At 66.5% G+C, this 52,613-nt stretch carries 41 protein-coding genes and 1 tRNA gene; 24 read left to right on the top strand and 18 right to left on the bottom strand.

The features are described from left to right. Positions 1–56: 56 nt before the first annotated feature. Both JWM94_RS02815 and JWM94_RS02810 read left to right on the top strand, forming a co-directional pair. Positions 57–143 (top strand) — tRNA-Leu (locus JWM94_RS02815). Between the two features lie 170 nt (positions 144–313). Then, complete coding sequence (locus tag JWM94_RS02810) at positions 314–1,249, top strand: ribose-phosphate pyrophosphokinase (RefSeq protein ID WP_299421305.1); 936 nt, start codon at positions 314–316, stop codon at positions 1,247–1,249. Here JWM94_RS02810 and JWM94_RS02805 read toward each other — a convergent pair whose 3' ends face one another. From JWM94_RS02805 to JWM94_RS02795, 3 genes are read right to left on the bottom strand one after another with little or no spacing between them, the layout of a single operon-like run. After that, entirely contained in the window at positions 1,250–1,582 is a 333-nt protein-coding gene (locus JWM94_RS02805; RefSeq protein WP_299421318.1) for a PilZ domain-containing protein, read from the bottom strand. A gap of 58 nt (positions 1,583–1,640) precedes the next feature. Continuing rightward, entirely contained in the window at positions 1,641–2,390 is a 750-nt protein-coding gene (locus JWM94_RS02800) for a sulfite exporter TauE/SafE family protein (protein WP_299421300.1), read from the bottom strand. After that, positions 2,387–2,899 carry a sterol desaturase family protein gene (locus JWM94_RS02795; RefSeq protein WP_299421296.1) on the bottom strand — a complete coding sequence of 171 codons (513 nt, stop codon included), beginning with the start codon at positions 2,897–2,899 and terminating at the stop codon, positions 2,387–2,389. Before JWM94_RS02795 ends, JWM94_RS02800 begins: the two co-directional genes overlap by 4 nt. Positions 2,900–2,925: 26 nt before the next feature. Here JWM94_RS02795 and JWM94_RS02790 point away from each other — a divergent pair, with 26 nt between their 5' ends. The 5 genes from JWM94_RS02790 to JWM94_RS02770 all read left to right on the top strand — a co-directional run bounded on the left by JWM94_RS02790 (position 2,926) and on the right by JWM94_RS02770 (position 6,890). Beyond that, positions 2,926–3,231, top strand: a complete 306-nt coding sequence (locus JWM94_RS02790) for a hypothetical protein (protein WP_299421291.1) — start codon at positions 2,926–2,928, stop codon at positions 3,229–3,231. A 67-nt stretch (positions 3,232–3,298) separates the two neighbouring features. Beyond that, positions 3,299–4,498 carry an ADP-forming succinate--CoA ligase subunit beta gene (sucC, locus tag JWM94_RS02785; RefSeq protein ID WP_299421286.1) on the top strand — a complete coding sequence of 400 codons (1,200 nt, stop codon included), beginning with the start codon at positions 3,299–3,301 and terminating at the stop codon, positions 4,496–4,498. A gap of 43 nt (positions 4,499–4,541) precedes the next feature. Further along, positions 4,542–5,288, top strand: coding sequence for an electron transfer flavoprotein subunit beta/FixA family protein (locus JWM94_RS02780; protein WP_299421282.1), 747 nt, complete (start codon positions 4,542–4,544; stop codon positions 5,286–5,288). Continuing rightward, positions 5,285–6,217: an electron transfer flavoprotein subunit alpha/FixB family protein gene (locus tag JWM94_RS02775; RefSeq protein ID WP_299421279.1), complete on the top strand. Its 933-nt coding sequence runs from the start codon at positions 5,285–5,287 to the stop codon at positions 6,215–6,217. Before JWM94_RS02780 ends, JWM94_RS02775 begins: the two co-directional genes overlap by 4 nt. A 7-nt stretch (positions 6,218–6,224) precedes the next feature. Beyond that, the gene (locus JWM94_RS02770; RefSeq protein ID WP_299421276.1) at positions 6,225–6,890 is read left to right on the top strand and encodes a phytanoyl-CoA dioxygenase family protein; all 666 of its coding nucleotides are present in this window, start codon (positions 6,225–6,227) and stop codon (positions 6,888–6,890) included. Between the two features lie 136 nt (positions 6,891–7,026). Here the strand turns inward: JWM94_RS02770 and JWM94_RS02765 are convergent, their stop codons facing one another. The 3 genes from JWM94_RS02765 to JWM94_RS02755 all read right to left on the bottom strand — a co-directional run bounded on the left by JWM94_RS02765 (position 7,027) and on the right by JWM94_RS02755 (position 10,882). After that, on the bottom strand, positions 7,027–8,031 hold the full coding sequence (locus JWM94_RS02765) for a histone deacetylase family protein (RefSeq protein ID WP_299421272.1): 1,005 nt from the start codon (positions 8,029–8,031) through the stop codon (positions 7,027–7,029). Continuing rightward, complete coding sequence (gene nhaA, locus JWM94_RS02760) at positions 8,028–9,191, bottom strand: Na+/H+ antiporter NhaA (RefSeq protein WP_299421267.1); 1,164 nt, start codon at positions 9,189–9,191, stop codon at positions 8,028–8,030. Before nhaA ends, JWM94_RS02765 begins: the two co-directional genes overlap by 4 nt. A 116-nt stretch (positions 9,192–9,307) precedes the next feature. After that, positions 9,308–10,882 carry a lysine--tRNA ligase gene (locus JWM94_RS02755; protein WP_299421263.1) on the bottom strand — a complete coding sequence of 525 codons (1,575 nt, stop codon included), beginning with the start codon at positions 10,880–10,882 and terminating at the stop codon, positions 9,308–9,310. A gap of 155 nt (positions 10,883–11,037) precedes the next feature. On the opposite strand from JWM94_RS02755, the gene JWM94_RS02750 reads away from it, so the two are divergent. From JWM94_RS02750 to JWM94_RS02740, 3 genes are read left to right on the top strand one after another with little or no spacing between them, the layout of a single operon-like run. Further along, positions 11,038–13,737, top strand: a complete 2,700-nt coding sequence (locus JWM94_RS02750; protein ID WP_299421258.1) for an ATP-dependent DNA helicase — start codon at positions 11,038–11,040, stop codon at positions 13,735–13,737. Positions 13,738–13,750: 13 nt separating this feature from the next. Continuing rightward, complete coding sequence (locus tag JWM94_RS02745; RefSeq protein ID WP_299421253.1) at positions 13,751–14,293, top strand: histidine phosphatase family protein; 543 nt, start codon at positions 13,751–13,753, stop codon at positions 14,291–14,293. A gap of 49 nt (positions 14,294–14,342) precedes the next feature. After that, positions 14,343–15,863, top strand: a complete 1,521-nt coding sequence (locus JWM94_RS02740) for a lipopolysaccharide biosynthesis protein (RefSeq protein ID WP_299421248.1) — start codon at positions 14,343–14,345, stop codon at positions 15,861–15,863. On the opposite strand, the gene JWM94_RS02735 is transcribed toward JWM94_RS02740, so the two are convergent. From JWM94_RS02735 to JWM94_RS02710, 6 genes are all read right to left on the bottom strand, one after another. Beyond that, positions 15,815–16,507 (bottom strand): 4'-phosphopantetheinyl transferase superfamily protein, encoded by a 693-nt coding sequence (locus JWM94_RS02735; RefSeq protein WP_299421244.1) that lies wholly within the window; start codon positions 16,505–16,507, stop codon positions 15,815–15,817. The genes JWM94_RS02740 and JWM94_RS02735 overlap by 49 nt on opposite strands. Further along, the gene (locus JWM94_RS02730; RefSeq protein WP_299421239.1) at positions 16,504–20,484 is read right to left on the bottom strand and encodes an amino acid adenylation domain-containing protein; all 3,981 of its coding nucleotides are present in this window, start codon (positions 20,482–20,484) and stop codon (positions 16,504–16,506) included. Before JWM94_RS02730 ends, JWM94_RS02735 begins: the two co-directional genes overlap by 4 nt. A gap of 14 nt (positions 20,485–20,498) precedes the next feature. Then, positions 20,499–21,761: a cytochrome P450 gene (locus JWM94_RS02725; RefSeq protein WP_299421235.1), complete on the bottom strand. Its 1,263-nt coding sequence runs from the start codon at positions 21,759–21,761 to the stop codon at positions 20,499–20,501. A gap of 8 nt (positions 21,762–21,769) precedes the next feature. Continuing rightward, positions 21,770–23,539 carry a non-ribosomal peptide synthetase gene (locus JWM94_RS02720; protein WP_299421230.1) on the bottom strand — a complete coding sequence of 590 codons (1,770 nt, stop codon included), beginning with the start codon at positions 23,537–23,539 and terminating at the stop codon, positions 21,770–21,772. Between the two features lie 129 nt (positions 23,540–23,668). Then, the gene (locus tag JWM94_RS02715; protein WP_299421227.1) at positions 23,669–24,193 is read right to left on the bottom strand and encodes a DUF177 domain-containing protein; all 525 of its coding nucleotides are present in this window, start codon (positions 24,191–24,193) and stop codon (positions 23,669–23,671) included. Then, a complete protein-coding gene (locus JWM94_RS02710) occupies positions 24,190–24,693 on the bottom strand; it encodes a ubiquinol-cytochrome C chaperone family protein (RefSeq protein WP_299421222.1) in 504 nt (167 codons plus the stop codon). The genes JWM94_RS02715 and JWM94_RS02710 overlap by 4 nt, the downstream gene beginning before the upstream one ends. Positions 24,694–24,816: 123 nt before the next feature. On the opposite strand from JWM94_RS02710, the gene JWM94_RS02705 reads away from it, so the two are divergent. Both JWM94_RS02705 and JWM94_RS02700 read left to right on the top strand, forming a co-directional pair. Then, on the top strand, positions 24,817–25,296 hold the full coding sequence (locus JWM94_RS02705) for an outer membrane protein assembly factor BamE (RefSeq protein WP_299421218.1): 480 nt from the start codon (positions 24,817–24,819) through the stop codon (positions 25,294–25,296). Between the two features lie 113 nt (positions 25,297–25,409). Next, the gene (locus tag JWM94_RS02700) at positions 25,410–25,850 is read left to right on the top strand and encodes an RcnB family protein (RefSeq protein WP_299421213.1); all 441 of its coding nucleotides are present in this window, start codon (positions 25,410–25,412) and stop codon (positions 25,848–25,850) included. A gap of 216 nt (positions 25,851–26,066) precedes the next feature. Here the strand turns inward: JWM94_RS02700 and pbpC are convergent, their stop codons facing one another. Together pbpC and JWM94_RS02690 are read right to left on the bottom strand one after the other, a co-directional pair. Beyond that, on the bottom strand, positions 26,067–28,103 hold the full coding sequence (gene pbpC, locus JWM94_RS02695) for a penicillin-binding protein 1C (RefSeq protein WP_299421315.1): 2,037 nt from the start codon (positions 28,101–28,103) through the stop codon (positions 26,067–26,069). A 193-nt stretch (positions 28,104–28,296) separates the two neighbouring features. Then, complete coding sequence (locus JWM94_RS02690; protein ID WP_299421208.1) at positions 28,297–34,113, bottom strand: MG2 domain-containing protein; 5,817 nt, start codon at positions 34,111–34,113, stop codon at positions 28,297–28,299. A gap of 149 nt (positions 34,114–34,262) precedes the next feature. Here JWM94_RS02690 and JWM94_RS02685 point away from each other — a divergent pair, with 149 nt between their 5' ends. From JWM94_RS02685 to JWM94_RS02665, 5 genes are all read left to right on the top strand, one after another. Next, complete coding sequence (locus tag JWM94_RS02685) at positions 34,263–35,627, top strand: glycosyl transferase family protein (RefSeq protein WP_299421203.1); 1,365 nt, start codon at positions 34,263–34,265, stop codon at positions 35,625–35,627. After that, on the top strand, positions 35,624–36,643 hold the full coding sequence (locus JWM94_RS02680) for a hypothetical protein (protein WP_299421199.1): 1,020 nt from the start codon (positions 35,624–35,626) through the stop codon (positions 36,641–36,643). Before JWM94_RS02685 ends, JWM94_RS02680 begins: the two co-directional genes overlap by 4 nt. 47 nt (positions 36,644–36,690) lie before the next feature. Continuing rightward, positions 36,691–37,605 (top strand): sulfite exporter TauE/SafE family protein, encoded by a 915-nt coding sequence (locus JWM94_RS02675; protein ID WP_299421194.1) that lies wholly within the window; start codon positions 36,691–36,693, stop codon positions 37,603–37,605. A 35-nt stretch (positions 37,606–37,640) separates the two neighbouring features. Next, on the top strand, positions 37,641–38,360 hold the full coding sequence (locus tag JWM94_RS02670) for a TIGR02186 family protein (RefSeq protein ID WP_299421310.1): 720 nt from the start codon (positions 37,641–37,643) through the stop codon (positions 38,358–38,360). 93 nt (positions 38,361–38,453) lie between these two features. Then, the gene (locus tag JWM94_RS02665; protein ID WP_299421189.1) at positions 38,454–40,112 is read left to right on the top strand and encodes a DUF87 domain-containing protein; all 1,659 of its coding nucleotides are present in this window, start codon (positions 38,454–38,456) and stop codon (positions 40,110–40,112) included. 227 nt (positions 40,113–40,339) lie between these two features. Here JWM94_RS02665 and JWM94_RS02660 read toward each other — a convergent pair whose 3' ends face one another. Together JWM94_RS02660 and JWM94_RS02655 are read right to left on the bottom strand one after the other, a co-directional pair. Beyond that, positions 40,340–41,536 (bottom strand): acyltransferase, encoded by a 1,197-nt coding sequence (locus JWM94_RS02660; RefSeq protein WP_299421184.1) that lies wholly within the window; start codon positions 41,534–41,536, stop codon positions 40,340–40,342. Positions 41,537–41,595: 59 nt separating this feature from the next. Further along, on the bottom strand, positions 41,596–43,089 hold the full coding sequence (locus JWM94_RS02655) for a M23 family metallopeptidase (protein ID WP_299421181.1): 1,494 nt from the start codon (positions 43,087–43,089) through the stop codon (positions 41,596–41,598). 242 nt (positions 43,090–43,331) lie between these two features. Between JWM94_RS02655 and JWM94_RS02650 the strand changes: the two genes are divergently transcribed. The 7 genes from JWM94_RS02650 (at position 43,332) to JWM94_RS02620 (ending at position 51,248) form a co-directional block, all read left to right on the top strand. Next, complete coding sequence (locus JWM94_RS02650) at positions 43,332–45,959, top strand: helicase-related protein (protein WP_299421177.1); 2,628 nt, start codon at positions 43,332–43,334, stop codon at positions 45,957–45,959. After that, on the top strand, positions 45,952–46,251 hold the full coding sequence (locus JWM94_RS02645) for an RNA-binding S4 domain-containing protein (RefSeq protein ID WP_299421173.1): 300 nt from the start codon (positions 45,952–45,954) through the stop codon (positions 46,249–46,251). The genes JWM94_RS02650 and JWM94_RS02645 overlap by 8 nt, the downstream gene beginning before the upstream one ends. Before the next feature lie 54 nt (positions 46,252–46,305). Next, a complete protein-coding gene (gene fdxA, locus JWM94_RS02640) occupies positions 46,306–46,647 on the top strand; it encodes a ferredoxin FdxA (protein WP_299421170.1) in 342 nt (113 codons plus the stop codon). 174 nt (positions 46,648–46,821) lie between these two features. Then, on the top strand, positions 46,822–48,858 hold the full coding sequence (locus tag JWM94_RS02635; RefSeq protein WP_299421166.1) for a M13 family metallopeptidase: 2,037 nt from the start codon (positions 46,822–46,824) through the stop codon (positions 48,856–48,858). 256 nt (positions 48,859–49,114) lie between these two features. Further along, entirely contained in the window at positions 49,115–49,648 is a 534-nt protein-coding gene (locus JWM94_RS02630; protein WP_299421161.1) for a CarD family transcriptional regulator, read from the top strand. 109 nt (positions 49,649–49,757) lie between these two features. Continuing rightward, entirely contained in the window at positions 49,758–50,477 is a 720-nt protein-coding gene (locus JWM94_RS02625; protein ID WP_299421157.1) for a head GIN domain-containing protein, read from the top strand. Positions 50,478–50,537: 60 nt separating this feature from the next. Beyond that, positions 50,538–51,248: a DUF2807 domain-containing protein gene (locus JWM94_RS02620; RefSeq protein ID WP_299421152.1), complete on the top strand. Its 711-nt coding sequence runs from the start codon at positions 50,538–50,540 to the stop codon at positions 51,246–51,248. 78 nt (positions 51,249–51,326) lie between these two features. On the opposite strand, the gene JWM94_RS02615 is transcribed toward JWM94_RS02620, so the two are convergent. Together JWM94_RS02615 and JWM94_RS02610 are read right to left on the bottom strand one after the other, a co-directional pair. Continuing rightward, positions 51,327–51,731, bottom strand: a complete 405-nt coding sequence (locus JWM94_RS02615; RefSeq protein WP_299421148.1) for a DUF1489 domain-containing protein — start codon at positions 51,729–51,731, stop codon at positions 51,327–51,329. Between the two features lie 65 nt (positions 51,732–51,796). Beyond that, on the bottom strand, positions 51,797–52,613 hold an 817-nt coding region (locus tag JWM94_RS02610), incomplete at its 5' end, for a magnesium transporter (RefSeq protein ID WP_299421144.1).

Raw genomic sequence — 52,613 nt, 5'->3', positions numbered from 1 at the left:
CTGCTAGGGGCGCTCGCCTGCCAGCCACCGGCCCGTCCGGCGGCATTCAATCACGTGCGGCCGTGGCGGAACTGGTAGACGCGCAACGTTGAGGTCGTTGTGGGCGAAAGCCCGTGGAAGTTCGAGTCTTCTCGGCCGCACCAGTAAATCACAGCGCAAATAGCTACGCTATTTCGCGCCCGTGATTTACCCGACCGGCGGGCGGCCCCTCCCGACCGACGGCGCGAATTCACTTCGCGCCACAGACTAAAGCCCCTTTGCGAAAGCGATGTGACGCCCCTAAGGAGGCGCCAGCAGCGAAGGGGCGCTACGCATGAAGTTGATGACCGGCAATTCGAACCTGCCTTTGGCCAAGGCAATTGCCGACTATCTCGAAATTCCGCTGACCGACGCGCTCGTCCGCCGTTTCGCCGACGAGGAGATATTCGTCGAGATCAACGAGAATGTCCGCGGCGAGGACGTGTTCGTGCTGCAATCGACGTCGTACCCCGCCAACGACAACCTCATGGAATTGCTGATCTGCATCGACGCGCTCAGGCGCGCATCGGCGCGGCGGATCACCGCGGTCGTCCCTTATTTCGGTTATGCCCGGCAGGACCGCAAATCGGGGTCGCGCACGCCGATCTCCGCCAAGCTCGTCGCCAATCTGATCACGCAGGCCGGCGCCAACCGCGTGCTGTCGGTCGATCTGCATGCCGGACAGATTCAGGGCTTCTTCGACATCCCGACCGACAATCTGTTCGCCGCGCCGGTGATGTCGGCCGATATCCTGGCGCGCTATTCGGGCCGGAATTTGATGGTCGTGTCGCCCGATGTCGGCGGCGTGGTGCGCGCTCGCGCGCTGGCCAAGCGGCTCAACAATGCCCCGCTGGCGATCGTCGACAAGCGCCGCGAGCGCGCGGGCGAATCGGAGGTGATGAACATCATCGGCGATGTCGAGGGACGTTTCTGCATCATGATCGACGACATCGTCGATTCGGGCGGCACGCTATGCAATGCCGCCGCCGCGCTGAAGGAGGCCGGCGCCGGGGGCGTCGTCGCCTATATCACGCATGGCGTCCTGTCGGGCGGCGCCATCGCGCGGGTCGAGGGATCGGTGCTCGAGGAACTGGTGATCACCGATTCGATCGGCAACCACGACACCATCGCCAGCTCACCCAAGGTCCGCCATTTGACCATCGCACCGTTGGTCGCCGAGGCGATTCGGCGAATCGCCGACGAAACGTCCGTTTCCAGCCTGTTCGACTGATTAGCCGCCCATCGTCTTGACGATATGGTCGAACACCGCCGGGTAGAGCGGCTGACGGAAACGGCACCCGATCACCGCGCCGCGGCGCCACGCGACGGTCGCCTCGAGCCCCTGCAGGCCGGGAATCGTCAACCAGACGATGGCGTCCTTATCGAGCGAATAATGCGCCTCCGCGCGGAACCCGGTGATCGACAAGTCGAGCAGGCGGACGTCGTATTTGTTCGACGCACGATCGCGCAGCCTGGCGACGGTCGCCACGCCCACGCGTTGCTGACGGCGGTGGTCGTTGTCACCACCGGCCGGCGCATCGAATCCAAACGTACGCGCATCCATGTTGTAAAAAATGCGCACAATCGTCTTAACATTCAGGAAACTTAACCAAATAATTGGTCTAGATTAGAGCGTCCCACACCAATTTGGCGCCGACCAGCACCATCAAGACGTAAATTGCCGTGTAGAAACGTGCCGGCGACACGCGGCGTACCAGCCACACCCCGGCCAGCGTCGAGACGATCGCGACGCGGATCAGGCTGGCGGCGGCGGTTAGATTGGCCTGGGTAAACTGGCCAAGCTGCCAGTAAGCCGGCACCTTGAGCCAGTTGGTCGCGGCGAAGAAGATCGCGGTCGTCCCCACCAAAGTATCGCGGTCGAGCCCGCGCGGCAGTGCCCAGATCTGGAACGGCGGCTGCCCGGCATGCGCGATCTGGCTGGTAAAGCCCGACGCGACCCCAAACAACGTGCCAACCCAGCCGGGCGACCGCGCCGGGGCGGCGACCTTGCCGCCGCGCGCGATCCACAGCCGGTACAGGCCGAACACCATCGAAATCGCGCCAACCAGCCCGAGCACCGCGGCTTCGGGGACGCTTGCCGCGTACCACCAGCCGAGCGCGATCCCGGCGACCGATCCGGGCAGCATCCAGCCGAGCACATGTCCGTCCCACGACCGGCGAAACACCCAGACGCCGACGACGTCCTGGACGATCAGCACCGGCAACAGAATCGCCGCCGCGCGCACCGGCGACACCGCCAGCGCCAGGATCGGCAGCGACAGCGCGCCCATCCCGACGAACCCGCCCTTGGACAGCCCGAGCAGGATCACCGCGGGCACCGCCAGCGCGAAAAAGAGCGCGGTTTCGTTCAATCGACGGAGGTAACGGCGCGGGCCCCACGCACCCCGGCGCGGCCGCGGCGGTTGAGTTCGGCCTTGAGCACTTCGGGTTTAGGCGCCCACAGGAAGCCGAAGCTGACCGTCCCATGCCTGGTCTCGACCGCGTGGTGCAGCCGGTGCGCCTGGACGATCCGCTTCATATACGCGGATTTGGGCAAATACCGCGTCGCGACGCGGCGATGGACGATGACATCGTGAAACCCGAAATAGATCGCGCCGTATGCGGCGATCCCCGCACCTACCCAGACGAACCCCGGCCACCAGCCAAGCTGCACGCCGCCCAGCAGCAGCACGATCGACGGCAATGCGAAAATCACTGCATAGAGGTCGTTGAGTTCCCAATTGCCACTGCGCGGACGATGATGGCTTTCATGCAGGAACCAACCGAATCCGTGCATCACCCAACGGTGCGCGACATACGCCACGCCTTCCATCGCCGCGACGGTCGCGACGAACAGCAAAATGCCGATTGTCCATTGCATAACCTGCCTATAGCGCCGCGTTACTCATGTTGCGACGCCTGATCTTGCTCGCCGCCATCGTGGCGCTAACCGCCTGTTCGACGCCCGAGGCGATGACCCGCGAGGGACTCGTCAATGCCGGCATCCCGAAAGCAACCGCCGCATGCATGGCCGATCGGATGGTCGATCGCTTGTCGCTGCTCCAGTTGCGCCGGCTGTCGGGTCTGGCAAAGGCAGGGCGATCGAAGGATCGCGGCCAGTTCCTATACCGCTTGCGGTCCTTGAAAGACCCCGAAATCCTGAGCGTGGTCAGCAATTCGGCGGCACTCTGCGCGACAGGCCTCGCGGGCTAGATTCATCAGCGCGGCTGTGCTTTAGGCTTAGGGCATCCCCCTTCTTCGAAAGGCGCGACGTTCGCCCATGAACATTCACGAATATCAGGCCAAGGAATTGCTCGCCAAATTCGGCGTCCCCGTCCCCGCCGGCTTCGCCGCGCTGTCGGTCGAGGAAGCGGTCGAGGCGGCGAAGAAATTACCCGGGCCGCTCTATGTCGTGAAGGCGCAGATCCATGCCGGCGGGCGCGGCAAGGGCAAGTTCAAGGAACTCGGCCCCGACGCCAAGGGCGGCGTGCGGCTGGCGAAGACGCTCGATGAGGTACGCGCGGCGGCGGCGGACATGCTCGGCAACACGCTGGTGACGATCCAGACCGGTGAGCACGGCAAGCAAGTCAACCGCCTGTACGTCACCGATGGCGTCGACATCGCCAGGGAATTCTACCTCGCGCTCCTCGTCAACCGCGCGACAGGCCGCATCTCGATGGTCGCCTCGACCGAGGGCGGGATGGATATCGAGGCCGTGGCGCACAATACGCCCGAAAAGATTCACAGCATCGACATCGACCCGGCGACCGGCTTCATGCCGCACCATGGCCGCACCGTCGCCGCCGCGCTCGACCTGACCGGCGACCTCGCGAAGCAAGCCGCGTCGACTGCCTCCAAGCTCTACGACGCGTTCCTCGGCACCGACGCCGAGCAGATCGAAATCAATCCGCTCGCGGTGACCGACGACGGCAAGCTGCTGGTCTTGGACGCCAAGGTCGCGTTCGACGGCAACGCGATGTTCCGCCACAAGGATCTGATGGAGCTGCGTGACGAGACCGAGGAGGATCCGGCCGAGCTCGAAGCCTCCAAATACGACCTCGCGTACATCAAGCTCGACGGCGACATCGGCTGCATGGTCAACGGCGCAGGCCTCGCGATGGCGACGATGGATATCATCAGGCTGAATGGCATGTTCCCCGCCAATTTCCTCGACGTCGGCGGCGGCGCATCGAAGGAAAAGGTCACCGCGGCGTTCAAGATCATCCTCGCCGACCCGAACGTGAAGGGCATCCTGGTCAACATCTTCGGCGGCATCATGAAGTGCGACATCATCGCCGACGGCATCGTCGCGGCGGCGAAGGAAGTGAACCTTTCGGTGCCGCTGGTCGTCCGCCTGGAAGGCACCAATGTGCAGCAGGGGAAAGACATATTGGCCAATTCGGGGCTGCCGATCGTGGCGGCCAACGATCTGGGCGACGCGGCACAGAAAATCGTCGCCGAGGTGAAGAAGGCGGCCTGACGCTCCTTCTCCAGGAAGCGATCGGATTGACGGAGAGAATGCGATGAAGGTGCTGGTGCCGGTCAAGCGTGTGCTTGATTACAACGTGAAACCCCGCGTGAAGGCGGACGGGACGGGGGTCGACCTGGCCAACGTCAAGATGTCGATGAACCCGTTCGACGAGATCGCGGTCGAGGAAGCGATCCGCTTGAAGGACAAGGGCGTCACCGAGATCGTCGCGGTGTCGATCGGCGAGCAGAAGTGCCAGGAAACGCTGCGCACCGCGCTGGCAATGGGCGCCGATCGGGCGATCCTCGTCGTGTCGGACGAAAAGATCGAGCCGCTCGGCGTCGCCAAGCTGCTCAAGGCGATCGTCGAGGCGGAAAAGCCCGACCTGATCATCCTCGGCAAGCAAGCGATCGACGACGACAACAACCAGACCGGGCAGATGCTCGCGGGTCTGCTGGGCGTCGGGCAGGCGACCTTTGCGTCGAAGGTCGAGCTGACCAGCGACAGCGTCACCGTGACGCGCGAAGTCGATGGCGGGTCGGAGACCGAGAAGCTCTCGCTCCCGGCGATCGTCACCACCGATTTGCGCCTCAACGAACCGCGCTATGCGTCGCTACCCAACATCATGAAGGCCAAGTCGAAGCCGATGGAGCAGAAGACGCCGGCCGATTACGGCGTCGACGTCGCCCCTCGGCTGACCACGCTCAAGGTCGTCGAGCCGCCCAAGCGCACCGCCGGGGTCAAGGTCGCCGACGTCGACGAACTGGTCGCAAAACTCAAGGCGATGGGAGTCGCGAAATGAAGACGCTCGTCTGGGTCGAACATGACGGCAAGACCGTCAAGGACGCCACGCTCGCCGTGGTCACCGCCGCGTCGAAGCTCGGTGAGGTGCATCTGCTGGTCGCGGGCAAGGGCGTGGACGGTGTTGCCGCCGAAGCCGCAAAGATCGCCGGTGTCGCCGAAGTCCACAAAGCCGACAATGCCGCGCTCGAACACCCGCTCGCCGAAACGGTCGCGCCGTTGATCGTCAAACTGATGGCCGATCACGACGCATTCCTCGCGCCCGCCACGTCGAACGGCAAGAACATCGCGCCGCGCGTCGCCGCGTTGCTCGACGTGATGCAGATCAGCGACATCCTGTCGGTCGAGAGCGAGAACACGTTCACGCGCCCGATCTACGCCGGCAATGCGATCGCGACCGTCCAGACCAGCGACAAGAAGCTGGTCATCACCGTGCGCGGCACCGCGTTCGAGAAGGCCGCGCCCGAGGGCGGCACCGCCAAGGTTGTCTCGACCGACGGCGCAGGCCTCGAACAGTCGGTGTCGACCTATGTCGGATCAGAGATCGCCAAGCTCGAACGCCCCGAACTGACCAGCTCGAAGGTCATCGTCTCGGGCGGCCGCGCGCTCGGCTCGTCGGACCAGTTCCACGCGCTGATCGATCCGCTCGCCGACAAGCTCGGCGCTGGCGTCGGCGCCAGCCGCGCGGCGGTCGATGCGGGCTATGCCCCGAACGATTACCAGGTCGGCCAGACCGGCAAGATCGTCGCCCCCGAAGTCTATGTTGCGATCGGCATTTCGGGCGCGATCCAGCATCTGGCGGGGATGAAGGATTCGAAGACGATCATCGCGATCAACAAGGACGAGGACGCCCCGATCTTCCAGGTCGCCGACATCGGGCTGGTCGGGGATCTGTTCAAAATCGTGCCGGAGCTGACGGAAAAGCTTTGACCTGATCGTGTCGCTGACACTCGAAACCGATGGGGCGGTGCGACTGGATCGCGCCGCCCTTTCGATTCTTGGCGAGCTTCAAAAAATCGCCGACGCGCAGGCCGCCGACCGCGCCGGGATGCGGTTGCGCGGCATTCCCCAGTTATCAAGGCTGCTAGCTCCCACCGGTGGACTGGGCACTTTAGCGGCAGCCAGACTGGGCGAAGCAACGCGTCCCGTCCGCGCGATCCTGTTCAACAAGAGCGAAGGCAATAACTGGGCGCTGGGCTGGCATCAGGACCGAATAATCGTCGTGCGTGAGCGGATCGAAACTGCGGGTTTCGGGCCCTGGACGATCAAGTCCGGCATGGTTCATGTCGCACCGCCTGCCGATCTCCTCGGCGGAATGCTGACGATGCGCGTTCACCTAGACTCGGTGCCGGAAACGAACGCGCCGCTGCAGATCGCACGCGGATCGCATCGGCTGGGGCGGATCGCTGAGCGCGATGTCGATACGGTCGTCGCGCGATGCGGCACGGCGGCCTGTCTGGCGGAAGCGGGAGACGTCTGGCTCTATGCGACGCCGATCCTCCACGCGTCGGCAGCGTCGTCGGCCCCTAGGCGCCGACGTGTCTTGCAAGTAGATTTCGCTGCGGTGGATTTGCCCGATGGCCTGCAATGGCTCGGAATCTGAATCACAAAAAGTAAGCCCCGTCGCGTATGGCGCGGCGGGGCTCCCTGGACGATCCTCTGCACATGGCTTCGGGTCGTCAAACGCTCAATCTCTCGTTCAAGCGGGATATGAACGCGCCGCCCGCCGAAAAGGTTCCCTAGAACCCGCTCAACAGGCTCGCGACGTTCGCGCCCAACGCGTTGACCGCATAGCCGCCCTCCATCACGATCACCGTGGGTGTGCCCACGGCGGCGATGTCGGCCGCGAGGACGGCATAATCGGGCGTTTGCAATCGGAACGCGGAGATCGGGTCGTCGGCATAGGTATCGGCGCCGAAGCTCACCACCAGCAACTCCGCACCGAACGTAGCAATCGTATCGAGCGCCCTCGCCTGCGCCGCGCGAAACGCATCGAGCCCGGTGCCCTGCGGTAACGGCAGGTTGAACGTCGCGCCCGCTCCTTCCGCCTCGCCGACCTCGTCGGCATGGCCCCAATAAAAGGGATAGTCGGTCGCCGGATCGGCGTGGAGCGAAGCGTAGAGCACATCGCCGCGCGTCCAGAAGATGTCCTGCGTCCCATTACCGTGGTGATAGTCGATGTCGAGGATTGCAACCTTGGCAACACCCGCGTCGCGCGCCGCTTGCGCGGCGATCGCGGCGGCGTTGAGGTGGCAGTATCCGCCATAATAGTCCGCGCCGGCATGGTGCCCGGGCGGGCGGCACAGCGCGAAGGCGGCGCGGTCGCCGGCCAGCACCGCGTGCGTCGCGGCGAGCGCCGATTGCGCGCTCCAATAGGCGCTGGTCCAGGTCTGCGCGGTGATCGGGGTCGAGGCGTCGAAGCTGTATTGCCCGATCAGCGCGTCGATCCGGTCGAGCTTGAGCGGACGCCGCCCGACCACCGGCCAGACATAGCCGACCGCGTCGCCCGGCCGTCCGGCGTCGGCCCACCGCGCCGCCGCCGTCTTGAGGAAATCGACATAGCCCGCGTCATGGACCGCTAAGATCGGCGCTTCGCCACGATCCTCGGGCAATTCCGCCCTGCCGATCGCCGCCAGGATCGCCTCTGCGCGCGCCGGCGTTTCGGCATAATCGGTGAAACCGCCATTGTGCAGCTCGCGCGCCGGGGCGTGGAGCAACTGGCGGGGATCGAAGAACCGCCTCACTTCGCCCACCGCAGTACGGCGAATCCGGCCAGCGCCGAGGCGATCGACCCCGCCAGCACGCCGACCTTGACCTGATCGATCATCGCCTCGCTGCCGGGAAATGCCAGCCCGCCGATGAACAGGCTCATCGTGAAGCCGATCCCGCACAGCAAGGCTACACCGTAAACCTGGCGCCAGCTCGCGCCATCAGGCGGCTGTGCGAACCTGAGCGCGACGGCAACGCGGACGGCGGCGAAGATCCCCACCTGCTTGCCGACGAACAGCGCCAGCGCAATGCCGAGCACCAGCGGCTGCGCGATCGTCGCGACGCTCATCCCCGAAAGCGATACGCCAGCATTGGCGAACCCGAACAACGGCACGATCGCGAACGCGACCCATGGGCTGAGTGCATGTTCGAGGCGGTGGAGCGGCGAACTTTCATCCTCGCCGCCTCCGGGGATCAGCATCGCGGCGACTACTCCCGCGATTGTCGCGTGGACGCCCGACAGCAACACCAGATACCAGAGCGCGGCGAACCCGATCAGATACGGCCACAGGACCTTCACCCCGAACCGGTTGATCGCCAGCATGGCGCCCGCCACCGCCGCCGCTCCGCCCAGCGCTGCGAGCGCCAGCCCGTGCGTGTAGAACAAGGCGATGATCGCCACCGCGCCCATGTCATCGACGATCGCGACGGTGGTGAGGAAGAGCTTGAGCGATGCAGGTATGCGCGGGCCGGCCAGCGCAAGCACCCCGATCGCGAACGCTATGTCGGTCGCCGCCGGGATCGCCCAGCCGCTCCGCACCTCAACTGCGCCGCCGGTGACCGCGAGATACAGAAAGGCGGGGACGGCCATGCCCGCGACCGCCGCGATGATCGGCAAGCGGCGTTTCTCCGCGCTCGCCAATTCGCCGCCGACCAGCTCGCGCTTGATCTCCAGCCCGACGAGCAGAAAGAACAAAGCCATCGCCGCGTCGTTGATCCACAGATGGACCGTCGTCGGGCCGAGCTTTGGCGACAGGACCGGACCGGTTTCGGCGTGGAGAAGATGGAAATAGCCATCGGCAATCGGCGAATTGGCCGCAACCATCGCCAACGCCGCCGCCGCGATCAGCACGATGCCGCCCGCGGCTTCGTCGGACAGGAAGCGCTGGAGAATTGTTGTTTTCCTGTCGCGCACGTCCCTAACCCGTCATGCCGGACTTGTTCCGGCATCCACCGGGCCGCAAGTGCCGCGTGAATTTGGTTTGCGGCACAGTGGACCCCGGAACAAGTCCGGGGTGACGACTTTCGGCGCTATTTGGCCAGCGCCTCGGCGATCAGCTTGCGCGTGTTCTCGACCCCGTACAGCGCGATGAAGCTGCCCATGCGCGGCCCCTGACTCGATCCGAGCAGCGTCTCGTACAGCGCCTTGAACCAGTCCCGCAGTTCAGCGAATCCGCCGGTCTTGCCGATCTCGTAGACGATGTTCTGAATGTCCTCTGCGCGCGCATCCGCGGGCAACGCGGCGAGGTCGGCGTCGAGCCGCTGGAGCGCCGCGATTTCGACTCCCTCGGGTGCGCGCCGCACCAACGTCGGCGCAACGAAATCGCGGGCATAGGCCAGCGCATAGTCGATCAATTGGTCGAGCGCGGGATAATTTCCGGGCGAGGCATCGGCGACGTAATTGCCGAGATACCCCCACACTTGATCCTTGGTCGCGCCGCTACCCATCACCCCGACCAGGTTGAGCAGCAGCCCGAACGTCACCGGCAACGCGTCCGCTGGCGGCGGGCCATTATGGATGTGGTGCACCGGGTTGCCGAGCCGCTCCTTGGCGTCCTGCCCGGCGTAATTGCCGCGGAATTGCCAGTAATCGTCGACCGCGCGCGGGATCAGCCCGAGGTGGAGCGACTTGGCCTTTTTGGGCTCGCGGTAAATGTAGAACGCCAGGCTCTCGTCGGGGCCATAGGTCAGCCATTCGTCGATCGACAGGCCATTGCCCTTCGACTTCGAAATCTTCTCGCCCTTTTCGTCGAGGAACATCTCATAGATCAGCCCCTCGGGCTTCCGCCCGCCGAGGATCTGCGCGATCTTGCCGCCGAGGATCGCCGAATCGATCAGATCCTTGCCGTGCATCTCGTAATCGACGCCGAGCGCGGCCCAGCGCATCCCCCAATCGGGCTTCCATTGCAGCTTCGCCTGCCCCCCGAAGATCGACTGCTCGACGGTCTTTCCCTCATCGACGAAGCGGATCGTCCCGGCCTCGACATCGATCACCTCGACCGGCACCTGAAGCACGATGCCCGATGTCGGGCTGACCGGCAGCACCGGCGAATAGGTCGCCTGGCGCTCGGCGCGCAGCGTCGGCAGCATCACCGACATGATTGCGTCGTAGTTGCGCAGCACATTGCGCAACGCGTCGTCGAACTTGCCGCCGGTGTAATAGTCGGTCGACGACACGAACTCATACTCGAACCCGTAGCGGTCGAGAAATTGCCGAAGCATCGCATTGTTGTGCGCGGCAAAACTGTCGTGACAGCCGAACGGATCGGGGATTCGAGTCAGCGGCTTGCCGAGATATTCGGCCAGCATCGCGCCGTTGGGGACGTTGTCGGGCACCTTGCGCAGCCCGTCCATATCGTCCGAAAACGCGATCAGCCGGGTTGGGCGGCCGGCCATTTCCTCGTACGCGTGGCGCACCATCGTCGTGCGCAGCACTTCGTTGAACGTGCCGATATGCGGCAGCCCCGACGGGCCATAGCCGGTTTCGAACAGCATCGGCGATCCGTCGGGCTTACCGTCCGGGTAGCGCTTCAGCAGTTTGCGCGCTTCTTCGTAGGGCCAGGCCTTGGATTCGAGGGTGGCGGAGCGGAGTTCGGATGCGGTCATAACGCTGCTCCCGTAGCGACCCGACATCCACTCGTCACCCCGGCCTTGAGCCGGGGTCCCGCTTCTCAAGTCGCCGCAATAGCGGGGCCCCGGATCAAGTCCGGGGTGACGGATTGCAGGTTGCCAATCTGTTCCACTTATCTACCACTGGGCAGATGCTCCCCTACCCCGCTTTGCATGCCAGCCACGCCGGAGTCTGGATCGCCGACGCCGACGGCGCCCGCGCGGTCGGGCGCGGCGAAGCGATCCGGCGCGCGGCGGATACGCCGATGATCGTACTCAACGCGCCCCTGGTCGGGCAGCGGCTGGGCTACGCCGAATTGTCGGGGATCGATTTGCTTGAGCTGTTCGCGTTCCTGCGCCCCGCAACCTTTCTCCCACCGACGCCGCGTGGCCTCGCGCGGATGGTTGGCCTCACGCCGCCCGAGGATGAAGCGAGCATCGCCGCCTTCCTGCGCGACGCGGCGAGCGCGCTGCTCGCGATCCCCGATGGCGACTGGCCCGAGCGCGAAGGCGCATGGACCGCGGCGCAGAGCCTCTCGCGGTTGCGCTGGCCGTGGGCGCCGTTGCTCGCCGACCGGATCGCGCGGCCAGCGCAGCAGGAGCGCTGGCTGTTTTCCAAATTGCCCGAATGGGACGAAATCGCGCCACGCCCGGCACCTAAGACGGTCACGCTCGACGACGCCGACATCGCCGATCGCCTCAACTACCTGACCGGCAGCAACGCCGAGCAGCGGAACGGTCAACGCGCTTATGCCGAAGCCGCCGCCGCCGCGTTCGCGCCACGGGCGATGCGCGACAACCCCAACATGCTGCTCGCCGAAGCGGGAACGGGAATCGGCAAGACGCTCGGCTATCTCGCCCCGGCGTCGCTCTGGGCCGAGCAGGCGGGCGGGGCGGTGTGGATCTCGACCTTCACCAAGGCGCTGCAACGCCAACTCAACCACGAGACTGCGCGCCTGATCCCCGACGCCACCGAACGCCGCCGCCGCGTCGTCACGCGCAAGGGCCGCGAGAACTATCTCTGCCTGCTCAACCTCGAGGATGCGTTGCAGGGCGGGTTCGCCGGGCGCGCCGCGATTCTCGCGCACCTCGTCGCGCGCTGGGCGGCGTTTTCGGCGGATGGCGACATGATCGGGGGCGATTTGCCCGGCTGGCTGCCCACCTTGTTCCGCCGCAACGGATCGACCGCGCTGACCGACCGGCGCGGCGAGTGCGTCTATGCCGGCTGCCCGCACTACCGCAAATGCTTCATCGAACGCGCCGCGCGCGCCAGCGCCGACGCCGATATCGTCATCGCCAACCACGCGCTGGTGATGGTTAACGCCGCACGCGGGCGCGAGGCGATCAGCCGCCCGACGCGCTACGTGTTCGATGAGGGACATCATTTGTTCGAGGCGGCCGATTCGATGTTCGGGGTCGCGTTGACCGGACAGGAATCGATCGAACTCCGCCGATGGATCGTCGGCCCCGAAGCGGCCGCGCGGGGGCGCCGGCGCGGGCTGGCGGCGCGGCTGTCGGACGTGGCGAGCTACGACGAAGCCGGCGGCGTCGCGATCCAGGACGCGGTCGAGGCGGCACGCGCGCTCGCCAGCGACGGCTGGCTGCAACGCGTGGCGGAGGGCGACCCGTTCGGTGCGGTCGAAAAGCTGCTCAGCGCCGCGCGCGGCATGGTCTATGCCCGCGCCGCGCAGGACGGCGACGCCGGGTACGGGCTCGAAACCGAACTCGCAGAACCGCTTCCCGCTTTGATCGAGGCCGCTGCCGTTGCGGCGCAAGGCCTGGAGGCGCTGCTCCGCCCGATGATGACGCTCGGCCAGCGCCTTGAAGCGGTGCTGGCGGAAGGACCCGACTGGATGGACGGCGCGGCGCGCGCGCGGATCGAGGGCGCGATCGCCTCGCTCGGCTGGCGCACCGAGACGGTCGGCGCGTGGATCAGCCTGCTCGCGCGGATCGGCGGCCCGGCCGACCCCGATTTCGTCGACTGGCTCGCGGTCGATCGGATCGAGGGGCGCGAGATCGATATCGGGCTCCACCGCCGCTGGCTCGACCCGACCCGCCCGCTCGCCGCGACGGTGCTCAAGCCAGCGCACGGCGTGCTCGTCACCTCGGCGACGCTCAAGGGCGGCGACCCCGACTGGCAAATCGCCGACGCGCGCGCGGGCGTGCCGCATCTCGACCGCGCCGCCGGGCATTTCGACGTTGCCAGCCCATTCGACTATGCGACGCGGGCCGAGGTACTGATCGTCACCGACGTCAAGCGTGGTGACCTCGCGGCGCTCGCCAACGCGTACGCCCGGCTGATCGCAGCCGCGGGCGGCGGGACGCTCGGGCTGTTCACCGCGATCCGGCGGTTGCGCGGGGTCCACGCCCGCATCGCCGACCGGCTCGCACGCGACGGCCTGCCGCTTTACGCGCAGCACGTCGACCCGATCGACCCCGGGACGCTGGTCGACATGTTCCGCGATGAACCACGCGCGTCCCTGATCGGCACCGATGCGCTGCGCGACGGCGTCGACGTGCCTGGCGAATCCCTCCGTCAAGTCATTCTAGAGGGCGTGCCTTGGGCCAAGCCGACGGTGCTTCATGCTGCGCGACGCTTGGCGGGCGGCGGCAGCGCCTATGACGACCGCCTCGTCCGCGCCAAGCTGGCCCAGGCGTTTGGCCGGCTGATCCGTCGCGCCGACGACAAGGGCGCATTCGTCCTGCTGTCCGCCGCAATGCCAAGCCGCCTGCTCGCCGCCTTCCCGCCCGGCGTGCCGATCGCCCGCGTGCCGCTCGACGAAGCCGTGGCGCGGGTGCAATCGCGTCTTTCTTCCGTCACCCGCGTCGTGCAAGAGACGACCGACATTTGACGAAAAGGCGACCGTGAAGACCCTGATCCTCATCCGACACGCCAAATCGGGCTGGGACGATCACGGTGCGCGCGATTTCGACCGCCGTCTCAACTCCAAGGGAGAGCGCGCCGCGCGGACGATGGGTCGGCACATGCGCGAGCTTGGGCTGAGCTGGGACCACGCCATCGCCAGTCCCGCCGCGCGTGTGGTCGAGACGCTGACCCAAGTATCGGCGGGATACGACCGAGCGATCGAACCCGAGTGGGACCGCCGCGCGTATTTGGCTTCCGCGACGATGCTGCTCGATCTGGTGCACCATGCGCCCGCCAGTGCCGATGCCTTGCTGCTGTCGGGCCACAACCCGGGGCTCGAGGAGTTGATCCTGCTGCTCGTCCCCGACCGCACGGGCGACCCGCTACGCGACGAAGTCGAAGCCAAATTTCCCACAGCCAGCGTCGCCGTGATAATGTGCGAAGGCGATGAATGGAGCGCCGTCGCACCCGGCAAATGCACCCTGACCGCGTTCGCCCGCCCGCGCGACCTCGATCCCGAACTGGGCCCGGACCCGGATTAATCCCCGCTCCTTTAGGCGCATTTAAGCATCTATCGTGCACAAAAGGCGGATGACCGAAGCCGCCGCCGATCCGAATCGCGAGCCTGAGCCGTTGTTCGCTCAGGCGCGGCGAGCCGTGATCTGGCGGTCGGGGTCGCAGATCGTCGGGCAGTTGATCACCTGGGCCGCGACCTTTCTGGTGATCCGCATCCTCAGCCCGAACGATTATGGCCTGTTTGCAATGACTCAGGTCGTGCTGGCGATGCTCAACATGATGAACGGCGCCGGGCTGGCGAGCGGATTGATCCAGAAGCCCGACGCCGATGAACGCACGATCCGGCAATTGTACGGCATGCTGATCGTGCTCAATTTCTCGCTCGGTGCGCTGCAGTTCGTGATGGCGCCGCTGGTCGCCGCCTATTTCCGCCAGCCGATCGTCGCCGATATGCTGCGCGTCCAGTCGTTCCTCTATTTCACCACGCCGTTCGTCGCCTTTCCCTATGCGCTGCTGGCCCGCGCGATCGATTTCAGGCATCAGGCGCGCGTCTATCTGGCGTCGTCGGTTACCGGCGCACTGACCGCACTGGCCGGGGCCTATGCCGGTTTGGGCGTGTGGACGCTGATCGCGGCGCCCGCGGTGCTGTACATCACCCGCGCGATCGGCATGACCGTCGCATCGAGGCACCATTACAAGCCGCTGTTCGATTTCCGCGGAGCCGGCACGCTCGCCAAGTTCGGCGGGCTGATGGCGGCGGGGCAATTGTTCTGGTTCCTGCAGAGCCAGGCCGACGTGTTCATCGCCGGGCGCGTGCTCGATCCGGCGACGCTCGGCCTCTACACGACCGGCCTGTTCCTGACCCAGATCCTGGTGTCGAAGTTCGTGCCGGCGATCAACGACGTCGCTTTCTCCATTTATGCGCGGATGCAGGACAATCGCGCCGCCGTGGCGGAAGGGTTCGCGCGGTCGTCGCGGATGGTGATGCTGGTGGCGATGCCCTTTTATATCGGTCTGGCTGTGACCGCAGAGCCGCTGGTCGCAACCGTGTTGGGGCCCAAATGGATCGCGGCGGCGCCGCTGGTGCAACTGCTCGCCTTGGCCATGCCGTTCATGACCCTCCAGGTCCTGTTCAGCCCCGCGTGCAGCGCGATGGGGCGCCCGGGGCTCGCGGTGCATACCGGCGTGGTCGGCGCGATATTGCTGCCGATCTGCTTCCTGGCCGGGTTGCGCTGGGGCGTGACCGGGCTCGCCGCTTCGTGGTTCGTCGCCTATCCGATCTATCTCGCGATTACCGCGGCATGGGTGTTGCCGGTAATCGGGCTGAGCGCCGCCGCGTTGGCCCGAGCGATCCTGCCCACCGTCACGGCGGCGCTGGCAATGGGCGCGATGGTGATGTTGCTCGACGACGCTTTGCCGCCGATGGCGGTGCAGGTGCGGTTGCTGATCCTGGTGGCGGTCGGCGGCGCGGTCTACGCCGGCTGGCTGATGCTGTTCGCCAAGGACACGCTGCTCGAAGCGATCGCGATGGCGCGCGGCAAGCCGTATCATCCGACAGACGCGCGCTCGGCCTCTCCCCTCACCAGCGCTGCCTGAAACCCGGGCGCGGGCTCGAACGAAGACACCGACCAACCCGCGCCGCCCTCGATCAGCCGAGCGGGCTCGCCGGGCGCGACCGAGACGGTGAAGGCGTGAAGCGAGTAGGATAGGCCCAGCCCGATCGCCTTGACGAAAGCCTCCTTGCGCGACCAGCAATTGTAGAACCCCGCGACCCATTGCTCGGGCGGGAGCGCGTCCAGCGCGACGCATTCCGCCGGCGCGAACAGCCGCGCGGCGACCCTCGGGCAAGCGAGGTCGGGATCGCGCCACGCCAGGTCGCAACCGACCCGGATGCCATGCGCGACCGCGAATAGCGCGCGGCCGTTTGAATGGGACAAGTTGAAATGCACATCCGGGTGATCGGCCAGAAACGGCCGCCCATAGGAATCTTCCACGATGCGCAAGGCAAAGGGTGCCTGGTCGACTTCTGCTGCCAACAGCGTGCGCAACTGGCCGCGCCGTGCGATATATCGGTCGCGGTCGCGCGCATACCGAAAGCGGCTCGCACGGTCGCGCTCGTCCGGCGAGAGTAGGGTGTAACACGCCGTCAACGCTTCCGGCGCCACGTCGAGATCGGACAGCGCCAGCGCGACTCCGCCCGATTCGGGCAAATCCGCCGCGACCCGCGCCGGCGCGATCATGCCGCCGCCGCGATCCGCCCTGGGGACAAGGCTGCCTCGATGGCCGCGCGCAAGTGTGTGGCGAAGACATCGGCGTTGGGCGGTTCGGTCATCGTGCCATGCGAGCCGGGAATGTCGTACGTCGCGAGCGGGCCGGTGACGACGCTCGCCCAGCCCGGCCGCGTATCGAGCACGTCGAGCCGTTCGTCTGGCTGGAACAGAGCGACTGCGCCGTCATACGCGCCGGGCGTGTAGCCGTACGCCGCCTGCTCGAGCGCCGCCGCGAATGGCCGGTACCGGCCATCGAGCCGGTCGGCATCGGCCATCCCGACCTCTTCGAGCATACCGCGCGCGCGCTCCATCGCATAACCGACGCGCTGATTGAACGGCAGGCTCTTCCACACACCAAGATGATAGCGCGCCTTGCTCAGCCGCATCTGCGTGGTGGTGATCTCCTGGAACGCGACCGGGTTCATCGTGTGGCCGAGCGCCAGCAGCGGCACCTCGTCGCCGGCGGCGCGCAACTGGCGCGCGATCTCGAACGCCAGGATGCCGTTGGTGCACCAGCCGCCGATCAGATACGGCCCGCGCGGGCGGCGCTGGCGGATGACCGCCACCACCGCAGCGGCGATATCCTCGAACCGCATGCCGGGCTTGAGGTCGCGCTCGAGGATCGGGCCGAGCGCGAGGCCGAGGAACGGCCGGTCGGTCCCCATCGCCCTGGCCAGCGCCAGGAAGGTCGGCCCGCCGTCGATCCACAAAAGCGGCAATGCGTCGCCGAGCGGCTGCAGCGGAACCAGCGCGCCGACTTCTACCGTCGGGTTGCTGTCGATCCGCGCGGCGAGCTTGCTCAGCGTCGGCGACTGGAAGAATTCGGCCATGCCGACGCGGCGGCCCCAATGCTGCTCGATCCGCACCAGCAGTCGCGCGACCAATAGCGAGTGGCCGCCGAGGTCGAAGAAGCTGTCGTCGCGGCCGACCATGGGAATCCGCAATATGTCGCACCAGATCGCGGCAAGCGCTTGCTCGGTCTCGCCTTGGGCGGGTTCGACCACGACCGCGGCGTTGCCGCCCGGATGGGGCAGCGCCTTGCGGTCGATCTTGCCGTTCGGCGTCATCGGCAGCGCGGCCAACAGCTCGAAGTGCGACGGAACCATGTAATCGGGCAATGTCTGCGCCAGATGCGCGCGCAACGTCGCGCGGTCCGGCGGCGCCTCCCCATGCGGCACGACATACGCGGCGAGCGCGCGTTCGCCCGACGCATCGGGCCAGCTGCGCACCGCGGCGGCCGCGATCAGCGGATGCTTCGCCAGCGCGCCCTCGATCTCCTCGACCGCGACGCGATACCCGCGAATCTTCTCGTCATTGTCGACCCGGCCGAGACACAGGATCGTGCCGTCGGGGCGATAGCGCGCGAGGTCGCCGGTGCGGTACAGCCGCTCGCCGCGTACCGTGAGGAACCGCTCAGCGGTAAGGTCGGGTCGGTTGCGATAGCCCTCGGCGAGGCCCGCACCGCCGATATAGAGCTCGCCGATTACGCCGATCGGTGCGGTGTTGCCGTACGCGTCGAGGATGTGGATCGCAGTGTTCGCGATCGGCCGGCCGATCGGGACCGGGCCGTCGCCATGCGTGACGTGCGCGATGGTCGACCAGATCGTGGTCTCGGTCGGACCGTAGACGTTCCAGACTTCGGCGGCGCGCGTCAGCAGCGCCTCGGCCAAGCCGCGCGGGAAGGCTTCGCCGCCACATAGGATGCGCAAGTCGGGCGACCCCTGCCAGCCGGCCTCGATCAGCGCACGCCACGTCGCGGGGGTCGCTTGCATCACCGTCGGATGCGCGGAGTCGATCAGCTCGATCAGCGCGCGCGGATCGACCGCGCTCCGGCGCGGCGCGACGATCACTTCGCCGCCGGCCATCAGCGGCAGGAACAGTTCGAGCATCGCAATGTCGAACGACAAGGTCGTCACCGCGAGCAGCGAATCGCCGGCGCCGAAGCCGGGCCGGTCGCGCATCGACGCGAGCAGGTTGATCAGCGCACCGTGGCTGATCTCGACGCCCTTGGGATGCCCGGTCGAGCCCGACGTATACAGCACGTAAGCGAGATCGCCGGGCGCGATCGCCACGCTCGGTGCCTCGTCGGCAGTGTCGCCGATATCGTCGATCAGGATACGCGGCAGCGGGCAGTCGGGGAGCGTATCGGCCAGCTTGCGTTCGGACAGCAACACCTTCGCGCCGGCATCGCCGACGATGTAGTCGAGCCGCGCCGACGGGAAATCGGGATCGAGCGGCAAATACGCCGCGCCGATCCGCAGCACGCCAAGCAACGCCGCGACCATGTCGATCGAGCGGTCGAGGCAGATGCCGATCAGATCGCCGCGCTGGAGGCCTGCTGTGTGTAACGTCGCGGCGATCGCATCGGCCCGCGCGTCGAGCGCGGCGTAGGTCATCGCCTGGTCGCCGAAGCGGATCGCGGTCGCGTCGGGGCGAACCGCGACTTCCGCGCGGAACGCGTCGGGGAGCATTGCGGGTGCCGGGGGCGCGGCCGTGTCGTTCCACTCGACCAGCAGTTGGTGCCGTTCGGCCGCATCCAGCAACGGCAAGTCCTTAAGCGGCCGATCGGCACCCGCGGCGACGCCCTCGAGGATCGTCAGATAATGGCCGATTATCCGCCGCACCGTCGATGGATCGAACAATTCGGTCGAATAGAGGAAGCGGCCGTGCATTCCCTCGCCCTGGCGCTCGTCGAGCTCGAGGTAGAGGTCGAACTTCGCGCCGCCGACCACGACGTCCATCTGGGTCAAATCCCACCCTGCGGGGAAGGGATCGACCGGCGGCTCGATCGAGAACAGGCAATTGAACAATGGATGCGTGCCGGGCTGGCGTTTGACGTCGAGCGCGCGGACGACCTCGTCGAACGGCGCTTCGCTCGCGGCGAGCGCGCCGAGCACCGAATCGCGGACCTCGGTCAGGAAATCGCTGAACCGCGTCTCCCCCCTGGGCTTGGCCCGAAGCGCGATCGTATTGAGGAAATAGCCGACGACGTTCTCGAGCTCGGGGCGGCGGCGGAGATCGGTGACTCCGCCGACGACGATGTCCTCTTCGCCCGAATAGAGGTGGAGCTGCGCGTGATAGGCGGCGAGCAACGTCATGTAGAGCGTGACGCCGTGGCGCTGGCCGACCAGCTTGAGCCGTTCGATCAGGTCGTTCGGAATCTCGAAGACTTCCATCGACCCGGCGTGCGTCGGGCGCGCCGGCTTGATGCGGTCGCCAACCAGTTCGAGCTTGGGCGGCGCATCGGCGAGCGTCTGGCACCAGTAATCGACTTGTTTCCGGATGGCCCGGCTCTTCAGATGCTCCTGCTGCCAGACGGTATAATCGCCGTACTGGAGCGCCGGCATCGGTAGCGGCGACGGGATGCCAAGCGAGAAGGCGTGGTACAGCTTGGCGAGCTCGGGGACGATCACGCGATAGATCGCGACGCCGTCGAAGATGATGTGGTGGAGCGTGAAATAGAGCCGGTGGTTGTCGTCGGCGAGCTTGACAATCCGCGCGCGAAACAGCGGTGCATCGTTCAGGTCGATCGCGCGGCGCGCATCCTCCTGCCCGATCGCCAGCGCGGCGGCGTCGCGCTCGGCTTCGGGCAAATGGCTGACGTCGTCGTACGGCAAGTCGATGTCGCTATGCTCGCGCACGCGCTGGACGAGCTCGCCATTTTCCTCGACGAACGCGGTGCGCCACGCTTCGTGCCGGCGGAGGATTTCGTTGACCGCGCGCTCCATCGCGCCGCGGTCGAAGCTGCCGAAGCGGTGGATCGTGATCGATTCGTTATACAGCGGCATATCCGGCGCCATGATGGCGTGGAGCCACACCTGGCGCTGGTCGGCGGAGAGCGGGATCGGCGCGTCGGGCGCGCGCGGCTGGATCGACGCGGGCTTGTCCGCCGCCTCGCCGCCGCCGCGCATCATCTTTTCGAGGAGTGCCCGCTTCGAATCGGACATCGACGCGTGCGCGTTCACGCAGCGGCCTCCACCGCGCGGAACGCGATCGGCAGCGCCTTCAGCCCGCGCAGCCCCGAATTGGTGCGCCATTCGAGCGTGTCGCTCGTCACGCGGATATCGCCAAGCCGCGCGAGCAGCGTCGTATAGGCGATCCGCGCCTCCATCCGCGCCAGCGCCGCGCCGAAGCAGAAATGCGCCGCCCAGCCGAACGCGAGGTGGCGGTTGTCGGTGCGCATCAGGTCGAGCGTGTCGGGGTTGGGGAAACGCTCGGGATCGCGATTACCCGCGGCCATCACCGCCATCACCGCCTCGCCCTTACGCATCAGCTTGCCGCCCATCATCGTGTCTTGCTTGACGATGCGCGCGGTGTGCTGGCTCGGCGATTCGAAGCGCAGCAGCTCCTCGACCGCGGTGTCGATGATGTCGGGATTGTCGCGCAACTGGGCGAGCTTGTCGGGCTGGCCGATCAGCGTCAGCAGGCCGCTGCCGATCAGGTTGGTGGTGGTCTCCTGCCCGCCGACCATCGTGACGATCGTGTTGGCGATGACCTCGTCCTCGCTCAGCCGTTGCCCGTCGACCTCGGCATCCATCAGCGAGCGGATCAGCCCGTCGTGGGGTTCCCGCTCCTGCTCGCGCACCGCGTCGCGGAAATAGCCGGTCATGTCGGCGACGCATTTGAGCACGTCGCGGATACGGTCGGGGTTGTGCTGGAAATTGCCGAGCATCTCCGCGAACGTTGCCGACCAGGCCTTGAGCTGGCGATGATCCTCGAGCGGCACGCCGAGCAGCCCGGCGGTGACGATCGCGGGATAGGGCTCGGCGAAGTCGGCGATGACGTCCATTTCGCCGCGCGGCGCGCTGGCGTCGATCAGGTCGTTGGCGATGCGCTGGACAACTTCCTCCATCGCCTCGACCCGGCGCGGGGTGAAGGCGCTCATGCACAATTTGCGCAAGCGCGTGTGGTCGGGCGCGTCGAGGAACAGCATCTGTTTCGCCATCACGTCGGCGACCGGACCGAGCGAGGGCAAGCCAAGCGCTTCCATCTTCTTCGGGTCAGGGGTGCGGTCGGCGCTGAATTCCTTCAGCACGACGTGCACGTCCTCGTACCGCGTGACGACCCAGGTGTGCATGAACGGGTCCCACATCACCGGCGCTTCCTCGCGCAGCCGCTGGTAGAACGGGTACGGATCGGCATGGACCGCCGGGTCGAGCAGCTGGAACAGGCTTAGGCTCGGGTCGAACGGCGCGGCCGCCTTGATGGGGGTCTGGTCGGTCATGGTCGGTCCTATCCGGCGGCGCGGGCCTGGGCTTCGTCGTCGCTCATCGCCTCGATCATCGCCATGACGATCTCCTCGATCCGCAGCGCCAGCTGGCGGATCGTCGGTGCCTGGAACAAGTCGCGCAGCGTCAGGTCGATCCCGAACGCCTCCCCGGAGCGCAACACGACTTGCGTGCCGAGCAGCGAGTGCCCGCCGAGCAGGAAGAAATTGTCGTCGATCCCCACATTGCCGCGGCCGAGCACGGCTTCGAGGATCGTCACCAGCCGCTCTTCCGCAGCGGTCTGCGCGGTGGCGAATCCGGCCGAGGCCAAGGCGTTGTCGTCGGACGGTTCGGGCAGCGCCTTCTTGTCGAGCTTGCCGTTGGGGGTGAGCGGCAGTTCGTCCATCCGCACGAACGCGGCGGGGATCATATAGTCGGGGAGCGTCTGCGCCAGATAGTCGCGCAAATCCTCCGCCGTCACATTGTCGCCGGTGACGACATAGCCGACCAGCATGTCGCCGCCATCGGCGGCGGGGGCGGCGATTACGGCCCCGGCGCGCACCGCCGGATGGTCGCGCAGCACGCTGGCGGTCTCTTCGGGCTCGACGCGATGCCCGCGCACCTTAGCCTGGTCGTCGACCCGCCCGTGGAAGGCGATCTGGCCGTCCGTGCGCAACGACCCCAGGTCGCCGGTGCGGTAGAAGCGTGCCCCGTCGATCGTTACGAACTTTTCGGCAGTCATCGCCGGCTGGTGGCGATAGCCGCGCGCGACCTGCGGTCCGCCGATGAAAATCTCGCCCTGCTCGCCACTTCCGACGGGCTGACCGGTTGCATCGAGGATATGAATGACAGTCGCACCAATGGGATAGCCGATCGGCGGCAGGCCCTTTTCGGTCGCTTCGGGCGGTACGGTCGCGGAGGTCGCGACCACGGTGCATTCGGTCGGGCCGTAATTGTTGACCAGCGCGAACGGCAATCCGGCGCGGGGGCGACCGAGCAAACGGTCGGCGCCGGTCAGCAGATAGCGCAAGTGCGCGCCGCTCGCCCAATCGTCGCGGATCAAATCCTGCGCGAGCGCGGTAGGGACGAACGCGACAGTCACGCCCTGCACGATCAGCCATGCCTTGAGCCGCACGTCGGAGGTGCGCACATCGTCGGTCGCGAGCACGACCGAGGCGCCCGCCACCAGATACGGCCATACCTCCCACACCGACGCGTCGAACCCGAGCCCGGCGAGATGGCTGCCGCGATCCTCCGACGTGATGCCGAACGTATCGTTATGCCACGCGATTAGATGCGCGAGGTTATCGTGGGTGACCTCGACGCCCTTCGGACGTCCGGTTGTGCCCGAGGTATAGATGACATAGGCCAAAGCGTTCGCGCTAGGCGGCATCGCCGGTCTGTCTTCGGCGGTCGGCAAAATGCTCCAGTCGAGCGCGACGACGGGAGTTTCGACTCCCTCCAGCCGCTCGGCCGCTTCGCTGCGACCGATCACGACCGCGCAAGCAGCCTCCTCGACGATCATGCGTAGGCGCCCGTCGGGCCATGACGGGTCGAGCGGCAGATAGGCGCCGCCCGCTTTCCAAACGCCGAGCGCGAGCGTCAGCTGGTCGAACGACCGCTCCATGCAGATCCCGACAAGGCTTTCCGGCCCGACGCCCATCCCGCGCAGCCAGCCCGCGACGCGATCGGCGCGCTGGTCGAGCTCGGCATAGCTGAGCGTCCCGCACGCGGCGGCGAGCGCGATCCGCTCGGGGTCGGCGCGTGCCACTGAGGCGATGACGTCGATCGGCACCGTCGCGCCGTGTTCAACGGACGCAATAGCGGGATGGATCTGCGGATTCGGATTTTGACTGGCCATGGCGCCAATAAAATCACAAATTTGTTTGATTTCACTTAACCGGCCGTCAATCGCGTTCGGTCACTATCGTCCGGTCAATATGTCTTTCAAGCCGGCCAGCGCGCCGAGCGGCTTGGCTTCGTCCTCACCGATCACCCCGGCCGCTTTCAGCACTGACTCCGCGCCCGGTCCGCGCGGGAACGGATCGAGCGCCAGCAACACGGTCTCGGCCGCCGTCTCGCCGAGATCAATGTCGCTGCCGGCATACGGGATGACGTCAAGATCGCCATCGGCCAGTTCAACCTCGTCCTGCTCATCGCTCCCTTCGGGCACAAAGCGGAGCGCAACCGATTCGTCGATGCGCGCAGGCAGCGGATCACCGGTCACGCTGCAGGCCTGCACCAAGGCCGCCTTCACGCGGCCGTCGGCGACGATTCCCTGCGCATCGCGGCGGATCGTAAAGCTGGCGGTGAGAGCATCGAGCGCGATCAGTTCGAAGCGTTTTGCCAGGGCAGCGCGCTCCCCCTCGTCCGCTTCGATCGCAATCGTCTGCGCCGCATCGCCGATCGTCTCGACGCGGATCGGGTGCGAGAATTCGGGCGCGCTCACGGCAAGTCGCCCGCGACGAGGAAATCGACGGCGACCGCCGCCAATGCCTTATGCAGCGCCAACAACTCGCGCTCGCTATGCGCCAGCGCGACATCATCCGGCACTTCACCGCGATAGAGATTGCGAACCAGTGCCGGCTTGAGGTCGCCCGCCGCCAGCGCGTCGCGATACGCGCCAAGCCGCCCGCCAAGCATGCCCATCATCCGCCCGACATGCTTTCCGACCAACAGGTCGCCGATCCCGATCTCGCGCAATTGCGGGTCCATGTCGTCGACGAACGCCTCGGCCAGATGCGTCGCGACCGGGATGCCGGCGGGGTCGTCCTCCAGCCGCAGCATCGCCATCGCAAGCACCGCGGCGATCGCATCGAACCGCCCATCGACCGTGTCGGGCACCGCACCCGCGACATACCAATGCGGCTCACGCGCCTTGGCCACGATGGCGGTGTAGAGTGCCGTCGTCTCGGTACGCTTTGCCTTAAATCGGTCGAAAAAGCCCATCATTCACCCCAGGGTCTACGCTGACCACCAGCAGCCTTGTGCCACCGCGACGCTCCGCATATTGAGGCGAACGGCGCGCGATGCAATCGGCGCGGGTAACGAGCGTGTGCGCGGGAGAATAGAATGACCAAGGCCGTCCGGATCATGAGCCTCACCGCAACGGCTGCGGTGCTGACGCTCGCCGCCGGCTGCGTGCCGCTGCGCTCGCATCAGGGGTACATTATCGATGCCGATTTGGTGAATTCGGTCCAGCCCGGGGTCGATAATCGCGGATCGGTGCTGCAAACGCTGGGCAAGCCCAGCTTCGCCAGTCAGTTCAACACCGGCGACTGGTATTATATCGCCCGCGACAGCCGCAACCTGGCGTACTTGAAGCCCAAGGCGAAGAGCCAGATCACGCTGAAGATCAGCTTTACCCAGGCCGGCGTGGTGCAGAACATCACCCGCACCGGGGTCGATCAGGTCGCCTCGATCGACCCGTACGGCAAGACCACGCCGACTTTGGGCCGCAAGCGCGGTTTCTTCGAGGAATTGTTCGGCAATATCGGCTCGGTCGGCGCGGCAGGCGCGGGTAAGGGCGGCGGGGACGATTCTCAACCCTAACCCTTGCCCTAACATGACCAGCGCGTTCGAGGCCGGTTCAGTCCCGGCAGCCTAAACCGCTCTCCATTGGCGGCGCATTCGATTCGCGCCGCCGCAACAATGGAGAGACGATCATGCGTAAACTGATCCTCACTGCGCTGGTGGCCGCGACGATCATGCCAGTCGCCGCCGAAGGGCAATCGCGTGGCGACATCCGCCGCGACCGCCGTGAGATTCGCGACGACCGCCGGGACCTGCGCGAGGACCGCCGCGATTTTCGCGACGACCGCAACCGCCGCTGGGGCAACGACGACTGGCGCACCTGGCGCAACACCAACCGCAGCGTCTATTCACGCGGCAATTGGCGCGCGCCGTTCCGCTACAACGCGTTCCGCGCGGGCGTGCGCATCGCGCCAAGCTATTACGGGTCGAGCTATTGGATCGCCGATCCGTGGCGCTATCGCCTGCCGGCCGCCGGCTACGGCCAGCGCTGGGTGCGACACTATGACGATCTGCTGCTCGTCGATACGCGCCGCGGCATCGTCATTCGCGTGATCAACAACTTCTACTGGTAAATCCAGTAGTGGCAGGCGCCCGGGCGATTTCAATGCCCGCCCGGGCGCCTTTGGCCGCCCGAAGTTTACGATAGACGCGGCCATTTTTTAACTTCCGGCCGCCTGTTCCTGCCGCATCCGAACGCGCCGTGTGCACTCATTTCGCAAGACCATGGCTCATCGCGAATCGAGCATGACACCCGAAATCCAACATTTGAAGTCGAATGTCGCGCCCGCTCAGCGCATCGTGAAGACCACTTGATCGACGACCTTGCCGCCGAGATCGAGCAGCGCGAGCCGATGCCGCCCGGGCCCCGGTAAAATCATTGGCGCAGTACTCGCATCCCCCAAATCTTGTTTGTCGAGCAGCAGCCGGTGCGTCACCGCATCGCCGGTTACCGCGACCGCCAACCGCTGACGGTCGATCGGAATGTCGGGGTCGATCGCGTAGACGCTGCCCGACACCGGGTTGGTGATGCGCGGCCGGCGCGATTCGCCCGGCGCGCTGGCGATCAGCGTCATTGCGGTCCCTTTGAGGAAATATTCGCGACGCGGTTGCTCGATCGCGTTGGCATAGGCGATCGTCCGCTCCTCAACCCCTTGCGGCATCGCCGGGGCCTGGCTCGGTCGACCGTCGTGGAGTGCGAGCATCACGTCGCGCCATACCGGTGCGGCACCGCTAGTCCCCGACACCGCGCGCATCGCGTCGCCTTCGACATTTCCGACCCACACCGCGACGGTGTAGCGGTCGGAAAAGCCAACGCACCAATTGTCGCGCATCGCCTTCGACGTGCCGGTCTTCACCGCCGCCCAGAACGGCAGCCGCAGCGAGGAATCGAGCCCGAACGTCACCGCGCGTGCGTTGGGGTCGGACAGCATGTTTCCGACGATCCACGCCGATTGCGGGCTGGTGATCGCGCGGGCCTCGGGACGCGGATCGGTGGCCGTTAGCCGAACCGGGCTCCAGCGCCCGCCATTGGCAAGGCTGCGATAGGCATCGGCTTGTTCGAGCAACGTCACTTCGGCGGAGCCCAGCGCCAGCGAATAGCCGTAATAGTCGCCGTCCTCGACGAGCCCCTGATAGCCCGTGTCGAACAACCGGTCGCGGAACGAATCCACTCCGACCAGCAGCAGCGTGCGCACCGCCGGCACGTTGAGCGACCCGGCGAGCGCGGACCGCACCGACACCGGCCCCTTGAACCCCTTGTCGTAATTCTGCGGCACGTAGAGTCCCGACGCCGTGTCGAGCTGAACCGGCGAATCGTCGAGAATCGACGCGGCGGTCAGATACCCCTTTTCGATCGCCTGGGCGTAGAGGAACGGCTTGAGCGTCGATCCCGCCTGACGGTACGCGTTCGCGCCATCGACCGCGGCGGCGGTCGAATTGCCGCCGATCCCGCCGACATAGGCGAGCACGTCGCCGGTCGCATTGTCGAGCACCACCACCGCGCCGTCGCGCGCGCGGCTGCCGCCCAATCCTTCGAGCTGGCGCTTGAGCGCGGCGATCGCGACGCGCTGGACGTTGATGTCGAGCGTCGTGGTGACCTTGAGCCCCGGTCGGATCAGCAACCGCGACGCGAGGTGCGGGGCAAGCCCGGGATCGAGCTGCAGGCTGCGCGCGGGACCGAGCATCGAATAGGCCGCAGCCTCGAACCGCGCGCAATCCTCCTCGTGCGCCAGCCCGCACGCACGCCGCGCGACGCTCGGCGCGCTCGCCTGCGGATCGGGGAGCAACGCCACCAGCAGCAGGGCATCGTCGCGACTCAAGGCGTCGGGGGTCTTGCCGAACAGCCCGAGCGCGGCGGCACCGATCCCCTGCGCTTCGCCGCGATAGCCCGCGAGGTTGAGATAGGCTTCAAGGATTTGATCCTTGCGCCACGCTCCGTCGATCGCGAGCCCGGCGCGCATCTGGCGGATCTTGTCGAACCAACCGCGCGCACCGGGCCGGGCGAGGTCGGGGGCGAGGAACGCGGCGACTTGCATCGACAAGGTCGAGGCGCCGCGCGAGCGCTTGCCCTCGAGCCGATCGCGCAGCGCGCCGAGCGTCGCCAGCCAATCGACCCCGCTGTGCGCGTAAAAGCGATGATCCTCCGCCGCGACCACCGCGTCCGCGACGGGCTTCGCCACCTTGTCGAGCGGGGTCCAGCCCAGCCGCCGCCGCGCGAAATCGACGCGTGCCGAATCGATCAGCACGCCGTTGCGGTCGTACAGCCACGCCTCCGACGGCTGCCACGCCGCGCGCACCCCGGCATAATCGGGGATCGGCGGCGGCATCGTCGCGAAATCGAGCAGCAGGAACACTGCGAGGAACGTGCCGAACCCGGTCCAGGCCCATTGCCGCCGCGTGCGCGGCCAACGGTCGCGCACCCAGCCGCCAGCGCGCGCGATCGCCTCGTCCAGCCTCGCCTCGACACTGCGCGCCCAGCGCCACGCGGTCACAAGGCGTTCACGCGCCGTCATTTGCCGGTCACTTGTCCCGGATCGTGAACGCCGCGTTGGGCACCTGGGCGTTGATCGATGGCGAGTACATCGCCTCGACCCGGCTCGACGGCAGATTGTAAACGCCCGGCGCGTTCAGCCGCATGACATAGGCGATCGTGAAGCTGCCGCGCGGCACCCAACCGAAGAACCCGCGCCACGAATCGTTGCGGCGTTCGATGTACGACGGCTGCACGCCGACCTGAACGTCCCACAATTTGCCGTCGCTATCGACCGCCTGGAAGTTCGTCCCACCGCCGCCATTTTCCTGACTGGCCAGCAATTGCGACTGGTTGGCGAAATTGCCGATGATCGTCGCGCCCGCCGGGATCGGATCGTTGACCACCACCCAATTGCGTTCGGCAGTCGCATCGACCGTGATCGACACGCGCACCACGTCGCCGCGCGTCCATTGCCCCTTCACGCGCTGGCTGACGGCGTCGATCCGCTTGGTCAGCTTGTACCCGAAGAACGCCGGTTGGGTGAGCGGCACCGCCGCCGACACCTGCACCGTCGCCCACGGACCCGCGCCGCCGGCTTGCGTGAGTTTGAGCGGCATCGGGCCTGACGGCAACGGGAAGCTGACTTGGCGCTGGTCGCCGACCAGCGGCCACGCCCGGCTGATCGACTGGTTGCCCAGCGAAAGCATCGTCGAACCGGTGATCGCGCTCGCCGGATAGAGCGTCCCGAACTTCTTCGCCGCGATCGTCCCCCACGCGTTGGCGGTGGTGGTGTCCCAGCGCCCATGCACCTGACGGAAGGCGACGCCGACCATCATCTTGGCCGCCTCGTCGTTCCAACCTGGCCGGCCGAGCGTGGCGATCACCGCCTTGATCGATCCTTCGTCGGCGGACGACATCAGCCACCATGGCGCCTTGTCCTGGTCGGACAGATCGAGCCGCGTGCCTTCATAGACCAGCCGCGTCCGCAGCACCGCCTCGACCTTGGCCTTGAGCGCCGTCGCATTGGCGAGCCCCGGCACCTTGTCGAGCGCGACGAGGTAATCCGCGAGGTTCGAGGTCGGCATTTCCTGCGGGATCATGCTGATCTGGCCGAGCATCGCCGGGGTCGCTGCGCCCGCACGCGCGATCGCGTTGAACGCCGCCAGCCGCATCAGCCGGACATCGCCGAAATCCTCGTGCCGCAAGCGCCCGTCGAGCACCGCCTTCAGCCCCTCGACCATCTTGGCCTTGGCGTCATCGGGGATCGGCAGCCCCGCATCGGCGGTGACCGACAGCACGTACGCGGTCAGCGCTTCCGAGCCGGGGAGCTTGTCGTCGGGCCAGTAGCGCAACAGTCCATCGCTCGCCTGATAGGTCGGCAAATCGCCGACGAGCGCCTGCCACTGGCCAAGATCGCCCAGCGCGACCGCGCGGCTCAGCCGCTGTTCGAAGCAATCGTACGGATAATAGGCCATGAACCGCCGAACGCCGGCCAGCGGCGGGGCTAGCGTGTCGGTCAATTGCACATCGACCACGCCACGGCCCATGATCGCCCCGGCCGGCGGCGCCACCTGGATCAGCCCGCCGTTCGCCCCGACGCGCGTCAGCGTCGCCGCCCAGACGTCGGTCGGATAGGTGTCGATCACTTCCTGTGTCGTCGTCAATTTATCCAGCGCCTTGCCGTCCGACGACTTGGCGCTGACGGTCCATTTGAGCTGGCCCGACGCCATCGGCGCGGTCAGGTTCCACGCGATCGGCGCAGCGCCCCCGGCGGGAATCGTCACGGTCAGCGGCTTGCCGTCCGCGATCCGCGGTTCGAGGGCGACGCTGGCGGTCACCGTCATCGGCTTGTCCGACCCGTTTCGCAGCGTGAAGCCTGCGGCGTATTGGTCGCCGGTACGGACCATCTGCGGAATCCCGGCATAGACGCTCAGGTCCTGCGCGGTGCGGATGTCGGTGCTGCCGGTGCCGAACAATTGCGCGCCGTCGGTCGCGACCGCGACCAGCTTGAAGCTCGACAGTGCGTCGTTGAGCGGCACACGGACTGCCGCATGGCCGTTACCGTCGAGCGGCACCTTGCCTTGCCATAGCAGCACCGGCTGGAAATTCTCGCGATTGAGCCCCGACAGATCGCCCGCGCCGCCGTCGCCGCCAGCCTCGACCGCCTTCTTGCCGTAATGGCGCTTGCCGACGACCTGCGTCTGCGCGGTCGCGGTGACGACCGACAGCGGGCGTTCGCCCATCATCGCGGTCAGCACGTCCCAACTCGGGTTGGGCGCGAGCTGCAAGAGCGCCTCGTCCACCGCGACGAACGCGACGTCGGCGGTCTTCGCGGGCTTACCGTCGGGGGTCTTTACCGCGACATCGACCGTCGCAGTGTCGCGCGCGGCGTAACGCTGCTTGTCGGCCTTGACCGCCACGGCGAGCTGATGCCCTTCCCAGCCGACCTTCACCTTGGCGATGCCGAGCCGGTAGCTCGGCTTGGCGAGATCGACCAATGCGGTCGGTTCCTGCGATTCGACCGGCGCGCTGGTCAGCCCAAGCTGACGCCCGATCCCCTGCAGCCAGCTCCACGCCCCCGATTTGGCGCGCCCGCGCACCGCCATCACCGAGACATAGACATCGGGCGCATAGCTCCCCGGCATCGCCACCTCGACCACCGGGTTCGCCCCCGACAATTTAGTGACGAAGCTCGACAACACGCCCTCGCGCTCGACCGTGACGAGTGCCTCGGCCTCGCGGAACGGCATGCGCACCTGGAACCGTGCGGTCTCGCCGGCCTTGTAGGTCAGCTTTTCGGGGACGACGTCCATGCGGTCGCCATTGTCGCCGCCGAACCACCATTCGTCGTCACCCGCCAGCCAGACCGAGCGTACCGCGCGGCTGACGTTGCCGTTGGCGTCGGTGGTGGTCGCGACGATATAGACTTCGCCCGACACGCCCGGATCGATGCTGCACTTGGCCAGCCCGAGCTCATCGGTCGTCGCCGAGCACGTCCCCGAAATCCGCGCGGTCTTCATCTGGTTGTCGTAGGCGTAGAACCCGCCGATCAGCCGGCGCCGCGCGGTCAATATCTGGCGGCTGTATAGCGCGACCTGGATGTTCTGCCCCTTGCGCGGCTTGCCGTCGGTATCGAGCGCGACGAAGTTGAGCCGCAGATCGTCCTGCTTCATCAGCCAGCCGTCGGTCTTGACCCCCAATTGTACCGCCGAGGGAAAGATCGGGATGCGTTTAGACGCGGTCAGCGTCTCGCCGTTGGCGTCCTGGTAATCCATCTCGACCAGCATGTCGGTGGGCGAGTCGAGCAGCGGCACGTCGACCGACGACCGCGTCGTGCCGTCGGCGCCGAGCGTCGCGGGGAGCGTCTGGGTCGGGGGCAGCGGGGTTTCTTCCTCGTCGCCGTCGCCGTTGAGCGGCTTGGTCCCTTCCTTCACGTCGGTCCCGCCGAACGTGTAGGAATCGTACCCGTCCGGCGTCGCCGAGCGCCCGAAATAGCCGACGCGCATCTCGACCGGCAGGTTCGATGCGCCGCCACCCGATAGATAGCCGACGAACAGGTCGAGCGGCAGCGACGTGGGCCGCACCGCGGCGTCCTTCGGCCCGGTCACCGTCGCGCGCATCGTCGGCAGCTTGTATTCGTCGACCTTGAACGACTGGTCGGTATAGGTCGTCTCGCCGCCCGCAGCGATGTACTGGATGTCGTAGTCGCCCATCGGCGCGCCCTTGGGCGCGGTCCATTCGGTTTCGCCGATGCCGTTGCCGTCGATCGTCAGCGGCAGGTCGAACTGCGTGTCGGATCCGCGATGCGACAGCCGCAGCGTGCCGGTGAAGCTCGGCGCGATCGAGAAGCCGGCGCCCTCCGGGCGGCGCATGATGTGCTTCATGTGGATCGTCTCGCCCTGGCGCACGAGCGCTCGGTCGAACACGGTGTGGAACACATCGGCCGTCTTCGAATAGCCGTACGGCAAATCGAAATCGGACGGGCGAATCCCTTCGCCCCAGCCGGTCAGCGTGAAGCTGTAATCGTCGCCGGCGCGCGCGGAAATCATCAGCGGCTGGTCGGTCGATCCTTCATAGCACGAGCCGCCATAGGCTTGCGGCTCGGGCAGCCCCTCAGGGATGAACACCGCGCCCGACCGGTCGGTCTTGCCGTTCGCCAGCACCTGCCCCGAACAGCTGTCCGTGACGGTCACCGCGGCGTTGGCGACGGGCTCGCCGCTGTCGAGGCTAGTCACCCAGGCGAGGCTCCGTTCGCGGCCCCATTTGAAATGCACCGCCATGTTGGTGACCAGCGCGGCGGTCGCGACGTAGCGCGGCGCCTTGCGGCCGAGCAACGCCTGCCCCAGCACCGGGCTCGCCAGTTCGACGACGTAGAATCCGGGCTTCGACAGCGGAATGCCGACGACCTCGAAATCCTTGCCCTTGCCGGGCAGCCCGATCGACATGCGCGATCCGGCATCGGCGCCGGTCAGGATCGGCTTCGACCCGGTATTCTGGATATGGCCGACGACCTCGTCGCCCTTCTTGATGTCCTCGACATCGTAATCGTCGGCGCTGACTACCGTGCGCAACCATTCGGCGATCTTGCCGTCCGACCCCTCGATGCGCAGCGACTGCCCGGCGACCGCGAGGTTCTGGCCCTGCAGCGACGGTTCGACGTTGCGCACGGTGACCGGCAGCACGCCGCCTTCCTTGAGCTCGAGGATGCCGAACGACGCGGCGAACTTCACCAGCGGCGGCGCGGCGTCGAAGCGGATGTCGAGCGGGAAACGCGCGCCGTTGGTCAGCGGGCGACCGCTCTCGTCCTTGACCTCGGCGGGAATGCTGACCTTCGCGGCGGTCGAATAGGGCATCGGCCCGGCGAAGGTGATGTCGCTGATCGTCGCCGATTTCTGCTCGTCCTTGTCGAACACCGGCTGGATCACATGGCCGTCGGCCGCGGTGATGCGCATTTGCTTGGCGAGGCTCATCGCGATCGGCGCGGTGAAGCGCAGGTACGCCTTCTCGACCGGGTTGCACCCGGCCTGCGCGTTGGTGCGGCTGCATTCGAATTTGACCGCGAACGGCTTGCGCACGGTATAGTCGAAGCGCTGATCGGTGCCCGCGGGCTTGCCGTTGGCGGAGGCGATCTTGCCCGACCAGACCAAAGCCATGTCGTGCCCCGGCGGCAACGGACGGCGGCACTTGAGCGCGGTGACGCTCGCCAGCATCTTTTGCCGGTCGGTCAGGCTCGCCGGCAGCGTGCTGGGCATCCCGCCACTGTCCAGGAAACTAGTGACCTCGTAATTGTCGTCGGTGCCCATCTCGCCCAGGATCTTGGCGGCGGTATCGGCGGGCAGCACGTCGACCGGGATCTTCTCGCCCAGCCCCTCGACCGAGCAATAGGCGTTGGCGGCGACACTTCCCGGCGTCGCGGGCAGGTTGGCCGCGACCAGGAAGACCTGATCCTCCTCGATCTCGCTGCTGTTCTCCCCCGGCAGCACCGCGCGCGCCATCGGCCCGCCCGAATCGACCGTGAACACCTGGTCACCGGCCAGCGCATAGCCCGACACGCTTTTCACGCCGGTTCGGGTCGTGAAGGTACATTTGATGCCGCCGGGCAGCGGCGAGGCGAATTCGTAGACGAAGGTCTGCTGGTCGGCCCAGCGGCCGGTCCCCGCGACCGGGCATTCGACGAGGAAGGGGTTCGCCGCGCGCGGATCGCCCAGCGCGACCATCGGCGTGTCGAAGCGCACCGTAAAGCGCTCGATCGATCCGTCGCCGACGCCCGGGGTCGCGACCACGACATGGGGGGAATTGTCGCCGAAAGCGGCGATCGGCGCGAACGCCAGCGCCAGCAACGCGACACGGACCGCGAGCTTCATTCGAACCCCCTCCTATATGCTTCGATAAGCAGGGCGATACGCTATCCTAAGCGCATCCGAAGTCCAGCGGGATTCGCCGTAAAAACCGGCGCTTGATCGCCGGTCGTTACGGCGCGAAGCTAAGCCCTTGGCGAATCGGGGGATCGCTATTGGGGGGCATCACATTTGCGGTCGATGCGGTGGCGCGCGAGAGCGTGATCCTCGCCTGTATCGGCTTTCTGATCGGCGGAATCGACGATCTCGCGCTGGACGCGGTCTACTGGCTCGGCCGGTTGCGCGCCCGGCCCGACTCGCGCGTCGCCGATTTGACCGAAAGCATCGCGGGACGGATTGCGATCTTCGTGCCCGCCTGGGACGAAGCGGCGGTGATCGGGCCGATGCTGGCGACGACGCTGGCTCGGTTCGGCGACGACGATTTCCTGCTCTATGTCGGCGCCTATGCCAACGACCGCGCGACGATCGACGCGGTGGGCATCGTCGCCGAACGCGACGCGCGCGTGCGGCTAGTGATCGGCGCGCGACCGGGGCCGACGACCAAGGCGGATTGCCTCAACAGCTTGTGGGACGCCCTGCAGCGCGAAGAGCGGGCGGAAGATTGGCGCGCCGCCGCGGTCGCGTTTCACGACGCGGAGGACGTCGTCCATCGCGACGAATTGCGCGTCTATCGCGCACTGCTCGGCGAGTATCAGGTCGTGCAGCTGCCAGTGATGCCGTTGGTCGATCGCGGATCGCCGCTGGTCGCCGGGCACTACATCGACGAGTTCGCCGAGGCGCACGGGCTCCGACTGGTCGCTCGCGGCTGGCTCGGCGCGCCGATCCCGCTCGCCGGAGTCGGGTGTGCGATCGACCGCAACTTGATCGAGCGCATCGCGATGGCGCGCGGCGGCACGCCGTTCGACGCCGACAGCCTGACCGAGGATTACGAGCTCGGCCTGCGCACTGCGATGCTCGGCGGGCGACAGGTGTTCGCGCGGGTGCGTGACGACGACGGCAAACTGATCGCCGTCGCCGAATATTTCCCCGACAATGTCCGCGATGCCGTCCGGCAAAAAACGCGCTGGATGATCGGCATCGCGCTCGACGGCTGGGACCGGCTCGGCTGGGGACGCGCGGGCGACTGGCGCGACCATTGGATGCGGCTGCGCGATCGACGCGCGCCGCTGTCGGTATTCGTGCTGTTTATCGCCTATCTGGCGCTGCTCGCGTGGGGCGCATCGCTGGCGTTGCACGCGCTCGCCGGCGACACAGCGCCGCAGCCGAGCAATGCGCTGATGACGTTGCTCAACATCAACGCGGCGATGCTCGTGTGGCGGCTGGCGATGCGCGCCTGGTTCACCGGCCGCGCCTATGGATTCTGGCAGGCCTTGCTGTCGCTGCCGCGCGCCCTGGTCGGCAATTTCATCGCGCTGATGGCGGCGCGCAAGGCGGTGTGGCGCTACGTCGGTGCGCTGCGCGGCAGGCGGCCGCAGTGGGACAAGACGCACCACCGTTTTCCCGAGGGCGTAGAGCCGTGAGCGGCCGTCCGCTCCGCTTTTTCGGCGCGACCGCGCTCGGCTGGGTGGCGCTGCGCGCGGTCATGCTGTGGCCGGCGGCGGGGCCGGCAGCGATTCCCGGCGCGCTGGTGCCCGCCGCGTTTGCCGACGATGCGCCGGAGACCACGGCTCAACTGGTCCCACAAGCGAGCACGTTCGCTCCTTTCCAGATCGCCAAGCGACCAGCCCGGCCCGCGCCGGTTTACGGCACGCCGCGGGCCACGATCTTGCGCGAGAGTAAGGTTGACGCGCCCACGCCTGTCGCGCCTCCCTCTGCCATCGCCGACATCGTTTCACGATCCGGCCAAGCGCCCCAAACCTTGCTCGCGCCGCCGCCCGCCACCGCGCCGACCGACCGCCCTACCGCGAGCCGCTGGTCGGCGAGCGCCTGGTTCGTCCTGCGCGACGGGCGCGGCATCGCGCCGGGCCTCAGTGGCGGTCAGTTGGGCGGCAGCCAGACCGGGCTGCGGGTCGCCTATGCGATCGGCGATGCCCGCCGCGTCGCCATCGTTGCCCGCATCGCCAGCCCGCTCAAGGGCAAGGGACGCGAAGCGGCGTTCGGCCTCGAATGGCGCCCGACCAAGCTGCCCGTCCGCCTCGTCGCCGAATACCGCGTAGCGCTCGACGGCGGCGGCAGCGGCCCGGCGGCGGGGATCATCGCCGGCACCGGCCCCGCCCCGCTCGCTCTGGGTTTCGACCTCGAAACCTACGGTCAAGCCGGCGTCATCCGCCGCAGCCGCACCGAACCGTTCGCAGAGGGCGCGGCACGCCTGTCGCGACCGGTCATGAAATTGGGCAGTGCGAAGGTGGACCTCGGCATAGGCGGCTGGGGCGGCGCTCAGCGCGGCGCGCAACGGCTCGACATCGGCCCCTCGCTCGGCGTCCGCGTGCCGGTCGCCGGCCAATCGCTCCGCCTGTCACTCGACTGGCGCCAGCGCGTCGCAGGCAACGCGCGGCCCGGTTCGGGGCCAGTGCTGGTGATTGGGAGCGATTTCTAATTCCACCCTCCTTTGCGCAAAGCACCCCCACGCGATAAGCGGGGGCTGTGGATATCTACCTCCCCATCGCCAATCTGTCGGTCAACGCGCTCGTCATCATCCTGCTCGGCGGGTTCGTCGGGTTGCTGTCGGGGATGTTCGGGGTCGGCGGCGGGTTTCTGACGACGCCGCTGCTGATCATCTATGGCATCCCGCCGACCGTCGCCGCAGCGTCCGCGGCAAGTCAGGTGACCGGCGCCAGCGTATCCGGCGTGTTCGCGCACCTTCAGCGCCGCGGGGTCGATTTCAAGATGGGCGGGCTGATGGTCGCGGGCGGGTTCGCGGGGTCGGTGTTCGGCGCGTGGATCTTCAAGGCGCTTCAGGCGAGCGGTCAGCTCGATACGATGATCGCGGTCGTCTACGTGCTGATGCTCGGGTCGATCGGGTCGATGATGGCGCGCGAAGCGATCCAGTTCATCCGCGCGACCCGCGCCGGGCACGCGCCGCGCGCGGCCAAGCGCCACCATCATCCGCTGGTCGCCGCGCTCCCGTTCCGCACGCGCTTCTATCGTTCGGGGCTCTACATTTCCCCGCTCGCGCCGTTGCTGCTCGGGTTCGGAGTCGGCATTCTCACCATCCTGCTCGGCGTCGGCGGCGGGTTCATCCTGGTCCCGGCGATGATCTATCTGCTCGGCATGGCGACGCAGGTGGTGGTCGGCACCAGCCTGTTCCAGACTTTGTTCGTCACCGCCTGGGCGACGATGGTCCATGCCACCACGACCAAGGCGGTCGATATCGTGCTCGCCGCGCTGCTGCTGGTCGGGTCGGTGACCGGCGCGCAGATCGGGGCGCGGTTCGCGACCAAGTGGAAGCCCGAATATCTCCGCCTCGCGCTCGCGTTGCTGGTGCTGCTGGTGGGATTGCGCATGCTGGTCGGGCTGACCTTGCGCCCCGACGAGATCTTCTCGGTCGAATTGTCGTGAGGAAAGCGGTTGCCTTGCTCTTCGCGCCGCTGCTGATGGGGCAAGCCAAGCCCGTCCTCGTCCCCGATGTATCGCAGCGCCAGATCGACATCGCTTATTCGTTCACCGGCGCCGAATTGCTGTTGTTCGGGGCGATCCTCTACCCCGGCGGGCGGCTGCCCAACGACGACAAGCCGACCGACATCGTCGTGGTGGTGAAGGGCCCGACGCAATCGATCCTTGTGCGCGAGAAGACGCGGATCGCGGGCATCTGGGTCAACGCCGCGCGGTTGCGCTATCGCTCGGCGCCGAGTTTCTACGGCATGGTGTCGTCGCGGCCGATCGACAAGATCGTCGATGAGCGCACGCGCGCGATCTACGAACTCGGGCTCGACAGCCTCCAGCTGTCCCCCGCGTCGAGCGCTCCCGCCGACGAGCAGGACCGCTTCGCCCGCGGGCTCAACGATCTGAAACAGCGCGGCGGGCTGTATTACCAGAAACCCGATGCGGTCGAGATCAGCGACGGCGTGCTCTATCGCGCGCGGGTCGATATCCCGGCGCGCGTGCCGGTCGGGCGCTTCACCGCTGAGACCTTTCTGATCCGCGACGGCCACGTGCTGGCGGTCGCGACCAAGGAAATCGAGATCCGTAAATCGGGGTTCGAGCGGTTCGTCGCGCGCTCGGCGCAGCGCTGGTCGATCACCTATGGGCTGGTCGCGGTGGCCCTGTCGGTACTGCTCGGCTGGGCCGCGGGCTATGTCGCGCGGCGGTTGTGAGCGGCGGCGGATCCCACCCCGCTCAACCTTAAGGTTAATCACGCAATCTTTACCCCTGCCGGTGCATGAAGCGCGGATGATCAGGGGAATCCGATGACCGAGATGCCAGGCGACGGCGCGTTCGCCAACGCCACACCCGCGCCGGCACAAGCCGCGCCGATCGGCATGCGCCAGATCGGCGCGCTGAACGATATCGCCGGGTCGGGCGGCCAGGTGCTGCTCGATACAGCAGTAGTCGAAAGCTATCTCAACGACGCCGACCCCGTGCTCGCCAGCGCCGGGTCGGTCGGCGGGCAGCTAAAAATCCGGCTCGGTGGCACGTGGCTGATCGCCAACGTCCGCTCGCTCAAGCTGACCGACGCTGGCGTGCTCGCGCAGATCGATTTTCTCGGCGAGGGCGACGAGGAACGGCTGACCGGCAAACTCTACCGCTTTCGGCGCGGCGTCACGCGCTATCCGGTGCCGGGGTCGGCGGCGTTTCCCGTCTCGACCGCCGACCTCAAGCAGATCTATGCCGCCGACGACCGCGCGCACATCGAGATCGGCACGGTCTATCCGACCAGGGACATCCGCGCCGCGCTCTATGTCGATGCGATGCTCGGCAAGCATTTCGCGCTGCTCGGCTCGACCGGCACCGGCAAGTCGACCAGCGCCGCGTTGATCCTCCATCGCATCTGCGAGCTCGCGCCGCAGGGGCATATCGTGATGGTCGATCCGCACGGCGAATATTCCGCCGCGTTCGACGGCAATGGCGCGATCTTCGACGTGTCGAACCTGCAAATGCCGTACTGGCTGATGAATTTCGAGGAACATTGCGAAGTGTTCCTGACCACGACGGGCAACGAGGCGCAGATCGACAAGGACATCCTCGCCAAGTGCCTGCTTGCCGCGCGCGGCAAGAGCCGGCTGGGGCAGGAGATCGCCAAGCTGACGGTCGACGCCCCGATCCCGTATCTGCTCAGCGACCTGACCAATCTGATCCAGCTCGAAATGGGCAAGATGGATCGTGCCGGCGACACCGCGCCGTACCTGCGGCTTCGCACGAAGATCGATGAGATCAAGGCCGACCCGCGCTATGGCTTCATGTTTTCGGGCATGCTGGTTGCCGACACGATGCAGGACTTCATCGCCCGCATCTTCCGCTTGCCGGGTGACGGCAAGCCGATCTCGATCATCGACGTGTCGGGGGTGCCGAACGAAATCACCTCCGTGGTGGTCGCGGTGCTTAGCCGGATGGTGTTCGACTTCGCGATCTGGAGCCGCAACGAGCCGCAGCGCCCGATCCTTCTCATCTGCGAGGAAGCGCACCGCTACATCCCCAACGAGCGCAACGCCGACGGGTCGTCGGTCGGCAAGATCCTCAGCCGCATCGCCAAGGAAGGCCGCAAATACGGCGTCTCGCTCGGCCTGATCACCCAGCGCCCGTCCGATCTGGCCGAAGGCGTGCTGTCGCAATGCGGCACGATCATCTCGATGCGCCTCAACAACGACCGCGACCAAGCGTTCGTCCGCGCCGCGATGCCCGAAGGCGCGCGCGGCTTCCTCGCTTCGATCCCCGCGCTGCGCAACCGCGAATGCATCATCTGCGGCGAAGGCGTCGCGATCCCGATCCGCGTCGCGTTCGACGGGCTCGAGGAAAGCAAGCGCCCTGCCTCGGCCGACCCGATTTTCTCCGACCTGTGGCGCGAAACCGGCGGCGAGGACCAGATCATCGACCGCACGATTCGGCGGTGGCGGTCGCAAGGGCGATAGGCAGCGACGTAGCGAGAGCTAAATCGCGTTAAAGCCGCGCCTCGGCCGGCGGGCCAATGGCCCGACCTCCCAAACTTCACGAGGTTTCGGCGACCGTATTTCCGCGTCTAATCGACGGGGGTAAAAGCATTGCGATGTCAAAGAGCCCGGCAAAGCTGTCAGGCGAAATCCAACATTGCGAGTATATTGCGAATTACAGCTGACGACCCACCAGCGGACGTTGCGAACTAGGTTCGCTTGGTCAAAAGCCTCGACGCGAGCCAGCGTCTAACCGGCTCATCGAACAACTTGAGCGACGCATACGCCACCGCGACGGCAACGATGAACACGCCCAGTCCAGCTAATGCGCCCTGCGCGGGCGGGACGTTTCGGTCGATCACCCAGCCAGTGTAAATATAGATCAGCGGGTAATGCGTGATGTAGAGCGGATAGGACAGGTCGCCGAAGAACCGCGCGACCCGCACCGACGGCCCATCGATCCGTTTTTCACCGGCGCCGATCGCAACAATCAACGGGAATAGCACGATCACGCAGCCGGCCTCGTACAGCCCGTTGATCCAGAGCCGCTCGGTGCCCCCGAAGCGGGGCAGCGACAGCGCGACGATCAGCATCAGGCTGCAAAGCCAGAAAGCACCGGGCAGCCGGATTCGCTTGCCGAGCCGCATGAGCAGAACGCCGGCAAAGAACGGGAACATCACGCGCGTAAAGCCCATCGTGAGGCCGGCGGCGTCGAGTGACCAGCCGCCGATCAGATCGCCCCGTCCGCCAATGACGAGGAGCAGTATGAGCGCGATTGCGGACAGCGCGACGAGTAGGCCGAGGCCGCGGCTGGACAGCCTTCGCAGCCCGACCGCGTACAGGACATTGGCGCAATATTCGTAAAACAGCGACCAGGCTGGGCCGTTGAGCGGGTAGGATTCATCCCAACCGCGAATGTCCGCCGATTTGGGCAGCGGGATCATCGTGCAGCCGATCAGCATGACCAACAGGACCTGCCATGCGGAACTGCCGGCAACCTTCGGGAAAATGGTCCAGTGCTGGAATGCGAATAGCGCCGCGCCGATCACGCTGCCCAACACGACCATCGGCTGGAGCCGGACCAATCGCCGCTTGTAGAACTCCCACTGCCCCATGCGTCCCCAGCGATCGTCATAGGCGTACGCAATCACGAAGCCCGACAACAGGAAGAAGAAGTCGACCGCTAGGTAGCCGTGATTGATAATCTGTTTCTGCGGATTGTTGTCGGCATAGGCTTCGAACAGGTGGAAGACGATCACCACAAGCGATGCGACACCGCGCAGGCCGTCGAGAATGACATAGTGACTTTTCGCCGGTGCCGTGGCGTTGGTCGAGGTGGCGGCATCGCTGATCGGCATGGTCATCCATTGCTGGCAGTAGCGAAACGCCTTTGTGAACGTTCTCAAGGAAGATCGCAATAAGCGTTCGAGCGTTTGCTAACCACCCAAAATCAGACGTACCCGCCCTACCGCGCGGTCCCCGGCCGCACCGCCAGCAGATCGGCGACCTTCGCCTTGAACGCGCGCAGCGCGCTGCCGGTCAGCGCCGCCATCGTCGAGAATGAGAAGCCGCGCGGATTGACCGTCTCTCCACCGCGATAGACCTCGAAATGGAGGTGCGGGCCGGTCGACAGCCCCGAATTGCCCGAATAGCCGACCAGCTCGCCGCGCGACACGCGCTCGCCGTTGCGCACCGCGATGCGGCTGAGATGACCGTACCCCGTGCCGACCCCGCCGGACCCCAGGATACCGATGAAATTGCCGTAGCCGCCCTTGTACCCGGCCCAGTTCACCGTCCCGTCGACCACCGCATAGACCGGCGATCCATAGGGGCAGGCGATGTCGATGCCCTTGTGCATCCGGTAATAGCCCAGGATCGGGTGCATCCGCATCCCGAACGCCGAGCTGACACGGCCGTTGACCGGCAACCCGACAAACCCCTGACGGCGCGTTTCGCCGCCATTGGCGTCGTACCAGTCGCCGCCGCCGTCCTCGTCGTCGCTGTCCTGGCCCGCCCATTTGACGAGTTGCACCTTGCGGCCACCAAGATCGAGCCCGGCGAACACGATGTCGCCGATTTCGACCTCGCCGGTCGCGGCGCGGCGTTGCTTGAGGATGATGTCGAACGGGTCGCCCGCGGTAACGTCGCTGCCGAGCGAGATGCGGGTTGCCATCGCTTTGAGGTAATCCGCCGCCGCCGTCGACGGCACACCCGCCGCACGCAGCGACTTGTAGAGGCTCGCCCCCGCCAGCCCCTGGATGCGCAGCGGCGTGTCGTCGACCGAAATCGCCTGGCGCTGCATCGACAGGCCGTTGGCGGTGCGCGAGATGATCAGCCGGAAATCGAATGCCGGCTGAAAGCTGAGCGTCTCGATCGGGCGCGGATCGCTCTTGTGCGCGCGCGGCCCGAGCACGCCGTCGAAACGCGTTCCCGGGCGGATCTCGTCGAGCGGCAGCGCGTTTGCAACCATGTCGGAAATTGCCGCAACGTCGGCCTTGGCGGCACCGGCGCGGCGCAGCAACGCGGCGAGGCTGTCGCCGTCGCTCATCGCCGAGGAGAAAGGCAAATGCGGCCGGTCGGGCGTTTCGCCGAGCGGCCGGACGAGGTCGTTCGCCGCCATCCGCTGGCCGGTGTCGGCGCCCCAGGCGAGCGGGGCGATGGCTTGCGCGCGGGCATTGTCCCACGCGGTGCTGCTCAGCGCCTTGGGCGTCTCGCCGGCGATCGGGCGGGCGAACCCGGGCGACAGCGCCCAGGTCGCGCACAGCAACGCCGTGCAGGTGGCGGCGCCGCGGAACCAGTCGCGCGACCCGATCCGCGCGCCGAGATCGGGCGTCCAGTCGATCGCTTCGATGGCATGACGCATCCGGTCGAGCCGGGTAGGTTCGGGCACCAGGACCAGTTCCGACGAGCGCGCGGCCGCGCCGCCCGCCGAATCGAATTGGTCATTGCGCAAAAACACGGCGTAATCGTCCCCGGACATCATCGCCGATCCACCCCCGGCGCGAGCGGAATCACTGTGTGGGCGAGTGGTTAAAGTCAATTTAACAAGCGGGCCTTTTGCCCGTCCTTGCGGCGAGCCGTGCCGTGCTAGGGACAGTTTCATTATCGCGGAGGACTACTTAAGTATAGGTGAATAAGGGGACTTTTCTTAAGGGTTTCCCGCTTGCGCTGACCGCGTCGCGCGACGATGTTAGCGGCGTAATGAGCGCGTACAGTAACCCGGTCACCGCGGTGCTCGGTCCCACCAATACCGGCAAGACGCACCTCGCGATCGAGCGGATGTGCGGGCATTCGAGCGGGATGATCGGCTTCCCGCTGCGGCTGCTGGCGCGCGAAGTGTACGACCGGGTGGTCGCGATCAAGGGCAAGGACCGCGTCGCGCTGATGACCGGCGAGGAGCGCATCGTCCCGCCCGACGCGCGCTGGTTCCTGTGCACCGCGGAGTCGATGCCGATCCGCGGAGGCATGTTTGCCGGAGCGGACACACAAGGACTCAAGGATGTGTCGTTCCTGGCGCTCGACGAGGCGCAACTGGGTGCCGATCCCGAGCGCGGGCATGTCTTTACCGACCGCCTGCTCAATGCGCGCGGGCGCGACGAGACGATGATCCTCGGCTCGGAGACGCTGCGCCCAATGATCAAGGCACTCGTCCCCGATGCGGAGATCGTCAATCGACCGCGCTTCTCAACGCTCAGTTATGCCGGCGCGAAGAAGCTGTCGCGGCTGCCCAAGCGTTCGGCGATCGTCGCGTTCAGCGCCGAGGAAGTCTATGCGGTCGCGGAGATGGTCCGGCGCTTGCGCGGCGGCGCGGCGGTGGTGATGGGCGCGCTGTCCCCCCGTACCCGCAACGCGCAGGTCGCGATGTTCCAGGCGGGCGAGGTCGATTACCTCGTCGCGACCGACGCGATCGGCATGGGGCTCAACATGGACGTGCAGCACGTCGCGTTCGCCAGCCTAAACAAGTTCGACGGTCAGCGCCAGCGCCGGCTCACCGTCAGCGAAATGGCGCAGATCGCGGGCCGCGCCGGGCGGCACCAGCGCGACGGGACGTTCGGCGCGTTGGCCGCGGAAGGACCGGGAGCGTTCACGCCCGAGGAAGTCTACGCGATCGAGGAGCATCGTTTTCCTGCCCTCGACTTCCTTTATTGGCGCGAGGGCGAGCCCGGTTTGAATTCGATCGATGCTCTGATCGAGAGCCTCGAAACGCGGCCCGCGCATCGCGCCTTGCGCACAGCACCACCGGCGGTCGATCTGGGCGTGCTCAAGCGGCTGGCCGAGGAGGATTGGGTACGCGACCGCACGCACGGCGCCGTAATGGTCGCGCGCTTATGGGCGGCATGCGGCGTGCCCGATTTCCGCAAGCTCGGCGCCGACCAGCATGTGCGGCTGGTGTCGCGCGTGTTCGGGCATCTCAGCGAAGGCGACGGGCGCATCCCGGTGTCGTGGTTCGCCAGCGAAGTCGCGCGGCTCGACGACGTCACCGGCGATGTCGAGACGATCGCGGGGCGGATCGCCGGGGTGCGCACTTGGGCGTATATCGCGCACCGCGCCGACTGGCTGGCCGACCCGGCGCATTGGGCGGCGCGCACCGGCGAGGTCGAGGAGCGCTTGTCCGACGCGCTGCACAATTCGCTGACGCAGCGCTTCGTCGACAAGCGTACCACGATGCTGCTGCGCCAGATCGGTAAGGACGCCGGTGCGCTACCCGTCGTGATCGGCGAGCAGGGCGAGGTGATGGTCGAGGATCATCCGATCGGTACGCTGGCGGGGTTCACGTTTACTGTGGCGGCGGATGCGCGCGCAGCCGACAAGCGCCTGTTGCTGGCGGCAGCAGAGAAGCGGCTGGGGGTCGAACTGGCGCGGCGGGCGAAGGCGTTGGCGCAGGCAGACGACGACGCCTTCTCCCTGAACCTGCCACATACGCTTCCCCGGCGAAGGCCGGGGCCCAGAATCGGTGCGAATGGAGACGGGGGTTCTCCCTCGCCGATGTCATCGCAACTGGACCCCGGCCTTCGCCGGGGAAGCGTCGAAGGGGCGGAAATCCGTTGGCGTGGCTCATCCATTGCTCACATCGCCCTTGGCCCCACCCTCGCGCAGCCACGCATCAAGCTCGACCGCGCGCTCGACGCGCTCGATCCCGCGTCGCGCAAGACCGTCCAGGCGCGGCTCGACCGCTGGCTGGCGGCGCAGGTCGCGCGGCATCTGCCGGTGTTCGGCCAGCTCGACCAAATCCTGCACGATCCCGTCGCCGGCGCGCCGTTGCGCGCCGCTGCAGCGGCATTGCTGCAGGCCGGCGGGCTGCTGCCACGCCGGGCTATGGGCGTGCAACTCGAAGGGCTCGATCCAATCGCGCGCAAGCGGCTCGGGCGGATCGGAGTAACCATCGGCACGCTCGACGTGTTCGCGCCCGCCTTATTGAAGCCAGGCGCCGCACAGTGGCGTCGCTTGCTGGTGCGGCTCGCCGACGCACCACGCGAAGGCGCCACCGTCCTGCCACGCAACGCCCTCGGCGCCGATTTGCCCTATGGTTTCCGCCCCCTCGGCCAACAGGCGGTGCGCATCGACCTGGTCGAGCGCATCGCCCGCGCGGCGCATGACGGGCGCAAGGGTCGTGCGCCATTCGTCCTCGATCCGGCGCTGGCGACATCGATCGGGCTTCACCCCGACACGCTCGCGCGGCTGATGGCACAGCTCGGCTTCCGCACCGCTAAGCCCGATGCAGCGGGCCGTGTGCAATGGATGTGGCAGGGCCTCACCCCAAACGCCAAGCCGACCGCGCCGCCCAAGGACAACGCGTTCGCCGCGCTGGCGGGGATGCTCGATGGCTGAGTGGTCGATCCGGCTCGACCGGTTCCTGTGGTTCGCGCGGATCACCAAGACGCGGAGCCTGGCGCAAGCGCTCGCCGCGCAGGGCCGCTTGCGGATCGACGGCCGTCCGGTAAATCGCCCCGCCGCGCCGGTCAGGGTCGGCAACATCCTGACCTTTGCCACGCACGCCGGCGACATCCGTACGATCCGCGTCGAACTCCTCCCGATCCGGCGCGGCCCGCCGGGCGAGGCGCAGGCGTGCTATCAGGATCTGGCGGTTGCGAACGTCTCGCAGCAAGACGCCTCTGATTGACGGATTCCGCCGCGGGGCATAGCAAGCCGGAAATCTAGTCTTGGGGAGCCCGACATGACCTACGTCGTCACCGATGCCTGCATCAAGTGCAAGTATATGGACTGCGTCGAGGTGTGCCCGGTCGATTGCTTCTACGAAGGCGACAACATGCTGGTGATCAACCCCAGCGAGTGCATCGATTGCGGCGTGTGCGAACCCGAATGCCCGGCCGAGGCGATCCTACCCGACACCGAAAGCGGGCTCGAAAAATGGCTCGAGCTCAACAACACGTTCAGCGCAACCTGGCCCAACGTCACGCGCAAGAACGACCAGACCCCCGCCGATGCCGACGAGCACAAGGGCGAAGAGGGGAAGTTCGACAAGTACTTCTCGCCCGAGCCGGGGCAAGGCGACTGATCCCATACCGTCACCCCAGCGTAAGCTGGGGTCTCATGCAGCGCGGCGATACGGCCTGACATCCCAGCTTTCGCTGGGATGACGTGCTAAAGCACGTCAAAATCCCTCTTCCACCCGCCGCCATAGTCTGACAACACACCGTCCGAACCATCATCGAGCGCGGAGTCTTGGCACATGGCGATCAAGCGGGCAGCCGGTCTTTTCCTCCTGGGCATGTCGAGCATCGCGCTCGCGCAGACGGCGACGCCGCCCAAGGCCAAATACGGCCCGTGGGGCGTCGACTACTCGTCGATGGACAAAGGCGTGAAGCCGGGCGACGACTTCTTCCGCTACGCCGAGGGCACGTGGCTGAAGACCGCGCCGATCGCCCCCGACAAGTCGCGCGCCGGCTACAATTACGACATGCCCGACGAGGCCGAGATCGAGGTGCGCAAGCTGGTCGAGGATGCCGGCCCGACCCCCGCCGATCCGAAGATGCGCCGCGTCGCCGATTTCTACGGCGCCTGGATGGATCAGGCCGGGATCGAGGCGCGCGGCACCGCGCCGCTGAGACCCTATCTCCTGCGGATCTTCAATCTCAGGAATACCAGCGAGCTCGTCGCGCTGATGGCCGAGCCGGGCTATCCCGCGCCGATCAACATCGGCGTCAGCCCGGACGCGAAGAACCCGACGCAATATGCCGTCGATGCCGGGCAGGCGCGGCTCGGGCTGGGATCGCGCGACTATTACCTGCTGCCCGATGCCAAATATGTCGCGTTCCGCAAGGCGTATCGCGACTACATCATGCGGATCGAAGAGCTCGCCGGCGTGTCCGATCCCGCCGCGCGGGCAAGCCGCGCCGACGCGATCATCGCGCTCGAAACCAGCCTGGCGAAGGACCAGTGGACGCCGGAGGCGCGGCGCGATCCGGTCAAAACCTATAACCCGATGACGCGCGCGCAACTCACCAAGCTCGCGCCGCAATTCGACTGGACGCCAGTGCTGGCGAAGATCGGGCTGGGCAAGATGCCGACCGTGATCGTCGCCGAACCGAGCGCGGTGACCGCGGCGGGCAAGGCGATCGCGGCGACCCCGCTGTCGGTGTGGAAGGACTGGATGACCTTCCGCTTCATCAGCAGCCATGCGGCGTACCTGCCCAAGGCGTTCGACGACGCCAATTTCGATTTCTACGCGCACACGCTGCAGGGCGTGGAGTCGCAGTCCGACCGCTGGAAGCGCGGTGTGCGCCTGCTCAACGACAATCTCGGCGAGGCGGTCGGCGAGCTCTACGCGAAGAAGCATTGGACGCCCGAAACCGACAAGCAGATGACCGAAATGCTCGGCGACCTGCGCGCCGCGTACAAGGAAAAGATCGACAACGCCGCCTGGATGGACGCGCCGACGCGCAAGGAGGCGCTCGTCAAGCTCGCCTCGTTCGATCCGCGGATCGGGCACCCGAGCAAATATATCGACTATTCGGCGATGAGCGTGTCGCGCTCCGACCCGCTGGCCAATTCGCTCGCCGCCGAGGATTTCGGATGGAAGCTCGCGCTGTCGCGGCTCGGCAAGCCGGTCGATCGCAGCTTGTGGGACATGAACGTCCAGGAAGTGAACGCGTACTACAACCCGCTGACCAACCAGGTGACCTTCCCGGCCGCGATCCTGCAGCCGCCCTTCTTCGATCCCGGTGCCGACCCGGCGGTCAATTACGGCGAGACGGGTGCCACGATCGGCCACGAAATGGGGCACGGGTTCGACGACGAAGGGCGCCAGTTCGACGCCACCGGCAAGCTGCGCGACTGGTGGACCAAGGAATCGGCCGACCGGTACAAGACGCACGCGCAGAAGCTGGTCGACCAGTTCAACGGCTACGAGCCGATCCCCGGCGTGAAGATTAAGGGCGAGCTGACACTCGGCGAGAATCTGGGCGATCTCGGCGGGCTGGAAGCGGCCTATGCCGCGTATCGCCGCTATGTCGAACGGCACGGCGAACCGGCGGTGATCGACGCCTATACCGGCGACCAGCGCTTCTTCATCGCCTATGCGCAAAGCTGGCAGGGCAAGGCACGCGAGGGTGCGCTGCGCGCGCAATTGCTATCCAACCCGCACAGCCCGGAGGAATATCGCGTCAACGGGATCGTCCGGAACATGGACGCCTGGTATGCTGCATTCGGGGTGAAGCCGGGGGATAAGTTGTATCTCGCGCCGGCAGATCGCGTGCACGTTTGGTGAGTAGCCGCGCCGGCGGCAAAGCCGCCGTCGGATGGGTTGCTGCGCACCCGCCGGCCGCGTTGGATCGCGAGACACCGATTAACGAGGTTAATCGGTTCGATCCAACGCTGGTAATTTTATTACGAAGCTGTTAAATAGGACAGGACGAGAGCCCCGATTCTCTCGTGTGGAGACACACGCAACAGAACACTTCCCCCGCCGATGCCACCCTTGGCGTCGGACTCTCTGGGGTTATTTCCAAGAAAGGTTGAGCCTCATGGCTGCCAAGGCACTGTCCTTCGACGTCGGTGATTATGTCGTTTACCCCAAGCACGGCGTTGGCCGTGTGGTCGAGCTGCTGAAGCAGGAAATCGCCGGCATGCAGCTGGAGCTGTACGTGCTGCGGTTCGAGAAGGAGCGTATGACGCTCCGCGTGCCGACCAACAAGGCCGAAAGCGTCGGCATGCGCAAATTGTCCTCGGACAAGACGCTGCGCGAGGCGCTCGACACCTTGAAGGGCAAGCCCAAGATCAAGCGCACCATGTGGTCGCGCCGCGCGCAGGAATATGAAGCGAAGATCAATTCGGGCGACCTGGTGTCGATCGCCGAAGTGGTCCGCGACCTGTTCCGCGCCGAGGACCAGCCCGAGCAGAGCTATTCCGAGCGCCAGATTTTCGAAGCGGCCGCCAGCCGCCTCGCCCGCGAGCTAGCGGCGATGGAAGAAACCGACGAAAAGGGCGCGCTGGAGAAGATCCTCGACATCCTGCGCAAGGCCGCGGCGATCTGGAACAAGGACAAAGTGCCCGCGTAAGCGAGACATGACGGTCCACGCAAAAAGGGCGGTCCTGACGGGCCGCCCTTTTTCGTTGCACCGTCAATTCTGTGTGTGTTATATCGCCAACACACACAGGAGACTTCCCATGCGCCATCTCGCCTTGCTCGCCCTGATCCCGCTCGCCGCCTGTTCGGGCAGCGGCGATGCCAAGACCGCCGCCAGCGGCGTCAACGGCAACAAGACGTTCGCGATCGACGGGTTCACCGCGGTCGATTCAACCGGGCCGGACGATGTCGATGTCCGCGTCGGGTCGGGCTTTTCGGTCCGTGCGGAGGGCGACACCGGGATCATGGCCAATCTGGAAATCGTCAAGAACGGCGACACGCTCGAAATCCGGCGCAAGTCGAGTTCGGGGTTCCACTGGGGCGGCGGCGAGCGCGGGCACGTCAAAATCTATGTCACGATGCCGCGCATCACCGCCGCGAGCACGACCGGGTCGGGCGACATGGCGATCGATCATGTCGAGGGAGACGGGTTTAAGGTCAGCGCGACCGGATCGGGCGACCTGTCGATCGCGTCGATGGCGGTGCAGCGCGCCGATTTCTCGCTCACCGGATCGGGCAATGTCAGCACTGGCGGCACCGCGAAATCGGGCAGCTTCTCGATCACCGGGTCGGGCGATATCGAGGCGGCCAAGCTGTCGCTCACACAGGCCGACGTCAGCGTGATGGGATCGGGCGGGGTCACCGCGACGGTCGCCGGCCCGGCCAAGGTCAACGTGATGGGTTCGGGCGACGTGACGCTGACCGGCGGCGCGAAATGCACGACCAGCAAGATGGGATCGGGCAGCGTTACCTGCAGCTAGGCCGACGCTAACCACGGATTGGCCTTGCGCGCGCCGCCCCGGCGGTGCGATGCAAGGGCCATGTCCCGCTTCCTCCTCGGCCTCGCGCTCGCCGTGCTGGCGCTTCCCGCCAGCGCAGCCGACCGCAACTTCGTCGTCACCAGCTTCGATCGCGTCCGCGTCGAGGGGCCGTTCGATGTCCGGTTGACCGTGGCCAACGCCGGCGCATCGGGCAGCGCGACCGGCGACCCGACCGTGCTCGACACGCTCGATATCGAAGTACAGGGCACGACTTTGGTCGTCCGCAAGGGCGCGAACGGCTGGGGTGAGCGCGGCAAGCCCAATGGGCCTGCCCCGGTGATCACCCTCGTTACGCCGACCCTGCGCAGCGCGAGCGTGATCGGCGGCGGGAAACTGGCGATCAAGGGCCGCATCCGAAGTCAGCAGCTCGACTTTCAGATCACCGGCACCGGGTCGATCGATGCGCAGGGAATCGATAGCGACCAACTGACCGCTACCCTGATCGGTGCGGGCAATGTCGCGCTGGCGGGGAAGAGCGGGCGCGCGCGGTTGCAAACCAACGGGTCGGGCACGATCATGGCGATGCCGTTATCCGTTGGCGACCTTATGGTGTTCCTCGACGGCCCGGGCGAGACGCAGGCGACTGCGCGCTTTACCGCCAACCTGACCTCGACCGGCCTCGGGCGGATCGTCGTGTCGGGCAGCGCCGCCTGTGTCACCAAGGCGCAGGCCGGCGGCCCCATCCTGTGCGGGCCGGACGCGACGCCCTAGCCATCCATCACCGTTCGCCCTGAGCTTGTCGAAGGGCGTGTTCGGCACGTGCTTCGACAAGCTCAGCACGAACGGAAGTCATATCAGCGCGAGATCGGCGAGTTTGCCGACCAGGTCGGCCGGCAACGCGCCGACACCTTCGCTGCCTGCGCCGAGGTCGAGCGGGGCGGCGTCGCCTTCCAGATACCGCCAGCCCTGATGCGCACGCTTGGGCCGGGCTTGAACCAGCACCAGCCGCGGATCGAGCCTGATCGCGACGCGCCCACCCTCCAGTTCGCCGAACCCGACGATCGGCGAGCGTGCGACTAGCTGGTGCTTGAGAATCCAGTAGAGCGACCCCTGCCCGGCAATTTCCTCATGTCGCTTGGGCAGATAGCGCGTGCCGAGTTCGTACGGCGGCAGCCCCTCGCGGGCCGCCCAGCGCGCGGCGAACTGGTCGAGGCTCGCGACCCCGAACGCGACTTTGGTAAGGTGAAGCGGCATGGCGCCGATGTAGACATCGGCTGTGCGTCGGCAAGGGCGGTGCGCGCGTCAGCGCGTTAACAAGCTCAGCCCGACAGGCCCCACAAGAGCGCCAGCCCGAGGAACGAAAAGAACCCCATGCAATCGGTCATCATCGTCACGAACACCGCCGACGATACCGCGGGATCGATCCGGAAACGATCGAGCGTCACCGGGATGAACACGCCCGACAGGCCGGCGATCAAATTGTTGATGACCATCGCCAGCGCGATCACGATCGACAGGTCGGCGCGGTGGAAAATCAGGAATGTTCCGAACCCGATCAGCAGCCCGAGCGACAGGCCGTTGGCGATCGCAATCCGCAATTCGCGCAGGATCATCCAGACGGTATTCGAATCGGTCAGCTGGTTGGTCGCCAGCGCCCGCACCACCACCGCCAGCGTCTGCGTCCCGGCATTGCCGCCCATCCCCGACACGATCGGCATCAGCACCGCGAGCAACGCGAACTGCGCGATCTCGCCCTGGAACAGCCCCACCACCGACGAGGCGAGAATCGCGGTGCCCAGATTGACCACCAGCCAGGTCAGCCGCGTCCGCACGGTCAGCACGATCGGCTCGTTGATGTCGCCGTCGCCCGCGCCCGACAGCCGGGTGATGTCCTCGCCAGCTTCTTCGGAAATGATGTGGACGATGTCGTCGACCGTGATCATCCCGACCAGCCGCCCGGCGGCATCGGTGACCGCGGCGGAGATCAACGCGTATTTCTGAAACCGCAGCGCGACCTCTTCCTGGTCCATGTCGACCGGGATCAGCGTCTGTTCGCGCTTCATCACGTCGGCCATCGCGATTCCGCGCGGGGTGCGCAGGATCCACGACAATTGGCATGTCCCGACCGGCTTGTGC

The organism is Sphingomonas bacterium, from assembly GCF_028289855.1.
In the GTDB taxonomy this organism is placed as follows: Bacteria; Pseudomonadota; Alphaproteobacteria; order Sphingomonadales; family Sphingomonadaceae; genus Sphingomonas.
Note: the sequence above shows the minus strand (reverse complement) of the source record. Positions and strands in the feature narration are given on the sequence as shown.

Excerpts from the sequence above, each read along its gene's own strand:
- JWM94_RS02810 (WP_299421305.1), top strand. The coding sequence starts at position 314 with ATGAAGTTGATGACCGGCAATTCGAACCTGCCTTTGGCCAAGGCAATT.
- JWM94_RS02805 (WP_299421318.1), bottom strand. The coding sequence starts at position 1,582 with ATGGATGCGCGTACGTTTGGATTCGATGCGCCGGCCGGTGGTGACAAC.
- JWM94_RS02795 (WP_299421296.1), bottom strand. The coding sequence starts at position 2,899 with ATGCAATGGACAATCGGCATTTTGCTGTTCGTCGCGACCGTCGCGGCG.
- JWM94_RS02790 (WP_299421291.1), top strand. The coding sequence starts at position 2,926 with ATGTTGCGACGCCTGATCTTGCTCGCCGCCATCGTGGCGCTAACCGCC.
- sucC (WP_299421286.1), top strand. The coding sequence starts at position 3,299 with ATGAACATTCACGAATATCAGGCCAAGGAATTGCTCGCCAAATTCGGC.
- JWM94_RS02780 (WP_299421282.1), top strand. The coding sequence starts at position 4,542 with ATGAAGGTGCTGGTGCCGGTCAAGCGTGTGCTTGATTACAACGTGAAA.
- JWM94_RS02775 (WP_299421279.1), top strand. The coding sequence starts at position 5,285 with ATGAAGACGCTCGTCTGGGTCGAACATGACGGCAAGACCGTCAAGGAC.
- JWM94_RS02755 (WP_299421263.1), bottom strand. The coding sequence starts at position 10,882 with ATGACCGCATCCGAACTCCGCTCCGCCACCCTCGAATCCAAGGCCTGG.
- JWM94_RS02750 (WP_299421258.1), top strand. The coding sequence starts at position 11,038 with ATGCTCCCCTACCCCGCTTTGCATGCCAGCCACGCCGGAGTCTGGATC.
- JWM94_RS02740 (WP_299421248.1), top strand. The coding sequence starts at position 14,343 with ATGACCGAAGCCGCCGCCGATCCGAATCGCGAGCCTGAGCCGTTGTTC.
- JWM94_RS02735 (WP_299421244.1), bottom strand. The coding sequence starts at position 16,507 with ATGATCGCGCCGGCGCGGGTCGCGGCGGATTTGCCCGAATCGGGCGGA.
- JWM94_RS02730 (WP_299421239.1), bottom strand. The coding sequence starts at position 20,484 with ATGTCCGATTCGAAGCGGGCACTCCTCGAAAAGATGATGCGCGGCGGC.
- JWM94_RS02725 (WP_299421235.1), bottom strand. The coding sequence starts at position 21,761 with ATGACCGACCAGACCCCCATCAAGGCGGCCGCGCCGTTCGACCCGAGC.
- JWM94_RS02710 (WP_299421222.1), bottom strand. The coding sequence starts at position 24,693 with ATGGGCTTTTTCGACCGATTTAAGGCAAAGCGTACCGAGACGACGGCA.
- JWM94_RS02705 (WP_299421218.1), top strand. The coding sequence starts at position 24,817 with ATGACCAAGGCCGTCCGGATCATGAGCCTCACCGCAACGGCTGCGGTG.
- JWM94_RS02700 (WP_299421213.1), top strand. The coding sequence starts at position 25,410 with ATGCGTAAACTGATCCTCACTGCGCTGGTGGCCGCGACGATCATGCCA.
- pbpC (WP_299421315.1), bottom strand. The coding sequence starts at position 28,103 with ATGCCGCCGCCGATCCCCGATTATGCCGGGGTGCGCGCGGCGTGGCAG.
- JWM94_RS02690 (WP_299421208.1), bottom strand. The coding sequence starts at position 34,113 with ATGAAGCTCGCGGTCCGTGTCGCGTTGCTGGCGCTGGCGTTCGCGCCG.
- JWM94_RS02670 (WP_299421310.1), top strand. The coding sequence starts at position 37,641 with ATGGGGCAAGCCAAGCCCGTCCTCGTCCCCGATGTATCGCAGCGCCAG.
- JWM94_RS02665 (WP_299421189.1), top strand. The coding sequence starts at position 38,454 with ATGACCGAGATGCCAGGCGACGGCGCGTTCGCCAACGCCACACCCGCG.
- JWM94_RS02650 (WP_299421177.1), top strand. The coding sequence starts at position 43,332 with ATGAGCGCGTACAGTAACCCGGTCACCGCGGTGCTCGGTCCCACCAAT.
- JWM94_RS02645 (WP_299421173.1), top strand. The coding sequence starts at position 45,952 with ATGGCTGAGTGGTCGATCCGGCTCGACCGGTTCCTGTGGTTCGCGCGG.
- fdxA (WP_299421170.1), top strand. The coding sequence starts at position 46,306 with ATGACCTACGTCGTCACCGATGCCTGCATCAAGTGCAAGTATATGGAC.
- JWM94_RS02635 (WP_299421166.1), top strand. The coding sequence starts at position 46,822 with ATGGCGATCAAGCGGGCAGCCGGTCTTTTCCTCCTGGGCATGTCGAGC.
- JWM94_RS02630 (WP_299421161.1), top strand. The coding sequence starts at position 49,115 with ATGGCTGCCAAGGCACTGTCCTTCGACGTCGGTGATTATGTCGTTTAC.
- JWM94_RS02625 (WP_299421157.1), top strand. The coding sequence starts at position 49,758 with ATGCGCCATCTCGCCTTGCTCGCCCTGATCCCGCTCGCCGCCTGTTCG.
- JWM94_RS02620 (WP_299421152.1), top strand. The coding sequence starts at position 50,538 with ATGTCCCGCTTCCTCCTCGGCCTCGCGCTCGCCGTGCTGGCGCTTCCC.
- JWM94_RS02615 (WP_299421148.1), bottom strand. The coding sequence starts at position 51,731 with ATGCCGCTTCACCTTACCAAAGTCGCGTTCGGGGTCGCGAGCCTCGAC.